General features: G+C 41.8%; 71 protein-coding genes (2 of these 71 running past the window's edge). 4 read left to right on the top strand and 67 right to left on the bottom strand.

The features are described from left to right. From NSQ61_RS02945 to NSQ61_RS02835, 23 genes are all read right to left on the bottom strand, one after another. Positions 1–258, bottom strand: partial view of an ImmA/IrrE family metallo-endopeptidase gene (locus NSQ61_RS02945; RefSeq protein WP_340805905.1) — the 5' portion only. Its footprint begins 36 nt before the window's first position; 258 of the gene's 294 nt are visible here — the first part of the coding sequence; the start codon lies at positions 256–258; the stop codon falls past the left edge of the window. Then, entirely contained in the window at positions 255–959 is a 705-nt protein-coding gene (gene thyX / locus NSQ61_RS02940) for an FAD-dependent thymidylate synthase (protein ID WP_340805904.1), read from the bottom strand. The genes NSQ61_RS02945 and thyX overlap by 4 nt, the downstream gene beginning before the upstream one ends. Before the next feature lie 57 nt (positions 960–1,016). After that, positions 1,017–1,535 carry a dUTP diphosphatase gene (locus NSQ61_RS02935; protein WP_340805903.1) on the bottom strand — a complete coding sequence of 173 codons (519 nt, stop codon included), beginning with the start codon at positions 1,533–1,535 and terminating at the stop codon, positions 1,017–1,019. Between the two features lie 134 nt (positions 1,536–1,669). Beyond that, the gene (locus NSQ61_RS02930; RefSeq protein WP_340805901.1) at positions 1,670–1,831 is read right to left on the bottom strand and encodes a hypothetical protein; all 162 of its coding nucleotides are present in this window, start codon (positions 1,829–1,831) and stop codon (positions 1,670–1,672) included. A 7-nt stretch (positions 1,832–1,838) separates the two neighbouring features. Then, positions 1,839–2,393, bottom strand: a complete 555-nt coding sequence (locus NSQ61_RS02925; protein WP_340805899.1) for an NAD(P)-dependent oxidoreductase — start codon at positions 2,391–2,393, stop codon at positions 1,839–1,841. Between the two features lie 4 nt (positions 2,394–2,397). Then, complete coding sequence (locus NSQ61_RS02920) at positions 2,398–2,550, bottom strand: DNA cytosine methyltransferase (RefSeq protein ID WP_340805897.1); 153 nt, start codon at positions 2,548–2,550, stop codon at positions 2,398–2,400. Continuing rightward, positions 2,547–3,266, bottom strand: a complete 720-nt coding sequence (locus NSQ61_RS02915; RefSeq protein WP_340805894.1) for a PhoH family protein — start codon at positions 3,264–3,266, stop codon at positions 2,547–2,549. The genes NSQ61_RS02920 and NSQ61_RS02915 overlap by 4 nt, the downstream gene beginning before the upstream one ends. Continuing rightward, positions 3,267–3,437 carry a hypothetical protein gene (locus NSQ61_RS02910; protein ID WP_340805892.1) on the bottom strand — a complete coding sequence of 57 codons (171 nt, stop codon included), beginning with the start codon at positions 3,435–3,437 and terminating at the stop codon, positions 3,267–3,269. It abuts the gene before it with no gap. A 21-nt stretch (positions 3,438–3,458) separates the two neighbouring features. Then, entirely contained in the window at positions 3,459–4,502 is a 1,044-nt protein-coding gene (locus NSQ61_RS02905) for a ribonucleotide-diphosphate reductase subunit beta (RefSeq protein WP_340805890.1), read from the bottom strand. A 22-nt stretch (positions 4,503–4,524) separates the two neighbouring features. Beyond that, positions 4,525–6,807 (bottom strand): ribonucleoside-diphosphate reductase subunit alpha, encoded by a 2,283-nt coding sequence (locus tag NSQ61_RS02900; protein ID WP_340805888.1) that lies wholly within the window; start codon positions 6,805–6,807, stop codon positions 4,525–4,527. Positions 6,808–6,824: 17 nt separating this feature from the next. Beyond that, positions 6,825–6,989 (bottom strand): hypothetical protein, encoded by a 165-nt coding sequence (locus tag NSQ61_RS02895; protein ID WP_340805886.1) that lies wholly within the window; start codon positions 6,987–6,989, stop codon positions 6,825–6,827. Beyond that, a complete protein-coding gene (locus NSQ61_RS02890; RefSeq protein ID WP_340805884.1) occupies positions 6,983–7,165 on the bottom strand; it encodes a hypothetical protein in 183 nt (60 codons plus the stop codon). The genes NSQ61_RS02895 and NSQ61_RS02890 overlap by 7 nt, the downstream gene beginning before the upstream one ends. Next, positions 7,162–7,665: a crossover junction endodeoxyribonuclease RuvC gene (locus NSQ61_RS02885; RefSeq protein ID WP_340805882.1), complete on the bottom strand. Its 504-nt coding sequence runs from the start codon at positions 7,663–7,665 to the stop codon at positions 7,162–7,164. Before NSQ61_RS02885 ends, NSQ61_RS02890 begins: the two co-directional genes overlap by 4 nt. Further along, positions 7,662–8,615: a hypothetical protein gene (locus tag NSQ61_RS02880; RefSeq protein ID WP_340805880.1), complete on the bottom strand. Its 954-nt coding sequence runs from the start codon at positions 8,613–8,615 to the stop codon at positions 7,662–7,664. Before NSQ61_RS02880 ends, NSQ61_RS02885 begins: the two co-directional genes overlap by 4 nt. An 88-nt stretch (positions 8,616–8,703) precedes the next feature. Further along, positions 8,704–9,564, bottom strand: coding sequence for a DNA polymerase A family protein (locus NSQ61_RS02875; RefSeq protein ID WP_340805878.1), 861 nt, complete (start codon positions 9,562–9,564; stop codon positions 8,704–8,706). A gap of 33 nt (positions 9,565–9,597) precedes the next feature. Next, the gene (locus tag NSQ61_RS02870; protein ID WP_340805876.1) at positions 9,598–10,137 is read right to left on the bottom strand and encodes an HNH endonuclease; all 540 of its coding nucleotides are present in this window, start codon (positions 10,135–10,137) and stop codon (positions 9,598–9,600) included. A 233-nt stretch (positions 10,138–10,370) separates the two neighbouring features. Beyond that, positions 10,371–11,720, bottom strand: a complete 1,350-nt coding sequence (locus NSQ61_RS02865) for a DNA polymerase (RefSeq protein ID WP_340805875.1) — start codon at positions 11,718–11,720, stop codon at positions 10,371–10,373. Positions 11,721–11,870: 150 nt separating this feature from the next. Continuing rightward, positions 11,871–12,869: a hypothetical protein gene (locus tag NSQ61_RS02860; protein WP_340805873.1), complete on the bottom strand. Its 999-nt coding sequence runs from the start codon at positions 12,867–12,869 to the stop codon at positions 11,871–11,873. A gap of 43 nt (positions 12,870–12,912) precedes the next feature. Beyond that, a complete protein-coding gene (locus NSQ61_RS02855; protein ID WP_340805871.1) occupies positions 12,913–13,287 on the bottom strand; it encodes a hypothetical protein in 375 nt (124 codons plus the stop codon). Further along, the gene (locus NSQ61_RS02850) at positions 13,288–13,617 is read right to left on the bottom strand and encodes a hypothetical protein (RefSeq protein WP_340805869.1); all 330 of its coding nucleotides are present in this window, start codon (positions 13,615–13,617) and stop codon (positions 13,288–13,290) included. A gap of 12 nt (positions 13,618–13,629) precedes the next feature. Beyond that, the gene (locus NSQ61_RS02845) at positions 13,630–14,322 is read right to left on the bottom strand and encodes a hypothetical protein (protein ID WP_340805867.1); all 693 of its coding nucleotides are present in this window, start codon (positions 14,320–14,322) and stop codon (positions 13,630–13,632) included. Positions 14,323–14,494: 172 nt separating this feature from the next. Beyond that, on the bottom strand, positions 14,495–15,001 hold the full coding sequence (locus NSQ61_RS02840) for a hypothetical protein (protein WP_340805865.1): 507 nt from the start codon (positions 14,999–15,001) through the stop codon (positions 14,495–14,497). Between the two features lie 349 nt (positions 15,002–15,350). After that, complete coding sequence (locus NSQ61_RS02835) at positions 15,351–15,953, bottom strand: hypothetical protein (protein WP_340805863.1); 603 nt, start codon at positions 15,951–15,953, stop codon at positions 15,351–15,353. Positions 15,954–16,133: 180 nt separating this feature from the next. On the opposite strand from NSQ61_RS02835, the gene NSQ61_RS02830 reads away from it, so the two are divergent. Next, positions 16,134–16,334 carry a helix-turn-helix domain-containing protein gene (locus NSQ61_RS02830; RefSeq protein WP_340805861.1) on the top strand — a complete coding sequence of 67 codons (201 nt, stop codon included), beginning with the start codon at positions 16,134–16,136 and terminating at the stop codon, positions 16,332–16,334. On the opposite strand, the gene NSQ61_RS02825 is transcribed toward NSQ61_RS02830, so the two are convergent. The 39 genes from NSQ61_RS02825 to NSQ61_RS02635 all read right to left on the bottom strand — a co-directional run bounded on the left by NSQ61_RS02825 (position 16,263) and on the right by NSQ61_RS02635 (position 47,351). Further along, on the bottom strand, positions 16,263–17,252 hold the full coding sequence (locus NSQ61_RS02825; RefSeq protein WP_340805858.1) for a toprim domain-containing protein: 990 nt from the start codon (positions 17,250–17,252) through the stop codon (positions 16,263–16,265). The genes NSQ61_RS02830 and NSQ61_RS02825 overlap by 72 nt on opposite strands. Positions 17,253–17,269: 17 nt before the next feature. After that, positions 17,270–18,613, bottom strand: coding sequence for a DnaB-like helicase C-terminal domain-containing protein (locus tag NSQ61_RS02820; protein WP_340805857.1), 1,344 nt, complete (start codon positions 18,611–18,613; stop codon positions 17,270–17,272). Positions 18,614–18,652: 39 nt separating this feature from the next. Continuing rightward, positions 18,653–18,856 (bottom strand): hypothetical protein, encoded by a 204-nt coding sequence (locus NSQ61_RS02815; protein WP_340805856.1) that lies wholly within the window; start codon positions 18,854–18,856, stop codon positions 18,653–18,655. A 5-nt stretch (positions 18,857–18,861) separates the two neighbouring features. Next, entirely contained in the window at positions 18,862–19,044 is a 183-nt protein-coding gene (locus NSQ61_RS02810) for a hypothetical protein (RefSeq protein ID WP_340805855.1), read from the bottom strand. Beyond that, positions 19,041–19,460, bottom strand: a complete 420-nt coding sequence (locus tag NSQ61_RS02805; protein WP_340805854.1) for a YopX family protein — start codon at positions 19,458–19,460, stop codon at positions 19,041–19,043. The genes NSQ61_RS02810 and NSQ61_RS02805 overlap by 4 nt, the downstream gene beginning before the upstream one ends. Next, the gene (locus NSQ61_RS02800; RefSeq protein ID WP_340805853.1) at positions 19,457–19,681 is read right to left on the bottom strand and encodes a hypothetical protein; all 225 of its coding nucleotides are present in this window, start codon (positions 19,679–19,681) and stop codon (positions 19,457–19,459) included. The genes NSQ61_RS02805 and NSQ61_RS02800 overlap by 4 nt, the downstream gene beginning before the upstream one ends. Before the next feature lies 1 nt (position 19,682). Beyond that, positions 19,683–20,447, bottom strand: coding sequence for a DNA replication protein (locus tag NSQ61_RS02795; RefSeq protein WP_340805852.1), 765 nt, complete (start codon positions 20,445–20,447; stop codon positions 19,683–19,685). Between the two features lie 21 nt (positions 20,448–20,468). Next, on the bottom strand, positions 20,469–21,395 hold the full coding sequence (locus NSQ61_RS02790) for a hypothetical protein (protein ID WP_340805851.1): 927 nt from the start codon (positions 21,393–21,395) through the stop codon (positions 20,469–20,471). Continuing rightward, positions 21,395–21,811 (bottom strand): hypothetical protein, encoded by a 417-nt coding sequence (locus tag NSQ61_RS02785; RefSeq protein ID WP_340805850.1) that lies wholly within the window; start codon positions 21,809–21,811, stop codon positions 21,395–21,397. The genes NSQ61_RS02790 and NSQ61_RS02785 overlap by 1 nt, the downstream gene beginning before the upstream one ends. Then, entirely contained in the window at positions 21,795–22,112 is a 318-nt protein-coding gene (locus NSQ61_RS02780) for a hypothetical protein (protein ID WP_340805849.1), read from the bottom strand. The genes NSQ61_RS02785 and NSQ61_RS02780 overlap by 17 nt, the downstream gene beginning before the upstream one ends. A gap of 361 nt (positions 22,113–22,473) precedes the next feature. Next, positions 22,474–22,911 carry a hypothetical protein gene (locus NSQ61_RS02775; protein WP_340805847.1) on the bottom strand — a complete coding sequence of 146 codons (438 nt, stop codon included), beginning with the start codon at positions 22,909–22,911 and terminating at the stop codon, positions 22,474–22,476. 164 nt (positions 22,912–23,075) lie between these two features. Further along, positions 23,076–23,405 (bottom strand): YccF domain-containing protein, encoded by a 330-nt coding sequence (locus NSQ61_RS02770; RefSeq protein ID WP_340805845.1) that lies wholly within the window; start codon positions 23,403–23,405, stop codon positions 23,076–23,078. A 176-nt stretch (positions 23,406–23,581) separates the two neighbouring features. Beyond that, entirely contained in the window at positions 23,582–24,376 is a 795-nt protein-coding gene (gene spo0A, locus NSQ61_RS02765; RefSeq protein WP_340805843.1) for a sporulation transcription factor Spo0A, read from the bottom strand. A gap of 397 nt (positions 24,377–24,773) precedes the next feature. Continuing rightward, the gene (gene spoIVB, locus NSQ61_RS02760) at positions 24,774–26,063 is read right to left on the bottom strand and encodes a SpoIVB peptidase (protein ID WP_340805840.1); all 1,290 of its coding nucleotides are present in this window, start codon (positions 26,061–26,063) and stop codon (positions 24,774–24,776) included. A 115-nt stretch (positions 26,064–26,178) separates the two neighbouring features. Continuing rightward, positions 26,179–27,903 (bottom strand): DNA repair protein RecN, encoded by a 1,725-nt coding sequence (gene recN / locus NSQ61_RS02755; protein ID WP_311066313.1) that lies wholly within the window; start codon positions 27,901–27,903, stop codon positions 26,179–26,181. 21 nt (positions 27,904–27,924) lie between these two features. Next, complete coding sequence (gene ahrC / locus NSQ61_RS02750) at positions 27,925–28,374, bottom strand: transcriptional regulator AhrC/ArgR (RefSeq protein ID WP_063388132.1); 450 nt, start codon at positions 28,372–28,374, stop codon at positions 27,925–27,927. Between the two features lie 67 nt (positions 28,375–28,441). Then, positions 28,442–29,275, bottom strand: coding sequence for a TlyA family RNA methyltransferase (locus tag NSQ61_RS02745; protein WP_063388131.1), 834 nt, complete (start codon positions 29,273–29,275; stop codon positions 28,442–28,444). Continuing rightward, complete coding sequence (gene dxs, locus NSQ61_RS02740; RefSeq protein ID WP_063388130.1) at positions 29,268–31,169, bottom strand: 1-deoxy-D-xylulose-5-phosphate synthase; 1,902 nt, start codon at positions 31,167–31,169, stop codon at positions 29,268–29,270. Before dxs ends, NSQ61_RS02745 begins: the two co-directional genes overlap by 8 nt. A 10-nt stretch (positions 31,170–31,179) precedes the next feature. Next, a complete protein-coding gene (locus tag NSQ61_RS02735; protein ID WP_094246530.1) occupies positions 31,180–31,800 on the bottom strand; it encodes a hypothetical protein in 621 nt (206 codons plus the stop codon). Between the two features lie 764 nt (positions 31,801–32,564). Beyond that, positions 32,565–33,443, bottom strand: coding sequence for a polyprenyl synthetase family protein (locus tag NSQ61_RS02730; protein WP_063388129.1), 879 nt, complete (start codon positions 33,441–33,443; stop codon positions 32,565–32,567). Continuing rightward, positions 33,443–33,682 (bottom strand): exodeoxyribonuclease VII small subunit, encoded by a 240-nt coding sequence (locus tag NSQ61_RS02725; RefSeq protein ID WP_063388128.1) that lies wholly within the window; start codon positions 33,680–33,682, stop codon positions 33,443–33,445. Before NSQ61_RS02725 ends, NSQ61_RS02730 begins: the two co-directional genes overlap by 1 nt. Beyond that, on the bottom strand, positions 33,679–35,025 hold the full coding sequence (xseA, locus tag NSQ61_RS02720) for an exodeoxyribonuclease VII large subunit (protein ID WP_063388127.1): 1,347 nt from the start codon (positions 35,023–35,025) through the stop codon (positions 33,679–33,681). The genes NSQ61_RS02725 and xseA overlap by 4 nt, the downstream gene beginning before the upstream one ends. A gap of 22 nt (positions 35,026–35,047) precedes the next feature. Continuing rightward, positions 35,048–35,902, bottom strand: coding sequence for a bifunctional methylenetetrahydrofolate dehydrogenase/methenyltetrahydrofolate cyclohydrolase FolD (folD, locus tag NSQ61_RS02715; RefSeq protein ID WP_066247612.1), 855 nt, complete (start codon positions 35,900–35,902; stop codon positions 35,048–35,050). A 10-nt stretch (positions 35,903–35,912) separates the two neighbouring features. Next, the gene (nusB, locus tag NSQ61_RS02710; protein WP_063388125.1) at positions 35,913–36,311 is read right to left on the bottom strand and encodes a transcription antitermination factor NusB; all 399 of its coding nucleotides are present in this window, start codon (positions 36,309–36,311) and stop codon (positions 35,913–35,915) included. 158 nt (positions 36,312–36,469) lie between these two features. After that, positions 36,470–36,871, bottom strand: coding sequence for an Asp23/Gls24 family envelope stress response protein (locus NSQ61_RS02705; protein WP_063388124.1), 402 nt, complete (start codon positions 36,869–36,871; stop codon positions 36,470–36,472). A 17-nt stretch (positions 36,872–36,888) separates the two neighbouring features. After that, on the bottom strand, positions 36,889–38,238 hold the full coding sequence (gene accC / locus NSQ61_RS02700) for an acetyl-CoA carboxylase biotin carboxylase subunit (RefSeq protein ID WP_063388123.1): 1,350 nt from the start codon (positions 38,236–38,238) through the stop codon (positions 36,889–36,891). A gap of 10 nt (positions 38,239–38,248) precedes the next feature. After that, positions 38,249–38,740, bottom strand: a complete 492-nt coding sequence (gene accB / locus NSQ61_RS02695) for an acetyl-CoA carboxylase biotin carboxyl carrier protein (RefSeq protein WP_063388122.1) — start codon at positions 38,738–38,740, stop codon at positions 38,249–38,251. A 185-nt stretch (positions 38,741–38,925) separates the two neighbouring features. Further along, positions 38,926–39,546 carry a SpoIIIAH-like family protein gene (locus NSQ61_RS02690; protein ID WP_063388121.1) on the bottom strand — a complete coding sequence of 207 codons (621 nt, stop codon included), beginning with the start codon at positions 39,544–39,546 and terminating at the stop codon, positions 38,926–38,928. A gap of 15 nt (positions 39,547–39,561) precedes the next feature. Further along, positions 39,562–40,197 carry a stage III sporulation protein AG gene (gene spoIIIAG, locus NSQ61_RS02685; protein WP_232515569.1) on the bottom strand — a complete coding sequence of 212 codons (636 nt, stop codon included), beginning with the start codon at positions 40,195–40,197 and terminating at the stop codon, positions 39,562–39,564. Beyond that, the gene (gene spoIIIAF, locus NSQ61_RS02680; RefSeq protein ID WP_063388120.1) at positions 40,190–40,807 is read right to left on the bottom strand and encodes a stage III sporulation protein AF; all 618 of its coding nucleotides are present in this window, start codon (positions 40,805–40,807) and stop codon (positions 40,190–40,192) included. Before spoIIIAF ends, spoIIIAG begins: the two co-directional genes overlap by 8 nt. A 12-nt stretch (positions 40,808–40,819) precedes the next feature. Next, positions 40,820–42,037, bottom strand: a complete 1,218-nt coding sequence (gene spoIIIAE, locus NSQ61_RS02675) for a stage III sporulation protein AE (RefSeq protein WP_094246192.1) — start codon at positions 42,035–42,037, stop codon at positions 40,820–40,822. Positions 42,038–42,050: 13 nt separating this feature from the next. After that, positions 42,051–42,449, bottom strand: coding sequence for a stage III sporulation protein AD (spoIIIAD, locus tag NSQ61_RS02670; protein WP_094246193.1), 399 nt, complete (start codon positions 42,447–42,449; stop codon positions 42,051–42,053). Positions 42,450–42,455: 6 nt separating this feature from the next. Beyond that, positions 42,456–42,662, bottom strand: a complete 207-nt coding sequence (gene spoIIIAC, locus NSQ61_RS02665) for a stage III sporulation protein AC (protein WP_063388118.1) — start codon at positions 42,660–42,662, stop codon at positions 42,456–42,458. Positions 42,663–42,689: 27 nt separating this feature from the next. Next, complete coding sequence (gene spoIIIAB / locus NSQ61_RS02660; RefSeq protein ID WP_063388117.1) at positions 42,690–43,202, bottom strand: stage III sporulation protein SpoIIIAB; 513 nt, start codon at positions 43,200–43,202, stop codon at positions 42,690–42,692. A 2-nt stretch (positions 43,203–43,204) separates the two neighbouring features. Continuing rightward, positions 43,205–44,122, bottom strand: a complete 918-nt coding sequence (gene spoIIIAA, locus NSQ61_RS02655; RefSeq protein ID WP_340805832.1) for a stage III sporulation protein AA — start codon at positions 44,120–44,122, stop codon at positions 43,205–43,207. Positions 44,123–44,604: 482 nt separating this feature from the next. After that, complete coding sequence (efp, locus tag NSQ61_RS02650) at positions 44,605–45,162, bottom strand: elongation factor P (protein WP_063388115.1); 558 nt, start codon at positions 45,160–45,162, stop codon at positions 44,605–44,607. 50 nt (positions 45,163–45,212) lie between these two features. Then, positions 45,213–46,274, bottom strand: a complete 1,062-nt coding sequence (locus tag NSQ61_RS02645) for a M24 family metallopeptidase (RefSeq protein WP_094246194.1) — start codon at positions 46,272–46,274, stop codon at positions 45,213–45,215. Further along, positions 46,264–46,716, bottom strand: coding sequence for a type II 3-dehydroquinate dehydratase (gene aroQ, locus NSQ61_RS02640; RefSeq protein WP_063388113.1), 453 nt, complete (start codon positions 46,714–46,716; stop codon positions 46,264–46,266). Before aroQ ends, NSQ61_RS02645 begins: the two co-directional genes overlap by 11 nt. A 140-nt stretch (positions 46,717–46,856) precedes the next feature. Next, entirely contained in the window at positions 46,857–47,351 is a 495-nt protein-coding gene (locus NSQ61_RS02635) for a YqhR family membrane protein (RefSeq protein ID WP_063388112.1), read from the bottom strand. A 243-nt stretch (positions 47,352–47,594) separates the two neighbouring features. Between NSQ61_RS02635 and NSQ61_RS02630 the strand changes: the two genes are divergently transcribed. Together NSQ61_RS02630 and NSQ61_RS02625 are read left to right on the top strand one after the other, a co-directional pair. Beyond that, positions 47,595–48,533, top strand: coding sequence for a DUF1385 domain-containing protein (locus NSQ61_RS02630; protein WP_066247604.1), 939 nt, complete (start codon positions 47,595–47,597; stop codon positions 48,531–48,533). Between the two features lie 57 nt (positions 48,534–48,590). Then, positions 48,591–48,962 carry an SA1362 family protein gene (locus NSQ61_RS02625; protein ID WP_340805830.1) on the top strand — a complete coding sequence of 124 codons (372 nt, stop codon included), beginning with the start codon at positions 48,591–48,593 and terminating at the stop codon, positions 48,960–48,962. Here NSQ61_RS02625 and NSQ61_RS02620 read toward each other — a convergent pair. The 3 genes from NSQ61_RS02620 to NSQ61_RS02610 form a co-directional block, all read right to left on the bottom strand. After that, the gene (locus NSQ61_RS02620) at positions 48,959–49,837 is read right to left on the bottom strand and encodes a patatin-like phospholipase family protein (protein ID WP_063388109.1); all 879 of its coding nucleotides are present in this window, start codon (positions 49,835–49,837) and stop codon (positions 48,959–48,961) included. The two genes, NSQ61_RS02625 and NSQ61_RS02620, sit on opposite strands and share 4 nt — an antisense overlap. Before the next feature lie 108 nt (positions 49,838–49,945). Then, positions 49,946–52,507, bottom strand: coding sequence for a vitamin B12-dependent ribonucleotide reductase (locus NSQ61_RS02615; protein ID WP_063388108.1), 2,562 nt, complete (start codon positions 52,505–52,507; stop codon positions 49,946–49,948). Between the two features lie 323 nt (positions 52,508–52,830). Continuing rightward, a complete protein-coding gene (locus NSQ61_RS02610) occupies positions 52,831–53,667 on the bottom strand; it encodes a lipoate--protein ligase family protein (protein ID WP_063388107.1) in 837 nt (278 codons plus the stop codon). A gap of 193 nt (positions 53,668–53,860) precedes the next feature. Here NSQ61_RS02610 and NSQ61_RS02605 point away from each other — a divergent pair, with 193 nt between their 5' ends. Beyond that, complete coding sequence (locus tag NSQ61_RS02605) at positions 53,861–54,235, top strand: rhodanese-like domain-containing protein (protein ID WP_063388106.1); 375 nt, start codon at positions 53,861–53,863, stop codon at positions 54,233–54,235. 40 nt (positions 54,236–54,275) lie between these two features. On the opposite strand, the gene gcvPB is transcribed toward NSQ61_RS02605, so the two are convergent. Further along, a complete protein-coding gene (gene gcvPB / locus NSQ61_RS02600; protein ID WP_340805827.1) occupies positions 54,276–55,736 on the bottom strand; it encodes an aminomethyl-transferring glycine dehydrogenase subunit GcvPB in 1,461 nt (486 codons plus the stop codon). Then, on the bottom strand, positions 55,727–56,834 hold the 3' portion of the coding sequence (gene gcvPA / locus NSQ61_RS02595; protein WP_340805823.1) for an aminomethyl-transferring glycine dehydrogenase subunit GcvPA. Its footprint extends 236 nt past the window's final position; 1,108 of the gene's 1,344 nt are visible here — the last part of the coding sequence; the start codon falls outside the window, past its right edge; its stop codon occupies positions 55,727–55,729. Before gcvPA ends, gcvPB begins: the two co-directional genes overlap by 10 nt.

The following is a 56,834-nucleotide window of genomic DNA, read 5'->3' as shown; positions in this document are numbered from 1 at the left end:
ATTATCACGCAACACCTGCGCTAATACGTTACCCACCCGTCTAATTAAATCTTCGTCATGCTCGTCATAACCCGCTTCAAAAAACATAGCGTGCAGTAATTCGTGTGCGATAACGTTATGTTTTCGTTCTTTACTTAAATCAGCGTCTATTTCGATGGTACAATCGTCATACGTCACTTGACCGTATAGCGAATACTTCTCGCGCAATTCATCGACTTCTTTAACTTCGTAATTGACGCAGCCAATTCTAAATTTCAATCCGATTCCTCCTTGACTAACTCGCCGATAGATACCGGAAAGTGCGGTTTGACAAGTTCGTAAACGGCTTCCGCGTATTCTTGTATTTCCTTCTGTGCATCATGTGCCATCCGCTGATTCAAGAAATGCGCTATCGATTGAAGCGAAGCTGTCCAGTACCAACGAACGTACATGCCATAAGCAGGAAGGAATAAGCGTGCTTGTTCGGCGCAAATTCCGTTGTGTAGCGCTTGTTCGTATAAATCTTCACCTAACTTTACGTAGTTCATTAGTGCTTTCGTATGTTGTTCGCCTATTTTGATGTCTATAGGTTCACCACTGCCTTGCTTCGAGTTTTCCGGCGCCGACCGCCATTCGTCAGCTTTCGGAATGTAAAACGCAGGATATTCGGTAATATAACGCCGTGAACTTTCGTTCCAGGCGTCCATTACGTGATCGCTTCCGACAACGTACTTCCACCATTGGCGCGCAACCATTAACGGCGCGTAAACTTCGAATTGTAAAATAGCGTGTCGGAAAGGAGACGTATGTCCTTCGCGTGCCAAGAACTTAATAAGGCGAATGTCGCGCTCGGTTAATTCTTTCGATTCTTTGTCGTAGCTAACACGCGCCGAGTTCGCGACTGTTAAATCGGAACCCATTACGTTTACTAGGCGTACATATCCGTTGTCTAAAACGTTAATCATTCGTTGTTCGTTCATTCGTGTCTCTCCTTCACAAATTCACCTTTTCGTGATTTTCGATGACAATTCGTCAAACTACTTAACACCCGAACTACCGAATCCGCTTTTACCGCGCTCTGTTTCGTCCAACTCGCCAACCTCGATAAAATACGCCTGTTCGACCGGTTTGATTACCGCTTGTGCGATACGATCACCACGGCGAATGATGTACGAACCATCTTGAACGTATTCATCGATTTTTACCGTTTTATTTGTAATATCACGAGCGAATTGAATTAAGCGCCCATCTGTATAAACGTCATTGTCGTGCAAACAGTCGACAATCACGCCGATCTCGCCCCTAAATCCACTATCAACCGTGCCAAGTACAACGCGTAATTTCGTTTTCAAGCTAATTCCGCTGCGTGGTCGCACTTGTATTTCGTAGCCCGGCGGTAACTCAAACGCCAAGCCTGTGCGGACTAACTTCGTTTCGCCCGGCTCGATAATCGTATCTTCAATCGCAACAAGATCAAAGCCGCTGTCTCCTTCGTGTGCATAGCGTGGAATTACTGCGTCAGGATGTAGACGTTTGATTTTGACGTTAATTGTCATCGTATCGCCTCCATCGTTTAATTTTCGTAAAGCATCGTTGTGTCTTCCGATTACCTTTGTGGCTATTTTTCGGGCTTTTTCTGTTCGCGAATCTTGCTCGTTAGCCTAGCGCCATTGGTCATCGTTTGAGTACGTCATTCCGATTCCTTCTTAATTCGCAAATACAACGTTTTCCACATGCGGTACTCTTCAACACAATCGACACAAATAAAATCATATTCAGCAGGAATTTCATATTCCTCATAAGCTTCAAAACTATAAACATTTTCATTTTTACAACATTTTTCACATAACATAAATGCATTACTCCTTAATCCAGTCAATTATAGGTTCTCCTTCATATCCATATTCCCACACAAACCAAGCGAAACACATCATTGTGCTGTTCTTTTGTTGTACACCTTTTTTATATATTTTAAGTCTCTGAGAAAATACATATACTTTTTTCAATGGCGTTGTTTTAAACAATTCATATCTTTTTATACCCTCAAGAAACTGAATCTTTAATAGCATTGCCACCTTTTTATTTGCTTGTGTTAGAGCATGTTGCACAAATTCAGTTGCATACCTATATGGTGGATTTGTTATAATATTATCAACTTTCTTATATGTGCTTAAAAAATCTATACCTACATCTCCATATCCTCTGTCTATCAAATCAGAAGAATAAACTTCTAATCCATACTCTTTTAACACTTTACTAATTGCTCCATCTCCACAAGCACATTCCCACGTTAACCCTTCAAACTTTTCTCGTTTTAATAATTCGTGAACTGCATTTGGCGGAGTGGGGTAAAAGTCATTTTCTTCACGATCTTTACTAACACCTTGTATTGAATGAGCTTGACTGATTTTCAATATATCATCTCCCTTTATTGTGACCGTAAAGCGTTTCGTAAGCTAAATTCGCCCATTTATCAATTTCGGAAGCCATTACGCATTTGCCACCGAGTTTGTTCAGCGCTTGTTCGAAGCCGCCAACACCGCTGAATAAGGAAACGTATGTGAACGTCAATACACATTCCCCCTCGCTTCCAACTCCGCAAACTCCGGCGCCATTTCGTGATTCCGTAAAATGTCCTCGACTACCTCAACGACAGGGTGTCGTTGGACTTCCGTCAAGTTAATATGATCGAAATATTCGTAAGCTTCTCGCTCATATAAACCGGCAAGCAACCGATAAAGCCCGTTCGTTTTCGTGTTCCGTAGTTTCGTGTTGTCAATTTGTGCAAAGTTCCCGATGAATACGAATTTCGAACCAATCGTCGGTCTTGTTGCGATCGCTGCGATTGTGTGAACGTCGAGGTTCTGCGCTTCATCTAGCATAAGAAATGCATGATTGATTGATCGTCCACGAATCGTTTGAATCGAATCGAAAAATATCTTGCGTTTGTCGTCGTCGCCTTCCGCAAAGTATTTCTTCAATTCGCTAGGTTTGGCGGTCATAACTTCAAGATTATCCATGAACGGTGCGACGAACGGATAAGTCTTTTCGTTTAAGTCGCCAGGCAATGCGCCAACGTCCATGCCTAATTGTGTTTGAAGTCGTGTGTAAATCAATTTGCGGTAGCGTCGCGTTTCAATCGTGTGTTCCAGCCCAACTGCTTGCGCGATTAAGGATTTGCCGGTACCTGCGGGCCCCGTTAGAAACGTGAAAGGCTTGTCGCTAATCAACGCCTGCATGGCTCGTTTTTGAGCGTCATTTTTCGCCGATATTCCGAAAAACGCCAATTAGTTTGCCTCCCTCACGTTTCCTTTTTCGTCAAAGTAAAACCCGTTGCGCTCAGCAATACGCTCAACCTCCGAATAGTCTGGCTCGCGACTGTCGGCAATAATCGCCAACAGTCGCTTGAAGTCGCGTTTAATGCGTGAGTTGCGAATTTTAATCGGTTTATCGTTCATTGACGTTCCTCCTTTAGTCGTTTATAATTCGTCAAATCCGTTGTCTTGCACGTTCACTTTCGTATATTGACGGCTTTTTTGCTCGAAAAAGTCCGTCTTTCCTAAATCGACTTCCTGATACGCTTTAATCCATTTCATCGGATTTTTGCGCGGTGTATCCGGGAACGCTTCGTAACCGTATCCGAGTTGATTGCAGCGAACATTTGCGTAAAACTTAATGTATTGTTCTAAATCGCGCATACTAATTCCGTCAATTCGATCGCCAATGACCGTTTTGCCCCATTCGATTTCCAGTTCAGCCGCTTTACGGAATGTTTCGATTGCAAACTGTTTCAGTTCGTCGGTATCATATTCTGGGTTTTCAACGAGAACTTGACGGAAAATTTTCGCAAACAGATCGACATGAATTTGTTCGTCGCGATTGATGTAATTTATCATCGTACTTGTCGCGACCATTTTTTGATTACGAGCCAAATTGTAGAAGAATGCGAAACCGGAATAGAAGAATAGTCCTTCGAGTATTACGTCAAACACAATCGATTTCAACAAATTTTCAACGGTTGGATTTTCGGCAAAATCGATATACCCGCCGACAACAAAATCGTTTCGTTTTCGCAATGTCGGTTCTGTTCGCCAATATTCGAACACTTCGTCCTGAACGTTTTTCGGTACAACCGACGACAAAACATAGCTGTACGAATGATTATGAATGACTTCCTGCTGCGCTAATATAATCATTAATGCGTTAATAGACGAATCGGTTAAATAATCTGCAACTTTGCCGGCATAGTCAGTTTGAACACTATCCAATAACGCTAACAGTCCGATAATTTTTAAGTAAGCACCTTGCTCGTGCTCGGTTAGCTTCGGAAATTGTTTGACGTCAGGCGTCATGTCTATTTCAAATGGCGTCCAAAAATTCGCAAGCATCCGTTTGTATTTTGGGAACGCCCACGGATGGGCAATGTCGTCCCAATTCAAAACATTGGAACAACGCCCATTCACAATGGCGGTAGATTTATTCGGTGCTGCCGTATCCATTAGTTTTCGTTTTTCTACTCGCATGTTATCGTCCTCCTTGTTGTTATTAACTAGCGCACCATTCACATTCTTCGATTTCATCAGATGTTGACCGTACGTAATATGTTGTTTTCAATCTTTGTCGCCATGCCATCAAGTGTAAATCGAGCAAGTCTTTCGCTTTAACGTTGTTAGGTACATAAAAGTTAAACGAAATAGATTGGTCAATATGGCGTTGACGAACCGAATTTTGCCTGATACTCCATTTTTGATCGATTAAGTACGCTGTTTTGCGGTAAATGTTAAACGTTTTGTGGTTAATGTCCGGCGCTGTGACCGGAATCTTGTAATCTTTCTTTTCCTCGCTATATTCGATGTTAAAAATCGGGTCTATCGATGCTGTACTTCCGGCGATAATGGACGTGGAAGCGTTTGGTGCGACCGCCATTAAGTAGCCGTTACGGATTCCTGTTCGGATAATTTCTGACTTAAGTTCGCCCCATTTTGAGAATCCGCCACAATCCGCTTCTTCTGCGTAACGTTTATCGAAATACTCGCCGGTTGACCAATCCGAACCTTCAAACGCTGGGTAAGCGCCTTTCTCTTTTGATAAGTCAGCACTCGCCTTGATCGTTAGATACGCAATCTTTTCGTAAAGTTCATCGGCATATCTTACGGCTTCTTCCGATTCCCACTCAATATTTTTCAACGCAAGCAAATGATGCCATCCGAACGTACCTAATCCAATACCACGGTATTTTTGATTAGTTAATTGCGCCTGTAAGACTGGAATATTATTTAAATCAATCACGTTATCTAGCATGCGTACTTGAATCGGTATAAGACGTTCTAAAACACCGTCCGTAACCGCTCTTGCTAGGTTAATAGACGATAGATTACAAACGACAAACTCGCCCGGATTTTTAACGATAATGATTTTACCGTCCTCGACGTACTGTTCTTCAACCGTTGTGACGCTTTGATTTTGTGCAATTTCCGTGCATAAATTCGAACAATAAATCATTCCTTCGTGCTTATTCGGATTCATCCGATTCACTTCGTCGCGATAGAACATAAACGGCGAACCTGTTTCAAGTTGGCTAATCATAATCCGTTTCATAACTTCAATAGCCGGCACGCGCTCTTTCGTCAACTCGTTACATTGAACGCATTCTTCGTATTTTTCACGAAATGAGCCGCTGCCTTTTTCTTCATCGTAAAAATCTTCCAGCGAGTAGCCCATTACGCGACGGACTTCGTGCGGGTCAAATAAGTACCAGTCGCCCCGTTTTTCGACTTGCTCCATGAAAATGTCGGGTATGCACACACCGGTATACAAGTCGTGTGTCCGCAAACGTTCGTCACCGTTATTCAATTTCGCGTCAAGAAAAGCGAAAATGTCTTTGTGCCACACGTCGAGGTACACGGCAATTGCGCCCTTTCGTGTACCAAGCTGATCGACACTTACCGCCGTATTGTTCAGCTGCTTCATCCACGGAATAACGCCAGATGACACACCTTTGAAGCCTCGAATATCGCTCCCACGACTTCGTATTTTTCCGAGATATACGCCTATGCCTCCGCCATTTTTCGATAGATTTGCTATGTCCGTATTTGAATCGAAAATGCCTTGCAAACTGTCGTCAACGGTATCGATAAAACAACTCGACAATTGGCCGTAAGACTTTCCGGCATTGGCAAGTGTTGGCGTAGCAACCGTCATATATAGATTGGATAGCGCCCAATACGCTTCTTTTACGAGTTCTATTCGCTTATTTTCCGGTTCTAACGACATGAGATACATTGCGATGATTAAGAATCTTTCCTGCGGTAACTCAAACACTCTGCCGTCGTGATCTTTCGCTAAATAGCGATCAGCAAGCGTTCGTAGTCCAATGTAAGTAAATAAATTGTCGCGTTCCGGCTCAATAATTTGCGATAGTTCAACGATTTCTTCTTTTGAGTAGCGTTCTAATATTTTCGGGGAATATACGCCAAGCGTTGTTAGCGTGGTTAATAACGAGTAAAAGTCGCCATATTTCTTTGCCGCGTCATAAACACGACTTCGTGACGCTTCTTTGTAAAGTTTTCGCATATAGATTCGTGATGCAACGAAAGTCCAATCGGGATTAGTCATGTCGATGTTTTCCAACGCCGTGAGAATAAGTAAATTCGTAATTTGATCGGCACTGTATTCGTCGCGCGCGGTAATAGCACTTACGATTTTTTCTTTATACTCGCCCGTTTCTATTCGATCAAAGTCGCTTGAAACTTCATCAATAAATCTAATTAAACGATTTTCATCGAATGGTAGTCGTCTTTTTCCGTCATTTTTCGTTATGATCGTCATTAAGTCTTAAAACCTCCTTACTGAATTGTAAACAACCGAATTAGCGTATCAATAAACGGAATAATAACCAACGATATTAAAACGATTTTACCTGCGATTAACTGCTCATTTCCTTTTGTATCCATATCGATGTATATAAATAAAAGTAACGTTAAACAAACGATAGAAAAAATCGTCAACAACCGTTGTTCACCTCCACGTTCAACAAACCACGTAAATCACGCAAATGCTTTGCATGTTCGTCACGTTCTCGTTTAAGTTCCGTGAGTTTACGCTCTATTCGCCTAATTTCGTACTCAATGTCAGCAAGCGTTTGTTCTTCGTCAGCTATTAGTTGACGTAGTAATTCTCGATTCAAAAATCACCCTCCTTAATTAACCCCTTTTCAATCGCCCAAGCCAACGCTACCGCCGCCGCGTCGCTACAATCATCAGTCGCAAACTCGCCAGTGTAACCGGTCAACTCACGTACCGCACGTTCAACGTCGGATTTTTCCGCTTTGCCGTTGCCGACTACCAACCGCTTTACTTTCGATTGGCTTATCGCGGGGTGCGTAAAATTCAAACCGAATTTGTTCAGCGCTTGATCTATTGCGCCCCATGCCGAGAATACCGGATGGTTTTGACGCGACGTCCGCCCGACAAAATCCTCGCGCAAAATCTCGTCAAACTTTGCGCCATGCTTGGCGATGAATAACGTTGCCCACGCCTCGACGATTTCCGCACGCAAGCCGTGAGGCTGGCTTGACACTGTGGTAACGTGCGACACGTCGATAATTCGGGCATTGACTCGTCTGATTTCAACGAGCGCTGCGCCCGGCGATGACATGGACGTGTCGAAAGCTAATATTCGCGTCATTCCTTCACTTCCTTTTCACGCACCTCACGAATAAACTCAAATGCGTCATAATACGCCTGTTTGCGCCATTCCGGCAACCTCGATTTTAACGCTCGCTTAACATACGCCTTGATTTCGTCAAACTCTTCGTCAGTCAGCGACTTAGCACACGCCGTTTTGTAGTTGTTGAACGTGAACTTGTCGAGATCTAGTTTTGGCGGCTTACGTTCGCGAACAGCACGGTTAATGCCCGCCAGCCTATCGAACAGTTCCGCTCGATCGTCGTCAGTAATATGCAGGCAAAATGCTCGCATATCCGGCGTTTTTTCGTATTGTTCGTCGGTTACTTCCCACGCCTGCTTTGCGGCATTAACGTAGAGTATGACGTAATAATCACAATCAAACATGGCGCTGTAAGCAACGACTTGTTTAGCGTGTTTATAGTCAGGCGCAATCATCGAGTGTAAACTCGTTTTAGCTGGCGTTGTTTGCTTCGACTTGATCTCGAGGCCAACACGTATAACCTCGCCATCGTCCGTTGTATAGCGCATAATTCCGTCCGGCGCGCCGTAAAGGTAAAACCGTTCACCGCCCCACTCGACAAGATGATTCTTTTTCGCAAAGTCTTCGAACATTGGTCGTCCGTCATGCGTACGCTCAAACACGAAAGGCGGTTTATTGCCCGTGAGCCTTTCGAAATGTTTTTCGATAAACAAAATGTCGCGCTGAATAACACCACCGATCGCTGTTCCGATTCGTTGCCAACGTCCTTGATGCGGTTGTTGCTTCGTGTTATCGCGTTCAGCCCCGATCGCTTTCATATAAAGTTCGCGAGGGCAAGCGTCGGCAGCTGATGGGCTGAAATATGGCCGCTTCGGATATACCGGTTCGACTTTCGCATACCATTCGTGAATTTGCGAATCTAATTCGTTGTCCCAAACCTCTGGCAACGAGTGCCATTCGTCTAACATTGCGATTAAGTCTCCTTCAATTTGCGCTTGTAAGTTCGTCAATTGTCATCACCCGGTTTCGTAGTTTTATAGACTGTCGTTTCAATCATCACGCAACCACTCCTTTCTCTTTTCTCGCAAACCACTCGTCAACCGTCATTCCTTCTCCCCACCTTAGCGATAACTCAATGTCGGTCTTATTCGGCACATTACCGAAACGATACGTATTAATCATCACATCCTCAAATTCCGCAATATCTTCGCGAGTAATAGTGTCCGGTACTAACAAAAGCACCTCGTCGTGTATAGTCGCGAGCAATCGCCAACCTTTCCGTTTACATAGTTCATGTAGTCGCACGATCGTTGTCTTCGTTTGAATTGCGCTTGTTCCTTGAATGACGGCATTTGGTCCTTGCCGCAATGCTCTCGACACATCCGCATCATAACCAAACGTTCGCTTTTTCGCTTCTGGCAACCGCCGTTTTCGTTGTTGTTTATCCATCCAAACGAATCCATTCTTGCGACAAAACGCCTGTGTTTCGTCAATCCAACGTTTAACGTTAGCGTGTTTGCGGAAAAACTTGTCGAGGAACTTTTTCGCTTCTTCAACGGTGCAGCTAAGCTGTTGCGAAAGAGTTGTCGGCCCCGTTCCGTATAGCGCCGCAAGCACACCTGTTTTCATTGCTTTTCGCTCCGGTGTACCATCGCCGCATTCTTCGTATGGCTTCCCGTAAAAATCAGATGCCATTGAAGCGTAAACGTCGCGACCTTCGGCATAAGCGTTAAGCAATACTGGTTCTTGCGTAAAATAGGCAGCGCAACGAATCTCTTGTTGCGAAAAGTCTCCGCCTAAAATAACCCAACCTTCCGGCGCAACAAACAATTTTCTAGCAGATTTTGGCTGGTTTTGACCATTGTTATTAACCGCCGGCTCTTTATCCGGCGCTCCGGAGGTTTCCCTCATTTTCATCGGCCGGTCAATTCCGGCCCGGTGTAGACTATATCATCGACTATCTAAATAAACCCATCTATAACCGGCTGAAAACTTTCTTTCACCTCGACAAACTCTACTGATACAATTTTCATGTACACCAACTGCTTTAGCTGCTTTTCCGGCAGACTCAAATGTATTTACTAATTCCCAATCTTTTGTGTATTGCGCCACAGGTCTTCTTCTCTTTTTCTGAGCAACTTTATGAGCTGCATCAATATTGAAAGCTCCTCGTCTAATACAGTCATGAATGTTTTCCTTTCTTGTAACCCACTCCAAATTATCCGCGCGATTATTCAGCCTATTGCCATCTTTATGGTTAACATCCAAACCATCCGCATAGCCGTCACAAAACGCTCTTGCTACCATTCTGTGGACCAACGTCGTTTTTGATTTTCCGTTTATTTTTAAACTTATAGTCTTATATCCTGAGTTTATAATGTGCTGACTCAATATCTTAGGAGGATCAAAATATGTTGACCTAACACGTCCAAGATTACTAACCTCAATCCTGTCTGGTAAGCCTGGTACTTTTCTCCACTCTTCTTCCAAAACATCGACCTCCTTTCTGCTTAAAATTAACAAAGCCGGTTATGTTATTTAGATAGTCGCCCCGCTTTCGTGCCGCTTTACCACCGTCGACTTTACGTTACGGCTCCTTGCGGTAGTCGTTGCACCTTCCATGAGTTTCCTCATGGCTTGGCTCATGGTCGCCCTCGTCATTACACGTTAGGGGTTTCCATGAATTAACGGGGTACTGCACGCATAGTCGCCTATGCGCCGCCCTAAAACTTAAGGTTTACGCCATTACCTCCGCTAGAAAACCTCCCTGTCCGTGCGCCCATCGGATTGAATCGTGCGTGTAACCGTCCAGTATTCGGATGAATCAATTCTGGCAAAACGCTAATATAAGTTGAATAAAGTTTGACGAGTTCTTTGTATTCGAGAAGTTCCGCAATTACCGGAAATTTATTTTTCAACGGTTTTAACACTTTCTTTGCATCCGTTGATTCAAGCGAATGACCAACGATTTTTTCAAGCGCCGGCTTCAATTGTGACGGGCTGTTTAGATTTATGTCGCCTAGTTTCGATTTCAGCGACCGTTCCTTTTCCTCAATGTCACGCATCATTTCATTGCCATACTTTTTCGCATAGTCAACGTCAATAAGAAAGCCTGTTTGCTCCATGTCAACAATCGCGTCAAGCAACGGAACCTCAACCGTTTCGTAATAACGCAACATATTCGGAAATTTCGCCATATGATGACGTTGAAACTCATACAAACGCCAAGTCAAATGCGTGTCTTTCGCCGCGTAAACAAGCGCAACATCTAACGGTATTTCTGCGAATTTAGCGTTTTTGCCGAATAGTTCATCGAAAGTGTCCGACGGTTCACGCAAATATTTAGTCGCTAAATTTTTCAAGGCAAATGACGGTTCATTTTCGTTCAGCATCGACATTGCTGTTTGTGTATCCCATCGCAAGCCCTGCACGCGAATTCCGTGCCGAATAAACATGTGAATATCGAAAATGGCGTTATGAAGCACTTTGCCAATCGATTCGCTTTCGAGATACTCACGCAAACCTTCGAGTACGTATTCACGATCAAGCTGTTCGCCATGTGTATGCCCAATCGGAATGTATATGTGTTTGTCTGCGTTCGGAAGTGTAATAGAAATACCGACTATTTCATCAGCGAAATGATCGACGCCTGTTGTTTCGGTATCAAGCGCAATGATCGGTTCGTTCGTCAATTCGTCTAATAACGCTTGAAACTGTTCATCAGTCGTTATCAATTTGTAATTACTCGGCGTTTCTTCAACCATGCGCCGTAACGTTTCTTCGCGCTTTCGTTCCTGCAAATCTTGCCATAAACGAAGTGCCTCCGCTTTGCTAAACGCTTTAGGGCGACCGGACTTCGTTACGCAGTCTTGCGGGTTACGACCGATCAAACCGGCATCCATCGCTTCTTTAACTTCCGTTAATTTCCGCCGATCAGCTTCAGTCAATTTCATTGCGAAAATCCGCCGCCAAGCGTCAGCGAGCGATTCGCTCGCCATATTTCGCTGTTCATTCGCTTGACGTGCGCGTTCAGTTGCGTTAGAATCGATAGTAAGCGAAAGTTTCAAATTCAACGCAACCAACTCCTTTTGTATTCGTCCACAAACGTTTCGTGAAACCATTCTTCGAAGCAAGATTCGTCGCAAAAGTATTGCTCGGAGAATCGATCATAGATGGCGAGTGTGTCGTCTAGTATTGCGCCACACACGACACACTCCACGCCGTCAGTCAATGTCAACCCGGCTTTCGACTGGCGCGACGAGTTCGAATTCTGCAAACCAACCTGTACCGTCAAAAGTTACATATTCTGTATTTCCTTTATGACCGCTTATTTCGTATAGACCGCCTTTTATCAAGCGCCCACCACAACTATCGATTACACGAACAATGTCGCCTTTCTTAAATTCGCCCGGCTTGCGTCCGAGTTCAGCAAATTTTAATTCTTCGAAGTCCACTTTCTCTAATTGGTCAGGTCTAGCATAACCGTGTCCTCCATCTTTGTCGACTATTCTTATTAATTTATCGAAAGGACCTGCGCCGTGTTCGCAATTATTATCATCTACTTCGTAAACTTCTCCATCATAAAAACCGAATAACGGAAATTTGTCGCCACCACTAACTAAACGTACCTTGTCGCCCTTCTTGAACTGAGAACGCATATACTCGTCAACTTCTTCGTCTGTTATTTTTTCTAACGCCGAAGGTCGTGCGTAATCATAATCAGAACCGTCAAGTAACTCGATTCTATGAAGTCCGTCTTCGTTGAGATCGCAAGTGATCTCAACAATTTGGTTTTCCGTAATGTCGCCATAATACGTATCTCCGACAACTCTCGCGTAATCGCCAACTTTTAAACGCTCTGACTGGCGTTCGATCGCAGATAATCGTCGTTCTAACTCGGCAACTCGTTTTTCAATGTCTTTATCAGCCGTTTCTATAGCGCGGAAAAGTACGAGTTCGTCGGACCAACTGCTGTAAGTACGCTCATCATCATCGTCATCGGCGAAAACCAAATCGCCATACTCATCTTCTTCGTATAATTCGTAAAAAGCGCCTGATTCAACGCCCTCAATAGCCTCCGCAACTCCTTCGTTCTCAACTAGAACCAAATCGCCGGCACTCGCTTTCTCGCTAACTCTCTCGTAAATCTTACCGTTATATTGAACGTGGGTAATCTCACCGTAACTCATTTCGAGAACTTTCACGTTTTCTAATTTCGCCATATTATCGTCTCCCTTCGCTTAAATTTAACGCTACTAATACCGTTCATGCGCTTGCCCCTAACTCAATCCAGCGCTTTTTCGCCGTCTGCTCCGTACTCCAGTATTCGGTCAACCCCTCGCATTCGAACATAAAAGCACGATTGCCGTTAACGCCGATGATGTAGTCGCAGTCATCTTGCGTATAAGGCTGACCGTTACTCTTGCGAGCGTATACTACTAACGCATTATCGCGATCAGTCCGCACACGCAAAGTTTTCACTTGAATGCGGTAAGCCTTTCCGTTAACCGGGTCGCGCGCAAGTAAGTCATAAACCTCCGGTGCAAACGGCTTTGCCACTTCGTACCCTAGCGAAGTCATAAGCAACTTCGCTGCGGTTAGTTCGGAGACTACACCGGTTACTTGTGTGTCATGCGCCAATTAGTCCGCCTCCTCTAATTCGCGTTTCAAACGTTCGAGTTGACGTCTTTTTTCTTCAATTTGTGCTTGTTTTCGTATTCTTTTTTGACGCTCGATCTCGGCTAATTTTTCGCCAATTTCTTCCGGAGTAAAGAAGTCGGTCTTTCGCATTTCTTCGATGTCAATGTTCGGCCTATATGGGTTGCCTCCGTGAATTAATACGCGCTTACCGCTTTCGCAGGTAAAACAAAGGTAGGTATCGTATGTGCGCCCGTACTCTGCGCGTATGGATTCGACTTTAACGATTGTCTCGCCTTTTAGCGAAGCGTAATCGTAATAAATTTCGCTCATTTAACCGCCTCCTTAGAAATCGTATTCAGATTCGCTGCTACCTTCCAATCCGAGTAAACTAACATCAAACCCGAACGCTTTCAGGTCTTCGATCTGCTCTGCTTCGGTCTTCATATACAACACTTTTTCGAATAATTCCGCCGGAAACTCTTTACCGTCTGCTCTCGCGAAGTTTTCACGCTCCGTATCTGTCAGATCTTCGTCCATATCGAGAATTGGCGATAAACTAACAACTGTAGAAGTACCAGTTCCGCTTTTCGATAATTCAAAAGCGACTTTTCCGATTTTCTTTTCGTACTTATCAAGCGCTTGATAAACGACTTGCGCTTGCGCTTTCGACAAGTCGACAACGATCGGCTCGCCATTTTCGAGATTGATGAAACCGAACAGGTAACGTGGTTTCGGTTTTAACTGGCGCGCTTGCGTTTTGAGTTCTTCGGCTTCGGCATCCGATTTCGCCTTTTTCGCCTGCTCAAATAAGATGTTCGCCGCTTTTTGATAAAGATTGTCAGGCGCGACTGGCGTTGTGTTGAATACTTTAAACACGCTAGCTGCGAAATACTCCGCGCTATCGTGTTTCGATAATACGCGTACTTTCAGTGTCGTACCGCTTTTCAACGTTACCAACGCTTTGCTCGCGTCTTGTTGTTGCTCGGTTGTTGCCGACTTGGCAGCATCAGCGCCACGTTTAGAAATGTAACTCATTCGATCAACCTCCGTTTTAATTTTCGAGCGCGGAAACGGTGCACACTAACCGCCGAAATTCCCACGCCCGTCGCAAGGCGCGAACTAGCAGCCGAAACGACGGATAGCTTTAGCGTTCCGCCGCGACAATCTTACTTAACGACTGTCTTCACGCCCTCCGGCGGGCGGACGACTATTTTGCCGCCTCAACCCCGAATCTTTTCGCCGCTAGCTCAATTTTCTTAATTTCGTCCTCTACCAACGCTTTATAATCGATTGCGTCGGTTAATTTCGTTTTAATACGCTCTTTCGTGTGCGGATTGCGCGCTTTTAATAAGTTTAGCTGCGCTTCCGCAACGGCTATTTCTGCTTTGCGAAGTTCTCGTTTGTAAGCCGTCAATAATTTCGAAGCTTCTTTCGTCAGCAATTCGCGAAACATTCCGAAATACTGGTTCGCTTGCTCAGCAGGCTTTACCGTAACAACACGAACACCATCGCAAATAATTTCGAAAGTATCCGTGATATAATGCGTTTTATTGCCGTCACGTTTGGTTTCGGTTGCTTGCGAAATGACGTCGCTGACCCACGAAACAGCTACAGATTCCGAAATAATGCCAACTCGTTGGCGTATCCGTTCTTTAGCGTGGTCGGTAAGCACCAATAAACCGACCTGTTTCATTGCGTCACCTAGCGTTTTCATCTCTTGCACACCGCCTTGTTATATGTCGTGCCATAAAACGCTATATATTGCGCGATGATTTTCCTGCGCCGAATTTCACGCAAATCGATAACCTTCGCCATTTTAACGCCACTCCTTCGTTTGTTTGTCGTCGTTTCCGCAAACATAGCCTATGAAGAACGATATGAAACACGCAACTAGCGATAATAATATTTCCGTCATACAAACTTCACCGCCTTAAAGTGTTGACAAGCCGTACTAAAATGTGTTAAATTTATAACCGTGTTAAGTTTAATTTTAGTAAATTATGCGTTATAATATAGATGAGGGCATACTACGCCAATTTTATTAACGCCCTCGTTTTTAACAGTCAGATAGCGTTCGCCAAACGCTTCTGACATTCGATTCGAAAGCGTTGGATGAATCGGCGATGTCCACTTTCTGACACTTCTGGGAAAGAACACGCCAATTCTTTCGCCAGTTGAAGATCGTTTGTCTCGCCTTCACTCCACGCTTTCAGAATCGCCAATCGCCGTGGGTCGCCTTTCGCCAAAAGGGCGACCTTTTCAAATAAACCGTGATTACTTAGAGTATTCGTTTCGACGTCCGCCAAAACGTCGACAACTTCTAAGTATGTCTGATTTCCTTCGTGATCAAATAAAGGTTCGTCAAGTGAAACAACGTCTGATAATTTCCGCTTTCTTCTCGCGAGGAAGTCGTATTTTTCCTTTGTAATCACATAGGTTATAAGGCTTTTTAAACTGCCTTTGTTGCGATCGAAGTTTAATAATGCTTTTTTAATCTTCAATATACAACGACACTCAAATTCTGTTTGTTTTTCTATTTTGTGCCAGATCATTTCAGAGTGCCATTGTATTACTGGAAGAAACATTTTGCATAAAGTATTCAGCGCTTCTTCACTTCCCTCACGAAACTCTTCGACCAAAATATTCAGTTTTTCTTCATTTAACAAAATCATCACTCCTTTTTAACCTTTACACTTTATTAACCAAAATTTTTTTGGATTTTGCGACATGTTTTTTGAAACTTTTTAAAAATTTATTTCGTAAAAAGAGTGTAAAAGGTATAATTGTAGTTAATCATATGATAAACTAAATGTTCCGATTTGGCAACATTTTTTGGAGGTATTTTTATGATTTCTTACGAACCTCTGTTCAAAACATTAGAAGAGAAAAATTTAAAGCCGTCTGTTTTACGTAGCAAAGGAATTATTGACGGTAAAACAATCGCTAAAATGCGCAGAGGCGAAAGTGTTCGTCTTTCAACAATAGAAAGAATTTGTGAATTTCTTGACGTTCCAATCGAAAAGGTTGTCGAATACAGGCGTGAATGAAACTGCCTTATCACGTAATTCCTCTACTCCACATGCGTTAGCGTCTTTTTTATCGCCATAATCAACCGCACATACCCGCACATACCCGCGCATTTTCCGCTTCACCGCTTCATTCAGTTTCGCGCCTGCTTTGTCGTTATCCGCGCCAAGCACCAACGTTTCAATTGGCGACATTTTGAGGATGTCTGCTTGTTTGTCCGAAAAATTAACGCCGCCTACCGCAATTGCCGGCACGCCAGCACTCCACCACGTCAACGCATCGATCGGCGCCTCGCACAATACCGCTAATTTCTCTCGTTTCTGATAAATCAAATCGATTCCCCACACTAATTCACGAATGGGCCAACCGCCTTTTTCGTAGAAGAAAAGTTTACCGCGTACTGCTCGGTACATAACGTTTGCTAATTCGCCACGAGCCGTCCGCCATGGTATCGCTACAAATCCTTTGTGTCGACTGCGACCAACGCCTGCCAACCGTTGTGCCTGCTCGCTAATGCCGCGACTAGTCAAATACGGACTAATCGCCGGTTCAATCAGTGATTCAGGCAACGGTTCAAAACGACGCGGCAACCGCAAATTCAGATGTAATTTTAAATCGTCGCCACTTGATCGGCCATACGTCATAAGCAAATACTCTTCGGTTTCCTCGTAAGTTTCGTTGCGAAGAAACGAAAGCAGTTTGACGAAGCTTCCGCTTTTCCATTCATCGTCATACGCGCCACTATCGGACCACACACCGGCAGGATATTGGCCGTATGGTTGCAAGCGAACGAAAAATGACGGTTTTCGATCATACCGAAAAGGACTTGCAGCGATCAACTTTTCTTCCGTCCAAGTCGCACGCTCCCACTCGAACAATTCGAGTTCAGCGCGAACGTCAATTTCGATCGGTTGACTGCGTACTTCAATCGTTGGCATATGCTTACCCTCCCCGCCTAAAATTCGAATTGACCGGCGACTGCTTCGCCCGTTTCCGGTTCTCTCACGATACCGTATTGCGGAATATACAAAATTTCCTGCGTTTCGCCTTCACCGCCATCACGTCCTTTATTCAGCCCGATCAGTCCGCGTCCTTGTTTATAATCTGTGTCAACGGCAATCAAAAGGTACGCATCCTCCAACAATTGCTTTGTTTTCTTCACGTCCTCGCGATCAGGTAATTTCAACTCGCGATTGCCGTCATCATCCCGGCTTTCTTTCGTCTCTTCCGCTTGGGTTATAGCGAAGATAACAGACTGTGTCCGCCCTGCTAAATGACGCAATTTCATCGATGTTGCCGCTGCGTCGCCGCCCGCTGTTTTCGACGTGTTGCGCTCGTATTGCAGGTAGTAAAACGGATCCAGTACGACAACATCGGCATTTGTTGCGAGAATGTCCGCTTCAAGTGACCGCAAATTTCTAAATTGGAAATCTTCGTCATCTATCGCACGAACAATTATGTTGCCGGAAATTTGTTCGTTTACGCCGTCAAGAAAAAATTTAAATGCGGTTTCAAATTCATGAGGAAGCTTACCGTTTCGCAATGCGCTAGAATCGAATCCTGCGTTCATGTCCACGCCATCAATATTGGCGGTTGTAATACCTTGCCGACCACTCAAGCTGACGAATATACGTACCCAAACTTCAAACCAACCCATTTCCATTGCCCAAATCAACACATTCGCGCCTTGCAATGCCGCTTCAATCGCTTCTTCAAGCGTAATAATCGACTTACCTCGCCCGCTTTTTCCGTAAACAACATAAACGTTTCCGCTAATATATCCGCCAACACTCCGATTGATAAAGTCGAATTTCGACTTCCAAATACGGAATGATTCGCCTGATTTCCGACGCTCGTATTCCGCAAGAAACTGACTTTTGACGTTGTTCAAGTCCGTTCCGAACGATTTACGAACATCTGTTCTTATTTTAATCAATTCGACATTTTTCTGCAAGTCCTCTAGTAAAATTTTCCCGCGTTCGCCTGAATTAAATTTTTCGGCAAATTTCGACAAATAGCGATCGAGCGCAACTTTTGCGGCTTTATCTTTTATTTCCCTCGCCAAGAACTCATAGCTGTCCTCGACGCCCGGCATCGGCACGAACGAAGGACATTCCGCAGCTACTACCTCGAACGACGGCGTTCGGCCGCCGTTTTGTTCCGCGTAATTGACGATAAAACGATAAACCTCCCGTTCGCCTTCCGTTGCGAAGTCGTCCTCGGTAATGTTGTAGCGTTTAAGGGCAGTAACGTTGTTATCGTCAATTATTTTTGAAAAAAGTATATGCGAGTAACTCAATCGGTATCAACCTCCTTTACTCCAACATAAGAATGTGTATTAATCTTCTTCTTTTTCTACTTTTTCTACAATCATTTTTTCAATTTGTGGTTCATCAATTTCTTTTGAACAGTGCCAACAAATAGAAACATAGCCATTTTCAGAATCCCAAGCCATTTGTTCAGCTTCTTCTTTGTTATTTGCTTCAAATTCTCCAATATATTTCGTTCCTGTCACAATTCCATAAACTTTGTATTTTGGCATAAAACTCATCCTTTCTTATTCCAAAGTTTTTCATACCGTTCAACCTTTTCTGCCTGTTCAATAAGCCAATCTAAAGCATCAAGATTTTTATAAAGATAAACAAATGTTGCCTGATAATGTCGTTCTTTTCCGCTATCAGTATCGATAACTAGCTTTCTTAAATCTTCTAAAAAATTTTTATTGTTCATTCCTCTCCCTCCAACAATTCCGGGTTTTCGTATACGTTGCCGATGACTTCAAAAATGATATTGGTGTTCCAAAATAGTGGTTCTATCTTTTTCCCTCTTATTCCAGCCCCTTCAAGGTTGATCCATCTATGGCAAAAAGTAGGAGAATGGTATTCAACAACACTTTTCAATATTCCTTTTTGAATACCAAGTTCTAAGATATCACCTTCATAAATCTCCCGACCGTTCTTGTCTTTTAAGCCTGTGTATTGCATAACCTCTAGTTCTTTACCGTTTTTTTCGATCGCAAGACTTAATTGGCAGGATTGAATAAACTGATTTTTACCAATAAAACATTTGTCAAACCATCCCCTTTCATTTGGATAAACCATTTTATTTAATTGATTGCTCCACACACGAAACTTAATCTCGTTCATTCCGCCACCTCCGCTAATTTCCGTAACTTCTCTTTTACACGCAATATCCTTTCCGCATATTCAGCATCACCAAACGTTTCGTAAAGCCGCGTGTAATCGTTCATTTCGTCTAGCAATCTATCGATTTCCTCGTTCCGTTCCCGCCTTTTCCTCGCTCGCTCGATTTCCGGTCGCGGTTTCGGTTTGTTGTTTTCGGAATGTTCCCAAAAAAGGTAATACACGCTACCCCCTCCGTTTCCCCCTTTTACTTTCGCCCTCAAAATGTAATTGCACGCACATATCACGCATACGATCGTAAAGCCTTTCGTCAAATATTCGAACCATATCCTCGATCGGCAAGTTTGACGTATAAACCGTCGGCAGTCCGTTTGTAACACGGTAATTAATAATAGCGTGTAAATCGCCGCGAAAGCCTTCCGTTGCCTGCCTAACACCAATATCGTCAAGCACGGCAAACGGTGCTTGCTTCGCTGCTTGCAATTGACGATAATATTCACGGCTTGCACGCTCGGCAATGTCTTCCGGCACATGTGATCGGTTAAACTCGTTGTACAACGTTTGCCATTCGTTCACGTCCAAAAAGTACGCAGGCATTTGTAACGGCTGGCGACCACGTTTCAAACTGCCGAGATAATGTGCGACAAGCCAATCGTTCAGTAAAGCAACAGCCGTCGTTGTTTTGCCAGTGCCGGGCGAATTAGACCACATATAGACCGACTTAATTCGATCACCATTTTCGTCAAACTGTCGCCCAAATGTCGCTGCGTATTTGTCGAGCATTTCGTAAATTTTCGGCTGGCTTGCGCGTACTGGCGAGTTTGTGAGCGTCACTAGCCTGTAGTCGCTTGGCACTCCCGCCAAGCCAACACGACCGCCTTTTGCGTTCATTCCGTGCAAAGCGATAAAGTGCGGGCAGTGATTGTTACATGCCGAACCACCTGCCAGTTGGCAACGGTACGCGAGTAAACAATGTTTTTCGTTCGTCAAAGTATCGAGCCTCCCTCCGTATTATTCCGTTTCCGCCACCTCTTCGCGACTATCGTCAATGATTTTAAAATTTTCTCGGTATTTAGCGACTGTGCTTGCGGCAATCTTATCCCTATCCAACGAAATATTTTCAGTCACCGTATATCTTTCGCCAGTTTGGTAATGAATCACATCCCCGACCCGCACTTCCGTAGGCTGCGGCGCGTTCAAATATTCGTCTGGCACTTCGAGATTTAACGCTCGGCGCAATGCGATAGATTTACCGATATGAACGTTGAAGCAGTCGTCCGGGCGACATTTGGCGATACCGCGAGCACGAACTTTTCCTGATTGAATACCGCGAAGTAGAGCAACTACCGTTCGTTTTTCACGGTTTACAACAAAGTCTGCAAAACAAGTGTAGTTTCCTTTTAAAACTTCATATAAACCGTCGTCGTCTTTTAATTCGTCAATATCACGCTTTGCTCGCTCAACAATTTCGTCGCGACGTTGTTGTTGATACTGCTCCCTGCCACTCCCTTCAATTCTTTCGTCAAAACGTCCTTGTTCGTAACCTTCCTTATAGGCGCGTAAACGTAATGCCCGTATCGATTCTTCGACGTGTTTGATTAGATCACCGTATTCCATATCGTTAAAGTCGACGAATCGTTTTGTTATTTTTAAGCCCCGCTCACCGATCAGAAACTTTTCGCCTGACTTCGCCTTAATGACGTAAATCAACTCTGCTCCATTCTCATGCTTTCCTCTCGCGAGAACATCGACTATTTCTTCGGTTAATTCGTCTGAACGGTCGAATTTCCCTTTTAAGCTAAAACTAGAATTGGCAACCGCGTCGGGATGACCTGCCGCGTTAGCAAAACCTTCATATTCCAAATAAACAGCGCCATCATCAATTACCTCCGCTTTGATTCCTAACCCTTCTAAATTAACGATTTCAAATTTATTCATTATAACCATTCCTCCAATTCTTCGTAATTAATTTCGTTTGCTTTCCGTCGACTTTCCGCTACAACTTCCGCTTGTGCCTGTGTGAAATATCGGTCCATGTACGAGTACATAAACGTCCATGTTGGGTACGGAAATTGATCGGGCTTTGTCGTCCGATACTCGCGCCAGCAAATGTCGATGAACTGTTTCAGTACCGCGTTGCCATATCGTTCTTGCGCCTGTTTCAACATACCGCGTTCGCGCGACCATCGTTGCTGTTTCGAACCACTACCGCCCGGCAAGTATTCAACGCCGTATCGTTCGAGAGTGTTGTCGCCAATGTACGCAAGAAACGTGTTTGCGTTCCAATCTTCGATTGACCGTGCTTGCCAGTCGTATTGCGATGGTTTGGTCGGTTTTTTAGTCGCCATTTTCAAGCACCTCCTCTAACGTCTTTTTCGCTTCATGCGGACTAATCGTCTCAATGTCGGCAATAGCTTCGATTATAGCCTCGCGTAATCTCTCCACCTCCGCAACTAATTTCGGCACATCTTCGCGGGCGTGTGCGATAAATTCTGCATCTGAATACCGAATAACTCCGCTATCATCCGAGATTATTTTCGTTTCAAAGTCGCAAACAATTTCGATTCCCGTAGCGAATGTTTTGACCCACGGTCCCGGCGACGCTTTCTCCGCTCGCTCGCTAATTGCCACGAGTTCTTCGTTTGTTAAACGCATTTTATCGCCTTCCTTTCGCTTAAAATTAGCGTGAAATTAGCGTGTTTTATACTTCCGAATAGAAAACCATTAGGTACGGATAAAATCGTCTGTATCGCGCCGATAAACGCCTTAAAACGTGTGTTAGCCGTTAACACATTCGATCTAAAGCGTCGGCGGCGGCGCGCGACAGTTTCACTTTTTCCATCTTTGTAATACCTCCTATAAAAATTTTTATTTATTAATCTTATCTGCGACCATGTATGAGTTTACGAATACATGGCGCAAAGTATTTATTCTTTTTAAGTAATTCTTTTTAATATATATTCTTTTTCATTAACGCTTCTGTAGATAATAAACTACAGAAGTGAAGATTGTATCTTCACGCAAGTAGTTTAATTCCTTTTTCCTTTCCTAAAATCTTTCCGATATTTTTATATTTTCGCACAACTTCGGTCAACTTCCGGCGTATATCCGCTTCCCTCTCTCGGAACTTTTCACGTTCTAATGGGTCGTGAACAACGTATATAATCTTGTCTTTACCGCGACCTATCGGCTTGTGTTCGATCGTCACTAATTCGGCTGCTTCGAGTATTGCGTCGAGTATCGGCAATGTTGAGTACGATAGTTGGAATTTCTCGGTAACGGATGCTCGACCTTTCCACGCTCGACCTTCATCATTGTTACGGTAACGCAAAAGGTAGAGGTAATATAACGTCGCTTTGTCGCCAATGTACGGGTGGTACAGATCGAACAATTCGTGGTATAGTAGCGAGAATCCTGACCGAGTGTGTCCAGTGCGAATGTATGCGGTGTGCAAATTAGTATCACCTCCGTATCAATAGCTTTTATTTTCACGCTTGTAGATTATTAGGTAGTTGAGAGCCGCCTTCCACTTTATTAACCAAAACCGGACGCAAAATTGCGACATTTTTGCGAAAAAAAATAAAAAAGCCCACGCATTTTTGCGTGAGCACTTATTCTTCATTCTGTCCAATCTAAAATTACTGCTTTTTTACATCTCGGACAATTAAAGTCCTCAGCGTCCGTTAGTACGGTTACTCTCTTCTTACATACCGGGCACTCGACTTGCTGACGACGAAACGCTCCTAGAAACATTCCACCTCCCATTAATATCGCGCCAATACCGAACGGAATACCGATAATGGTTAGGCATAACACACCGCCAAGCAACGCAATTACAGCGCCAGCCAAACCGATAAAAAACCGCGTAATTGTTCCGAATATGCCTGCACGTGTTTTCTTCCGCTTGACCTTCATCCGCATGACATTATCTGTTATAATCTCCGCCATTGCAACACGTCCTTTTTTGTTTTTTATTATAACGGACATAGCGAAATTTTACAACGACACGCGGCGGTGGTATACTATATGTCGGAATGACGCCGGAAAATTTATCGGAATTCCGACGAACAATTCACCGGAATGGTGACACACAATTCACCGCACAAACCCCGTCATATCAACGTTTAAGAAGCGCGATGCTCCAATCTCAATTTATCTGCCACCATTGCGATGAATTCTGAGTTCGTCGGTTTGGCTTTTGACATGCTGACTGTGTAGCCAAACAGCGATGAGATAGATTCAATGTTGCCGCGGCTCCATGCTACTTCAATAGCATGGCGGATAGCACGTTCCACACGGCTTGCCGTTGTGTTAAATTTTTTCGCAATATCTGGATAAAGCACTTTTGTAATCGATCCTAACAGCTCGATATCATTATAAACCATGGAAATCGCTTCTCTTAAATATAAATATCCTTTGATGTGCGCAGGAACCCCGATTTCATGAATAATGCTTGTAATACTAGCGTCTAGATTGTCATTTTTATTTTCAGAAACAGCAGAGCCAGATTTATGTAAAGATATATTTTTCATTAAAGGTGAAGGTTTTCCACTCACTTGACGAATATTTCCAGCCAGCTGTTCCATGTCGAACGGTTTTAAAATAAAATAAGCAGCCCCTAGGTCGACCGCTTTTTTCGTTACATCCTCCTGGCCAAAAGCAGTTAACATGATCACGTTCGGTTTTTTCGCTTTGTTTAGCTCCTTGAGCTTTTGCAGCACTGCTAAACCATCTAAATGGGGCATTATAATATCCAATACAAGAACGTCCGGGCTTTTTTCATTTAAAATATTTAAACATTCCTGACCATTGTAAGCAACACCGATCACTTCCATATCTTCTTGGCTGGATAAATATTCATCCAAAAGGGCAACAAGCTCTCGGTTATCATCAACAATACATACTTTAATTTTTTCCACACGCACTCCTCCCAATCCTCTTTACAAAATTATACATTGTTTGATCTACAAGATATTTTCGACAACTTTACAAATAATCCTTTTCCTTTTTTAAAAAAAAGTGAAAAAATATGTGTTTTTTCAAAGTTCTTCTTTTTTCTTCCTATTTATTATGAATAAAGTCTTAGATTTCAACCAAATTTCTCCTCTAACAAACATAAACAGCGTTTTTGTAATAAATATGTATGTCGAATTAAATAAGTTTATACATAAATTTTCGCTTGATTCAGCCAGTACACTTCCCTTGCTTTTAAAGCAAACAGCCCACTTCACAAAATTCCTTTATGTGAACGTGACGTTTTTCGCAAAAGGATTTATTTAAGAACGCTGCATCATGTAATAAGAAAAAGCGAGTGCGTTAACTCGCTTTTTGCTGCTTTTCGTCCATACTAATCCCTGCGTCTTGCAGCATCCATTCAATGTGAACACCGTAACCAGATGTCGGATCATTGACAAATACATGAGTCACAGCGCCAACCAGCTTTCCATCTTGAATGATTGGACTGCCGCTCATTCCTTGAACAATGCCTCCTGTTTTCTTAAGCAATTCCTTATCTGTCACTTTTATGACCATACCTTTTGTTGCAGGAAACTTTTGATTAACGGTACTGACAATTTCTACATCAAATGCTTCCACTTTATTTTGATCTACCACTGTTAAAATTTGTGCAGGACCTTCTTTCACTTGATGTGAAAAAGCAACTGGTATCGGTTTGTCCATAATTCCGTTTTTCACTTCTTGATTCAGCCTGCCAAATATGCCGAATGGACTGTTTTTTGAAATAGAGCCGATCACTTCATGTTTTTCTGAAAATCTTGCTAATTTTTCACCTGGACTTCCGCCTCTTCCTTTTTCAATCGACGTTACCGTAGACCGGACAATTTTTCCGTTTTCAACCACAATCGGTTTTTTTGTATCCATATCTGATATAACGTGCCCAAGAGCACCGTATTTTTTTGATTTCGGATCATAAAACGTCATCGTTCCAATGCCTGCTGCAGAATCCCGTATATAGAGACCGATACGATACGTTTTGTCACTTTTGTCTTTGACTGGTGTCAATTTCGTGTTGAGAACTTTGTTGTTGCGTTTTACTTCGATCGCTAAAGGGCGGCCTGTTCTTCCTGCTTCTTGTATAAATGGAATAATATCACTCATTTTTTCTATTTTTGTCCCATTAATTTTTGTTATCATATCGCCGACTTCTACACCTGCCGATTCACCCGGTGATTTTTTTCCGGCTTCAGTTTCAATTTGGTGAAAGCCGACTACTAAAACACCAAGTGTATTTAACTTAACACCGATCGATTGGCCTCCAGGAATTACCTTTAATTCCGGGAGAACTTTGACATTCACGTTTTTAACCGGCATGCCTTTTATTTCATAGAGAATTTGTCCATCTCCAGATTTCGTGCCTTTTAGCTGCAATTCGTCCCCGCTTTCCGACACTTTTAAAGCGTTTTGAACATCCTGAACTTGAGCTTGAGCTGGAATAACATTTTTTTCTATTGTATAAACGTCATTTTCAAAAATGGTGATTGTTTTCGGAATGTGTAAATATTGTCGCACCTCTTTTGAAAAGCCTAAACTGATTAAAGAAACAAGGAGAATCGTACCAATTATTTTTCTGATGTATTCTAAAGTCATTTCTTCACTCTCCTCGCTCCTAACCCACACCATATGACTATTTCACATGGCTACATCTAATAATTTTTCCTTGAGCGAGGTCATTTATAACTTTTTCTTAAAGAAATTATTTCCGCTAGGAGGATTTCACCGATATAGCCAGATCCAACAGCTCTTTTGCATGCTGCTTCGACAATTCCGTCACTTCTGCTCCAGCAATCATCCGGCCGATTTCTGCAATTTTTTCTTTTTCAGAAAGCGGAAGAACCTTTGTTTTCGTTCTTCCCTCTTTGCTTACTTCCTTAGCAATTAATAGATGGTTGTCAGCCATCGCTGCAACTTGAGGAAGATGCGTGATGCATAGCACTTGAGAGTTAATCGACACCTGATAAATTTTTTCTCCGATCGCTTGGGCGACACGGCCGCTTACACCAGTATCCACCTCGTCAAATATGATGGAAGTAATTCCTTGATGCTTGGAAAAAATCGTTTTTAAGGCAAGCATGATTCTTGATAATTCCCCGCCGGAAGCAATTTTCGCAAGAGGCTTAAGAGGTTCGCCTGGATTGGTGGAAATGTAAAATTCCACAAAATCCATGCCGTCACTTCCAAATTTCGCTGGAATTCCATCGATCAAAGCGGAATCTTGGGCCTCTTTCTGCGAAAATTGAACCTTAAATGTAGTTTTATCCATGTACAGCTGTTTTAATTCAGATGTGATTTGAGCAGTTAGCTTGTTTGCATATTTTTTTCTTATTGCCGTTAAATGTTGGGATTTTGTCAGCAGTTCTTCGACGACAGATTTAAGCTCATTTCTAAGCGTTTGAATATGGCTATCACGGTTTTCAATCGTATCGATCTCTTTTTCAATTTCATCTCTATATTGCAAAATGTCTTTGATTGTTTGCCCGTACTTTCGTTTTAACCGATGAATGACATGGAGACGATCCTCTATCATATTTAACCGATCAGGATTAAATTCCATGCGTTCTAATTCATTTCTAAGCTGAAACGTTAAATCCTCTACAACGTAAAAACTGTTCGACAGCGTTTCGGACATTTCTTTTAACTGTTTATTAAATTCTGCTGCTTCTTCTAAATGATTCATGGCAAGTCGTAAAAAATCAAGCCCGCGCTGCTCTCCCTGCAGCGATTCATAGCTATTTTTCAAGGCTTCATAAATTTTTTCAAAATTTAACATTTCCTGCCGTTCTTCCTGAAGCTTTATATCTTCATCCATTTTTAAATCGGCATCGTCAATTTCCTTTAATTGAAACTTCAATAAATCCAATCGATGCGCCATCTGCTGCTCATTTTCTGAAAGGGCTTTTAACCGCTTTGTTAAGTCCGCGTATTTTTTATAAAGCTTTACGTATGCATCCTTTGCTTTTTTCACTTCTTCGCCGCCATATTCGTCGAGAAGATGAAGATGCTTTTGCTCGTCCATCAGCTCTTGATGATCGTGCTGTCCGTGTATATCGACTAATGTGCTCCCAATATCCCGGAGAATTCCGATTGTGACAAGCTTTCCATTAATTCTGCAAATGCTTTTTCCGTTAGCGGAGATATTCCGGTTTAAAACAATCATGCCTTCACTAGCATCTATTCCTAATTCATGGCACTTTTTCAAGCACGGATGGTCCTCTTCTTCCAATATAAACAACCCTTCCAATTCAGCGCGCTTTTCACCGGCTCGGACAAATTCAGAAGAACCGCGTCCTCCTACAAGAAGAGATATAGCATCAATAATGATCGATTTCCCAGCACCCGTTTCTCCCGTCAGCACTGTCAGCCCTTTTTCAAAAGAAAGAGATAGGGATTCAATAATGGCAAAATTTTTAATCGACAATTCCGCTAACATCGCATTTTCACCCCAAACTTGTTAAAGCATGTCCAAAAATTTTTCCGTCAACGTTTTGGTGTCTTCATTCTTCCTGCATATAATTAAAATCGTGTCATCGCCGCAAATTGTCCCTAATATTTCTTCCCAGTCCAAATTATCAATTAATGCACCAATTGCATGAGCATTTCCCGGCATTGTTTTCATCACAAGCAAATGTCCGGCAGAATCGATTTTAACAAATGCATCCATCAATGCTCTTTTCAGCTTTTGATGGGGATTGAAGCGCTGATCTGCGGGCAGGCTGTATTTATAACGTCCATCAGATGTCGGAACCTTCACTAAATGGAGCTCTTTGATGTCGCGGGATACGGTTGCTTGGGTGACATTAAAACCTAAATTTTTCAGCATTTCTACTAGTTCATCCTGCGTTTCGATTTCGTAATTTGTGACAAGCTCTCTAATTTTAATAAGACGCTGTCCTTTTGTCATTAGCGACCACCCCTATTCTCTTTCCTGTTATGATATCTCATAGAAAAACAGGAATAACTTGTATTCGTTATCCCTGTCTCTTTATTTTTAACGTCGAATGAGCATTTTTCACAATTTCTTCAATTGTTTCCGTAAATTTTATGTCACCTTTTTCTTTTGCCCCTCCCCAATACAAATGGAGCAAAAACTCTATATTCCCGTTGCTGCCAGTGATCGGAGAGTACGATAAATGTAAGCAATCAAATCCTTCACTGATTGCAAAGGCCGTTATGTCATGCAAAACTTCCTCATGAACCCGAGCATCCTTCACAATTCCTTTTTTCCCGACTTTTTCTTTTCCTGCTTCAAATTGCGGCTTAATTAGCGCGACGCATTCACCAGTGGGCACCAAAATGGTTTTTAAAACAGGGAGGATCAATTTTAAAGAGATAAACGATACATCAATGGTAGCAAATTCCGGAAGCCCCTTTTGAAAATCCTCCGGCTTTACATAACGGAAGTTTGTCCGTTCCATCACGATGACACGTTCATCTTGACGCAGCTTCCAATCCAATTGATTATACCCGACATCCACCGCATAACATAATTTTGCGCCGTTCTGCAAGGCGCAGTCGGTAAATCCTCCCGTAGAAGAGCCGACATCTACCATAATTTTTCCTGCCACACTGATTTCAAATTGTTTCAATGCCTTTTCCAGCTTTAAACCGCCTCTTGAAACATAAGGGATCGCATCTCCCTTTACAGTTAACGGGATGTCGCGATCAATTTTTTCGCCAGGCTTATCCAATCGTTTTTCATTTGAATAAACAAGCCCGGCCATAACGGCCCTTTTTGCTTTTTCTCTCGTTTCTGCAAGTCCTCTTTCTACAAGCAATACATCTAAACGTTCCTTTTTACCCATATTTGATTCCTTTTTCTTTTTTTGGTATTACTTCGAGCACATTTTTTATTATTCCTTCTTTTGTTAATCCAATCTCTTCTAACAGTTTTTCCACGCTTCCATGCTCGATAAAGCGATCTGGAATTCCCATTCTTTTCATTGTAAGATTTGTAAAGCCATGCTTTTCAGCAAATTCTAATACCGAGCTGCCAAAACCGCCTTCAAGAACTGCTTCCTCTACTGTTAAAATCGGTATTCCTTCGTTGAAAATCTCAAGAAGCATTTTCTCATCAAGCGGCTTTAAAAAGCGGGCATTGACGACTCGAACGGAAACATTATTTTTGGCAAGTGCTTTCGCTGCATCCAATGCCATTTTAATCGTCGTTCCAAATGTTAAAATGACAGCATCTTTACCTTGTAAAAGAACTTCCCACGTACCGATCGGAATTTCTTTCAGCTCAGGATCAAGAGGCACACCCAATCCTGTTCCTCTCGGATAGCGAAGAGCGATCGGCCCTTCATCGTACTTCAGAGCCGTATAAACCATATGCTGTCCTTCATTTTCGTCTTTCGCCATCATTAATACAATGTTTGGTATATGGCGCAAAAAAGCGATGTCAAATACTCCCTGATGGGTTTCTCCGTCAGCTCCGACGAGTCCTGCGCGGTCAATTCCGAAAAACACATTTAAGTTTTGTCGGCAAATGTCATGAACCATTTGGTCATAACCGCGCTGCAAAAAGGTTGAATAGATTGCCAAAAACGGCTTCATATTGGCAGCAGCAAGTCCTCCTGCAAGCGTCACCGCATGCTGCTCGGCAATACCGACATCAAACATTCTGTCCGGAAATTCTTCTCGGAATTTTTCAAGTTTCGAACCAACCGGCATGGCTGGTGTAATTGCAACAATTCTTTCATCGTTTCTCGCTAATTTTCGAACTGTTTCACTTACTAATTCACTCCAAGACGGAGCCGATATTTTCGGTTTAACAAAATCGCCTGTTTCAATTTTATACGGGCCTGTTCCATGCCATGTTCCAACCTTGTCTTTTTCGGCAGGCAAATAGCCCTTTCCTTTTTTCGTGATAACATGCAGCAAAACAGGGCCTTTTGTTTTTTTGGCATAACTAATGTTTTCCATCAATGCCTGAAAATCATGTCCGTCAATCGGTCCAAAATAGGTAAAGCCAAGCTCCTCAAAAAACATGCCCGAAACGAATAAATATTTCAGACTGTCTTTAAGCCGTTCTGCTGTTGAGGCAAGCTTTCCTCCGACAGCTGGAATTTTTTTTAACAAGTATTCCAACTCTTCTTTTACCCAGTGATATTTGCCCGTTGTTCTTAATCTTCCAAGTATATGATGAAGAGCACCGACGTTTGGAGCAATAGACATTTCATTATCGTTTAACACAACAATAATATCCTTTTGTTCATGGCCGATGTGATTCAATGCTTCAAGCGCCATGCCTCCGGTTAAAGCACCGTCGCCGATAATCGGCACAATATATTCATCCGTTCCTTTTAAATCGCGGGCAATAACCATTCCCATTGCCGCAGAAAGTGAAGTTGAACTGTGCCCCGTTTCCCAAACATCGTGCTCGCTTTCTGAACGCTTCGGAAAACCGGACAATCCTTTATACTGCCTCAACGTATCAAACTCTTTCGCCCTGCCTGTCAAAATTTTATGAACGTACGCCTGGTGACCTACATCCCAAATAAATTTATCTTTCGGGCTGTCAAACATTTTATGTAAAGATATTGTCAGCTCAACTACTCCTAAATTTGGTCCAATATGTCCGCCGGTCACTGACAGCTTTTCAATTAAAAATTGGCGAATTTCCGCGCTCAATTGCTCCAGTTCTTTTATTGAAAACTTTTTCAGAAATTTTGGATTTTCGATGGACAATAGATCCAAAACGGATCACTCACTTTCGCTTTTTAGATATGCTTGCTTTTTTATGATTCTTTCCTTTTTTCTCTTTCATCAAAACAATATTAAATCTTTTTTCAAAAAAATAAAATATCTTTCCGACATAAAAAATAATCGGAGTTGAAAAACGGATTGCAAACGCCTTTCCAAACGCTTTTCCTCCGACAGTAAGAGCAGCTACAATGCTTGTGAATACGATTGAAATCGTAAACTCAAGCGCCGAAGTTTGACGGTCGGCAAACGTCAGCGCCAGCTGCACTACGACAACAGCCGAGGCTGTTCCGCTGATTATGCCGGAAATATCGCCAATAACATCGTTGCAAAAGTTCGAAAAGCGATCGGCATTTCGGATAATTTGAATGGCATGCTTGGCACCGCTCACACGCTTTGACGCCATCGCATGAAACGGAACCTCATCTGCTGATGTGGCAGCAATGCCGAGCATATCAAAAAAAATGCCGATTAAAACGATCACAAAAACGATCATCATACCGGCAGCCCATCCGACGCCTTCCAGAAGAACAGTTGATACAATTGAAAAAAGAGCCGCTAACACGAATGTGATAACGGCAATTCCTAAACTCCATCGTATTGAATATCGAATTAGCTCTTTCATCATGAAATGCATAACACCTGATTTCTATGTAAAAACTATATATAACGGAAATGGAGTGGTCATATATAGAGTAAACATTACGGCTTAGGTCCAGTAGGTTTTCCCAGTCAAGTACCAGGCGTTGCCGCCCCGGCGGTTTCCCTTTAAACCTGACTTAGCGCTGTCGCCAAACGCTAGACTGGATTGCCACTTAGTCCGTACTACAATCCTCTATATATGTCATGTGAACAGTCTAGGAGTTTTCCTCAAACAGCCTTTAGCCGGTTCCTAGCCTCTTTTGCAGAGCCGATTTCATATGTCACATAAGAAACTCTTTCATTGGCCATATGAAAAAGTTCCTTGTTTCCATAATCCCCTCGGCCTCCACTCAAGGCAGGCTACGCTGTCCGCGCCTCATTGCACTATGAAGCGCGTAGACAGGTTCATACCCATTTTGCACATAAAATGGGCCTCCGCGGAAAGAGGGTCAACGCCCACATGCCATTGTGGATCGCCCTCTAACCTTAACCCCCAGCATCAACCCAAGGCTGGGCGCCTCAAGCCAACACCAGGAACTTCATCGATGTGCCCTTTAGCGGATTTTTAGGCCCGCCTTCAGAACCGGAGGGCTGACTAGAATACTGCACCACTCCATCATGTTTTCTGACAGAATTATATCATATAGGAGTGTTTTCCTCAACTTGTTGGAGAATGCACACATTCAAATGCGAATCCCGTTCCTCACATTTTGTCGACCCGTTGGAGGTGCACCGAATTTTCATCGTTTAATGTTCGCGCTCCCCAATTAAATCACAAAACGATAATAGAAGCTCATTGTTTATGGAACATGTTTGCAAAATAGCCTTTGATGTTTCAATATGCTCCGACAATTTTTCCTTTGCGCCTTCCAAAGACAGTACGGACAAATACGTTGTTTTTTTATTCTCTTCATCGGAACCAACAGGCTTTCCGATCTTTTCTTCGTCTCCTTCAACATCTAATATGTCATCTTTAATTTGGAAGGCAATGCCTATATGGTATGCGAATTCCTTTAATTTATTTATTTCTTCAATCGACGCCTCAGCAATGATGGCACCTGCAATAATACTGAAAGCCAGAAGCTTTGCTGTTTTATGCTCATGAATATATTCAAGCTGTTTTAAAGTTAATTGTTTGTTTTCTCCTTCCATGTCGGCAACTTGTCCGCCAACCATTCCTTCTGCACCAGCCGCCTTTGAAAGCTCTGAAATGAGCGTCAATTTTACGCGATCTGAAAGCTCTTCAGCATCAGCAATCAGCCGAAAGCTTTCAGTCAGTAATCCGTCACCTGCCAGCACGGCTATGGCTTCTCCATATACTTTATGATTGGTCGGCTTTCCTCTTCTAAAATCATCATTGTCCATGCATGGAAGGTCATCATGAATGAGCGAATACGTATGAATCAATTCCACCGCACATGCGACCGGGTAACCAATTTTCTCTTCTTTTCCATACGAATGGAGAACGGCAAGCAAGAGCATAGGGCGCAGACGTTTCCCGCCGGCATTTAAGGAATAAAGCATCGATTCTTTAATAATTTTCGGGGCATTTAATCTTTCAATATATGTGGGAAGAACGGAATCAATGGCAGCTTTGCGCGTTTTTAAGTATTCCGGAAAAGACATCACTTTTGTTCTTCCTCCTGTGCTTGGAAAGGTTTGATCGTTCCATCTTCATCAAGAATAAAATCCAATTGCTTTTCAGCTTGCGTTAATTTTTCATGGCAAAGCTTTGAAAGCTTCATTCCTTCTTGAAAATATTGGATCGCCTGTTCTAATGGAACATCCCCGTCTTCTAATTTTAAAACAATTGCTTCCAGCTCTTTCATCGCTTCTTCAAACGTTAATTCTTTTTGATCATTCATGATCTTCTCTCCTCAATTTCAGATACTTCACAATGGATGGTCCCGTCCTGCAATTTAATTTGAATAAAATCCCCTTCAGCCGTTTGTTTTACGCTCTTTACCAGCTTATCTTGTTTATACACAAGGCTGTATCCACGTTCCATAATCTTTAATGGGCTGAGTGCATCAAGTTTAGAAGCCAATGCTTGAAAGCGATTCAGCTTCTGTTGATATAAAGCTGTCATCTCGCGCAGCATTTTTTTGTCCAGATCCTTCATTCTTGTCTTCGCCCGCTCAATTTGGTCATATGGAAGTTCGTTTTTAAGACGATTCGTCAATAACAAGTATCGGTTCGTTTGATCGCTTAAGTAACGTTTTCCTGCTTTTTTAAACCTTTCGAATAAAATGTCCAGCTCCTGTTCCTTTTGCATATAAAGCTTTTTCGGATATTTGAATGCATATGAGTTGGTTAAGCGGAAAAGCTTGAGCTTTTCCTTTTTGATCCGTTCCTTTAAAGCGTTCGTCATTCTAATGTTCCGTTCCCGGATCTTTTCGATTAAATCCGTTATATTAGGAACAGCCAGCTCTGCTGCTCCGGTTGGAGTCGGCGCCCGAAGATCGGCGACAAAATCTGCGATTGTATAATCTGTTTCATGGCCTACAGCAGATATAACGGGTATTTTTGATTTAAAAATTTCCCTTGCCACCATCTCTTCATTGAAAGCCCACAACTCTTCAATCGATCCGCCTCCTCTTCCAACAATGAGGACATCGAAATAACCGAGGGAGTTGGCAAGCTGTATTTTATTCACAATCGATTTTCCCGCTTGTACACCTTGAACAATTGCGGGAATAACCACCACTTTTGCCACAGGGTATCTTCGTTTGATCGTTGTGATGATATCCCTGACGGCTGCACCTGTCGGCGATGTGATCACACCGATCGTCTTTGGAAAGGCAGGAATCGTTTTTTTATGCTTGACATCGAACAGCCCTTCTTGCTCCAATTTTTTTTTCAGCTGCTCGAATGCAAGATAAAGCCCTCCTACTCCATCAGGCTCCATTTCCTTTGCATAAATTTGGTATATTCCTCCGGGCTGGTAAATGGTAATTTCACCGCGTACCAATACGTTCATCCCGTCCTCTGGGCGAAATGGAAGAGAACGGTTAAAACTTGAAAACATAACCGCCTGTATTCTGGCATGCTCGTCCTTTAACGTAAAATAAATATGTCCGCTGTCATGAATTTTTACGTTTGATAATTCGCCTTTTACCCAAATATCGCGCAAATGTGGATCAACATCAAATTTTCGCTTAAGGTATTTTGTTAACGCCGAAACGGTTACAAATTTTTTGTTACTCATGAACAACTCCTTTAAAGCAAGTTTATGGACGTACCCGCTTCTTTGCGGATTTAACCGTATTATAAACCAGCATCGTAATCGTCATTGGACCTACTCCGCCGGGAACAGGAGTAATGGCGCTTGCTTTTTCTTTTGCCTCATCAAATTTTACATCGCCTACAAGTTTTCCGTTCTCAAGTCTATTGACGCCAACATCTATTACGACTGCACCTTCTTTAATATGATCAGCACCTATGAAATGAGGACGCCCGACAGCAACGATTAAAATATCTCCTTGGATCGTATGCTCCCGTAAATTTTTCGTTTTCGAATGGCAATATGTAACCGTTGCATTTTCGTTTAGAAGCAATTGTCCGACCGGTTTTCCGACAATATTGCTTCTGCCAACAACGACAACATGCTTTCCGGGAATTTCGATATTTGCAGATTTGATCATTTCAACAATTCCGGCCGGTGTGCACGGCAAAAACGCATCCTGTCCCGTCATCATGCGTCCAACATTAATCGGATGAAAGCCATCCACATCTTTTTCTGGAGAAATTTTTTCAATGACTGCTGTTTCATCAATATGGTCAGGTAACGGAAGCTGAACAAGAATTCCGTCATAACGATCGTCCTGATTATATTTTTCTATCACTTCAAGCAGTTCTTCTTGTGAAATCGACTCCTCCAAATGTTCCAGCTTAAAAGAAACGCCGATTTCCTCCGAAGCTTTTTGCTTCCCCTTAATGTAAGAAAGGGAAGCAGGATTGTTCCCAACTAAAATAATGGCAAGGCCGGGTGTTACCCCTTTTTCCTTTAATTGTTCCACTTCTTTTTTTAACTCGCTTCGCATTTCTTTTGCCAATTCTTTTCCGTCAATAATCGTCGCCACCATCTTTTTCCTCCTAAGCTTTTTTTTCTAACTCTTCTTTTATACTTGAGAGGACACCATTTACAAATTTGCTCGACTGAACATCTCCGAACATTTTAGCAAGTTCAATCGCTTCATCAATTGTTACATTGAACGGAATATCCGGTTCATATTTCATCTCATATACAGCTAAACGCAAAATGGCACGGTCAATGTTAGCCAATCTTTCCAATTTCCAATTGGTTAAATTCCTTTTTATCAATTCGTCAATTTCGTTTTGATGTTCAACCGTTCCGAGTACAAGCTTATTTAAAAATGGATCATGTTCATTACCGTCCAAAACATGATTGATGGCTTCCTCAGGAAGCGCTTCAGCCAAGTCAATTTGAAACAGTGCCTGCAATGCCTTTTTCCTAGCTGTTCTCCGTTTCATCTTTTTGCTCCTTTTTTCAAACTATGTCGAAATGTCATATATGAATCATATCATAACTGCCTCTTGTATCACATATGAAAGTTTATCCGAAAAGAAATTTCAGAATCTTTCTTATTATTCTTTATTTTAAACAAAAAAGGGGAGGATATCCTCCGCCTTTACATTTCCTCTTGAATTTCAGGCTCTTCCGTCTTCGTTTCAAACTGAATGCCCACTACATGAATGTTGATTTCGTTGATTTCAAGCGCCGTCATCGTTAAAAGCGTTTGACGAATGTTTTCTTGTACTTTCTGTGCAACAGCCGGAATGGAAACCCCGAAATTCATGACACAATATACATCAATGACAATGCCTTCTTCACCTAAGTCTACTTTTACGCCTTTACCATGATTTTTTTTGCCAAAGCGTTCAGCGACTCCTGAAGCGAAATTGCCGCGCATTTGGGCTACCCCTTCTATTTCAGATGCGGCAATTCCGGCGATGACTTCAATGACTTCCGGAGCGATTTCCACTTTTCCAAAGCTTGCTTCATGATTCATTTCCAATCCTGTATCTTTCAAATAGTACACCTCCAAAATTATGACATGATTTTATAATTTTCAAGAAATCTAGTGTTGAACTCCCCGCTGATAAATTTTTCATGATCCATTAATTTCAGGTGGAAAGGTATGGTTGTATGCACTCCTTCTATAACAAATTCACTTAAAGCTCTTTTCATTTTGGCTATCGCTTCTTCCCTTGTCGCTCCGTGTGTAATCAGCTTTGCGACCATTGAATCATAATATGGCGGAATGGAATAGCCAGGGTAGCAGGCAGAATCAATGCGGACACCCGGTCCGCCCGGAGGCAGGTACATTTCGATTTTACCAGCTGAAGGCATAAAATTCTTTTCCGGGTTTTCTGCGTTAATTCTACATTCGATCGCCCAGCCGTTAAATGTAATGTCTTTCTGTTCAAAGCTTAGTGGTTCGTTTGCTGCAATCTTGATCTGCTCTTTGATCAGATCAATGCCTGTGACCATTTCAGTAACAGGATGCTCAACTTGAATGCGGGTATTCATTTCCATGAAATAAAATTGCTCATTTTTATAATCAAAAATGAATTCCACTGTACCTGCACCGGAATAACGCACCGCTTTGGCTGCTTTTACAGCCGCTTCCCCCATTTTATGTCGCATTTTATCAGATAGTGCAGGAGAAGGAGTTTCTTCCACCAGCTTTTGTAAGCGCCTTTGAATGCTGCAGTCCCTTTCACCTAAATGAACGACGTTTCCATGGTGATCGGCAAGAATTTGGATTTCAACATGGCGGAAATCTTCAATACATTTTTCAATGTAAACGCCTGGGTTTCCAAATGCTGTTTGCGCTTCCTGCTGAGTAATTTGGATCCCTTTCCGCAAGCTTTCTTCGTCATTCGCAACGCGTATTCCTTTTCCTCCGCCTCCGGCGGCTGCTTTAATAATGACTGGATAACCGATTTGATTTGCGATCTCAACTGCTTCCTCTTCGCTTTTAATGATCCCTTTTGACCCAGGCACAATCGGAACACCCGCCTGCCGCATTGTTTCCCTAGCAACATCTTTTTTTCCCATTTTTGTGATTGCTTCTGGACTAGGGCCTACAAAAACAATGTTGCAATCATTGCAAAGCTCGGCGAAATCAGCGTTTTCTGCCAAAAATCCGTAGCCTGGATGAATGGCTTCTGATCCAGTCAACGTCGCTACACTCACGATGTTCGTAAAGTTTAAATAGCTGTCTTTAGATGCAGTCGGTCCTATGCAATACGCTTCATCTGCAAGCTGAACATGCAAGGAGTCTTTATCCGCCTCAGAATATATGGCGACTGTTTCGATCCCTAATTCCTTGCAGGCGCGTATGATTCTTACTGCAATTTCTCCTCTGTTTGCTATCAGCAATTTTTTAAACATTTTCTTTCCCTCACTCTGGTTTTACAAGGAATAATGGTTGTCCGTATTCAACAAGCTGACCGTTCTCAACTAAAATGTCGACAATTTCGCCTTTTACTTCCGCTTCAATCTCATTAAATAATTTCATTGCCTCTACAATGCAAACAACGGTATTCTCTTTTACTTTTGATCCTATTGTAACATAAGGATCTGCATCTGGGTTTGGAGCAGCATAAAATGTGCCGACCATCGGCGAAGTAATTTTATGTAAATTTTCTGTTTTCTGCTCGCTTTCTTCTTTCGGCAAATGCACCTCTTTTTTCGGCTGTTCTAAAGATTCAGCAGCTGGCTGCTTTGGCAAAGCTTGAATTTCAGAAGCATTGTTATAGACAACATGCTGACCAGCGCGAGCCGCAGTTTTTTTTAATTGGACCTTTGCCCCTTCGCTTTCATATGTAAATTCATCAATGGATGAATCATCGATCAATTTGATGATTTCCTTTATTTCCTTAAAATTTAACATGAAAAAACACTCCTTAAAATGAATTCCAATTTGCTAGATATTATCATCAAGTATTAAAAGTAACTATCATTTATGATACGATAACTTTTTGCTAAAATTCAATAACTATTAAAAATATGAGCAAACAATTCAAAGCAGCTTTTTCTTCACATGAAAAAATCCCCGATTTTTTTCGGGGAGTCATGTTACTTTGCTATTTCAAATGTTACGGCAACATCCTGCATGGACTGGATTTCATCCTTCACCAATTGAATCAGTTCGTTTGCTTGCTGCGGGGAGTGTTCTTTCGCTTTTACGGTAATTCTCACCTTGTCTCCATCAGCGCGAACTAATGCATCCTCGTAGCCTTTTGTTTTGATAAGTGTTTCTAATACCTTCTCTTTCTCTGACAGCTTGGATAATTCGCGCATCTCCTCATATGCATTGTTTTTTTCCTCAGATGAGACATCATTGGACCCAATAATTGTCTCCAGCTCCTGCTTGCGTTCACTTCTTTCATCTTCCACTTCCATTCTCAGCGCAGTAAATAAATCATCGTCCGTTATTGTGGAGACTACCGATCCATCTTCTGCGCTGGACTGCTTGCTCGATTGTTCTTTTTCTTGCTGCTTCGCATCAGTTTTTTGTTGCTCTGTTTGTTCTTTATTATTGTCATTTCCGCTTTCTTTTTCATTCGAATTCGTCTCTGTATCCGTCAACACCACATCAGGGGAAGATCCTCCTTCAGGAGATGTAATGTAATAAACGGACAGCACAACAACTAAACTTAACATGGTTAATAACCAAACAGTTTGTTTTTTTAACATGTCAAGCATCCTCCTTTACTTTTTTGGCAATACGGCTACTCTATGACTATCGACATCAAGCACCCTTGTAACTGCATCGGTGATCATTTTTTTTATTTGAACGTTTTCAGCACCTTTTGCTACTACTAACACTCCGCGTATTTTCGGCTTTTCGGTTTTTACAACGATGGGTGATTCTTGATCCCCTTTTCGAATGATTACCACTTGTTCGTCAACAGATTTATCTTCCACCTGCCGCTTTCCGCCTTCACGGTCCGTCTCATCTGTCGTTTGGTTTTGAATCGAGCGATTTTTTTCCAACACACTTTCAGATGAAGAGTCAACATTGACAATAACTTCTACCTCACCTACGCCTGAAATGGACTGAAGCGCTCCTTTTAGCTCATTTGCATACTGCTGTTCATAACGTTCAATTGTTCCTTTTTCACTTGTTGTTTGTTTAAATGCGGGCTCAACATCCTCTTCTTCTGCAGCGGTGTTTATCGTTTCTACTGTTTTGCTTTCGCCGGATAAAAAACTGCCGATCAGCATAAAAGCGATTCCAAGCGTCAAAAGTATAAGCATGAATGGATAGGTGGCTGATTTTTTGAGCATATCTCGTCCGGGAAGAAGAGAGGCTAGTCGCTGCAAAAAATTTTTCCTATCATTCACTTAGGCCGCCTCCTTCCATTTCAATCGAAATTTTTTCTTTCGATACTCCCCATGTTTCAGCAAGCTGGGCAATTATTTCGTTTTCATTTGCGAGCATTTTTTTGTCTTCTTCGTTCATGTTGATTTCAACCGGTTTAACCGTTTCAACCGTGTGGGGAAGATCTTTTTCTTCCACGAAAACTGTAACTTGCTTTAAATCGTTTTCTGATTCAATCTTCTCTTTTGTTTCATCAACCGAAAGATGAATTTTTTGAACCTTTAAACCATAGTTTTCTACCAGCTCCTCTTCCGCTAAATTTTTCATTTGGACAGCCATTTGTTCTAAAATATATGCACGGTTGTTAGCTTGTATTTCATTTTTCTTAAATTCTATTGATTTTTTTATTGAATCTTCTTTTGCTTCCGAGTTCAGCAGCTCCTCGGATAACAAGTTCGGAAAATCATAGGAAAATATTTTTAAAATCGGCGTAAGAATGACAGACACTAATAATAAACTAACAACGACTTTTACATATTTTTGCATTGCGGATCTCGGCAGCAGCATATCTAAAATAATGGCAATAAAAATAAATAATATGATATTAGTGACCCATTCGGTGATGAATGACATATACCACCACTCCTATCGAACCATCATGGTGACATTGCTCGCTGCGATAATAACTGTAATGCTTAAAAAAAACATGAACGATACAAGGATCAGTGCCGCTAGTATATAGATGATGCTCTTGGAGATGATGTCTAAACAGGAGATAATCTCTCCCGGCCCTAAAGGCTGCAAAACGGCAGCGGCAAATTTATAGATAAAGGCAATCGCCAGTACTTTCATTGCCGGAAAAATGGTGATCAAAAAGAGAATGGCAACACCAATGACGCCAATTGTGTTTTTTAACAGCATCGATGCGCTGAAGAGCGTATCAGCCGCTTCCGTAAACATTTTTCCAAGCACAGGTATAAAGTTTCCCGTTATAAACTTTGTCGTCCGCAAGGCGATCCCGTCTGTCACAGCTGCCGTCGCCCCCTGGACAGAAATCACTCCTAAAAAAATGGTTAAGAAAATGCCTAAAAGCCAGATGCTAATGCTTCTGAACAGCTGAGCAAGCTGAGTAACTTTATATTGATCCGTCATCGTGCTGATTAAAAATAACAAAGAAGACAAAAACAGCAGAGGGAGAACAATTTTTTCAATCAACAAACCGCTTCCGTTCATCAAGAAAATGGTAATGGGGTGAAAAAATGCAGCCGAAGCAACTCCTCCAGATGACGCCATTAAAGCTATTAACATCGGAATTAAGGCTAGAAGAAAGCTTGTCATCCCGTTAATCGCATTCGTTGCATAGGAAATGGCTACGTGAAAACTGTTTAAAGCTAAAATGACAAGCACCATATAAACAATGGAGTAAGCAACTTTGCTCACATTTTTTTCTTCAAAGGCGTTTTGTAAATGCTGGAGAAGAACGCTAAATATCGTTAAAATGATAATGGTTCCAAGAAGCTTTCCGTTTGCCAAGATTTCATGTAAAAGAAATTTCAAAATGCCAACGGCCCACTCTTTTATAGAAAATTGTTTTTCACCTTTAATAAAATCCATCAAGCTTCCCTTCTGGCTTTCCGGAAGAAGTCCTCCGTATGTCGTCATAATGTCATTCCAAAAATTTTTAATTTCCTCAATCCCAAGCTCGTCCATTTGTTCTGCCATATATTCTTGTTGAATCGCTTCTTCTTTTGGAGGATCTGCCGAGGAATTTTGCTCTTGAGAGGCTTGTACCATGTTTGGCACAGCGAAAGCAAAAAACGCCAAAAAAAGGATGCCGCGAAAAAATGATGACTGAATCCCCATCACCCCCTTAAAATTATATATTTGGGAGAAGCTTAATCATCGTTTGTATAATCACCGTCATGATCGGAATTGCCATAGATAAGATTAAAATTTTCCCTGCCAATTCAATTTTGGATGCAATGGAGCCTTGTCCGGCATCTTTCGTAATTTGCGCACCAAATTCAGCAATATAGGCAATTCCGATGATTTTTAAAATGGTTTCGACATAAATCAAATCAATGCTTGCTTCATTCGCAATTCTTTCGACCATTCGAATCAATTCATAAATTTGATCCACTAAAAAAAGAAAAATGGAGACACCGGTAAAGACGATTAATAGAAAGGCAAAGGTCGGCTTTTGTTCTTTTATGACAAGAGCGAGCAAAGTTGCAATCAATCCTAGCCCGACAATTTGAAAAATTTCAATCTCCAAAACCTCCTATCCTTGAAAAAGAAAAACCGCTTTAATTTTTTGGAACAAATCGTTGACAATGGAAGCAACCATAAAAAGTATGTAAATAAATCCCAACAATGTAACCCATTGGGCGTACTCTTTCTTCCCCATTTGATCTAAAATGGTATGAAGAAACGCAACGATAATTCCGATTCCAGCGATTTGGAAAATTGTGTTGACGTCAACACCCATGTCCCTTTCTCCTCCCAGCTTATATCGCTACATCAAAAGAATGATAATGAGCAATCCCGCTAAAAATCCTAAGCTTTTCGTCATTTTTCCGTAATGCTCTTGATTAAACAGCGCTTCTTTTTCTTCTTTTTCCAAATGAGCCATTGTCAATTTAATATGCTTTTGCTGGCTGATTAAATCATGCTGCCCCAATGTTTCTCCAAATTGCTTTAAAACTTCCAATTCCCCTTCCTTCAGCGATGTATAAGGCCATATTTCAAGCAGACTGCTTTCCCATGCACTTTTCACATCAATGTCGCCTTGCGATAATTTCTCAGAAAATAATGTAAATAGATTAGAAAGCGGAGGGGCTGCCTGTTTGGCAATATGAAGCGATGCATCCTGCAATGGTGTGTGGCCGTACATGATCTCAGCTTCCAAGCTTTGCAAAGAAACCTTTAATTGCCGCAATTGTCTTGTCCGCTCTGTCAATCTTTTAGCCGAATCAAACCCAATCCATGTTGTTGCTAATAAGATGAATAAAGACCCTAACAATTTCATCGCTATTTCACACCTGCTTTATACACAATCTCTTTTTCTTTTTTTCCAAATATACGGGAAACCGTCCCTGGAGTACCTTTTTTCTCCAATTCCATGTATCGGTCAAAAATGCCTAATTGAATAAGTTCTCTTAAGGTCGGACGGTGCAGCAAATCTTCAAAGCATTCGCCATGAGCGCTCACAAACAGCTGAACACCGCTGTTCACAGCTTCCATTAATGCATCGGTATCTTCCTTACGCCCTATTTCATCAGCAATAATGATGTCAGGGCTCATCGAACGGATCAACATCATCATCCCGTCTGCTTTCGGGCATCCGTCCAATACATCAATGCGAAGACCAAAAGTAAATTGCGGAATTCCTTTTACACTGCCGGCTATTTCTGATCTTTCATCCACAATGCCGACCTTTTGAGGCGGGATCGTTTTAACCCCAGTACTTATGATCCGGGCAAAATCACGCAGCAGAGTCGTTTTTCCTGATTGGGGAGGTCCAAAAATAAGCGTATTTAACCATTTTTTTTCATATACATAAGGAATATATTGCTCAGCCAGGCCTATTTTCTCCCTTGCTATCCGGATATTAAAAGATGTAACGTGCCGTATGGCTTTGACATTGCCGTTTTCTGTAATCACTTTTCCAGCAAGGCCGATCCGGTGCCCTCCTCCAATCGTAATAAAACCTCTCTTTAATTCTTCCTCCAGTGTGTAAATCGAATATTGGCTGATCTTGTTTAAAATCATCATCCCGTCTTCTTTTGTCGCCTCGTAGTGAAGAAAGTGCGGTTTGCCGAAAGCGATGATTTCAATCGGCTTGTACAAACGTATGCGAATTTCTTCCATCTGTTCAAAAAAAGAAGAAGGAAGCTGCTTTAATTCATTTGCAATTGTTTCGGGAAAAATTGAGATGATTTCTTTCAATCTTCCTTCCCCCTTTAATACCTTATTTATTTTCAATGTATGCAAGCTTGGCCACTTTATGACTACCGTTTCTCTTATTCCTTTTTTTTGCATTTATCATTTCAATAGAATTTGATAGAATTTTCTGATTTTAACAGTTATAATGGAGTTAGGGGGTGGTGAGTGAATGTTGGTTCAAATTTATGATGGACTTGTATGGCTTCTTGCGGCTTTTATTTATATTGTTATACCTTTTGCCGTTTTCAGTGAATTGAGGAAAAAGAAAAAAGCGTGGATGGATCATTAAAGGTGGACAAGCTGTATTTGAATCCTGTTCAAAAAAAGGCCAGGTTGGAAAGCTTGTGTATTCTGATCTTTTATAAACGATTGCGAAAATAGCTATAAAATCTTTCTTTTCAAAAAAATAACCCACAGAAATCAGTTAGAATTCTGCGGGTCTTTTCGTTTTCTTTGACTTTTTTCATTATTTTTTTTAAGAATAATTACGCACGGGAAACATAAGAACCGTCAGAAGTATTGACGATAATAACGTCCCCTTCATTAACGAAAAACGGCACTTGCACGACAAGCCCTGTTTCAAGCGTAGCCGGTTTAGAGCCGCCTGATGCAGTGTCCCCTTTAATGCCAGGTTCTGTTTCCGTAACAGTTAATTCAACCGTGTTCGGAAGCTCAATTCCGATTGTTTCGCCTTGATACATCATGATGTATACTTCCATATTTTCTTTCAAAAACTTCAACTCATATTCAATTTGTTTTGAAGTAAGCTCAATTTGTTCATACGATTCTGTGTCCATGAAAACGTGCTGATCGCCATTTGCATACAAATATTGCATTTTCCGGGTGTCAATTTGAGCACGTGCTACTTTTTCGCCAGCCCGAAACGTTTTTTCTTGGATGGCACCTGTCCGAAGGTTGCGCAATTTTGAACGAACGAACGCCGCCCCTTTACCAGGCTTTACATGCTGGAATTCAAGAACGCGCCAAATCCCCCCATCGACTTCAATCGTTAAACCTGTACGAAAATCATTTACAGAAATCATATTTGGTCCTCCTATTACATTTTCTTTAACAACATTGATTGGGGCACTCGCTAGAGAATGATGAGCTCTTTCTTCGAATGAGTCAACACTTCATTTCCGTGCTCAGTGATCAAAATATCATCCTCAATTCTTACCCCGCCTTTTCCTGGAAGGTATATACCAGGTTCAACCGTGACCACCATGCCTGGCTGAAGAACGGTATCAGAGCGAGCTGATAGTGTCGGTCCTTCATGGATTTCAAGTCCGATTCCATGTCCAGTTGAATGACCGAAATATTCCCCGTACCCTTTATCCTCAATGTAGGTACGTGTAACAGCATCCGCTTCCCTTCCAGTCATTCCAGACTTGATTTCGCGCACGCCTTTCTTTTGTGCTTCAAGCACGATGTTATAAATTTCTTTCATTTCATCTCCAGGATCTCCAACAGCAATTGTCCGCGTCATATCTGAACAGTATCCTTTATAATAGGCGCCAAAGTCAAACGTTACAAGCTCTCCCTTTTCAATTGGTTTTTCACTTGCTACACCATGGGGAAGGGCTGACCGATAACCTGACGCGACAATCGTATCGAAAGATGAGGAAGCTGCTCCTTTTTTTCGCATAAAAAATTCGAGCTCATTCGCTAGTTCAATCTCTCTCACACCTGGACGGATCATATGTAAAATGTGTGTAAAGGCAGCATCAACGATTTCAGCGGCTTCCTTTAATATCTTAATCTCTTCATCAGTCTTTATCAAGCGCAACTTTTCCACAATATTTGAGACAGGAACGAATTCAATCCCTTTTAAAACATCCTTGTACGATGTGTATGTTGAATAAGAAAGATGATCCTGCTCAAACCCGAGCGTTTTGATCCCCATTTTCTTCGCCTGCGCAGCGACTTCTTCAAAAATCGATCCTGAATGCTGCACGATTCTAAAATGCTTTACTTGTTTTTTTGACTGTTCTACATACCGGAAATCGGTAATAAAGCATGCATCCTCTTTTGCCACCAGTGCGACCCCGGCCGTACCTGTAAATCCCGTCAAATAGCGGCGGTTATATTCGTTTGTAATGAGCATGCCGTCAATATTTAACTGTTCCATTTGTGAACGAACTTTTTCAAGCTTCATGTGTTTCCTCCCTGATCAAATGTAGTAAAGATAAAGCTGCCAATTGATAGCCGTAAAACCCTAAGCCAATTATTTGCCCTTGTGTCACCGGTGCTGTGACAGAATGATGCCGGAACGGTTCCCGTTGATTTGTATTGGAGATATGGACTTCAATTACCGGTTTTGAAATGCTGGCAATTGCATCCCGTATCGCATAGCTGTAATGAGTAAAAGCTCCTGGATTTAAAATCACTCCATCAAATTGTTGATCGGCTTCATAAAGCTTATCGATAATCTCTCCTTCATGATTCGATTGAAAAAAAGAAAATTGAACTTGTTTTTTTTCACCGAGAGATTTCAATTCATTTTCCAAATCTGCCAATGTTTTTTTTCCGTAAATATGCGGCTCCCTCACGCCTAAATAATTTAAATTCGGGCCATTGATTACAAGTATTCTCTCCATCGATTACACCTTTCTATCATGTATTAAAAAAGAATGTCCAGTATTATGAACATTCTACCATAAGATTCTTGATCTCTCATCATTTAGTTTATGATTGGATCTTGTGACCCTGACACAGTTCTATAATCTCATCATTTAGTTTATGATTGACGCTCCCCATATTCGTAGGAAATGGAATACCCGACAAAAACGCCAAACAGCACATACAAGCAGATGGAGGTGACAATGGTATTTGTACCAAGCCGACCGAGCGGATCGATTTTTAGAAAAGCCGGTCCCAGCCAGCAAAAAACAACGGCCCACAGCGCGACTCCGAAAACAATGCCTCCCCATATTGACCGAACTTTTTTGAACAGAACATAATATAAAAATGCAGTAAGTATAGAAATGATGCCTATGAAGGCAGCTCCCGCAAAATGCCCAGCGACTCCGTTCTTCCAATTATCAAAGGCAAATAACATGAGAGCTCGATTTGGCCCGATTTTCGTAAAGTTCAACACATACGCTAAATATCCTATCAAACTCCATAATACTCCGCCAGTAAAACCAATGACAACAATTTTCAGAAAAAAGGATCGGAATGGTTCTTTTTTCTTTTCCTTACCAGTAGAATTCTTTTTTTCGCTGTTAAGCATCCGTCCACCTCCCTTTTTTAATATGTCCACTTTTCTTTTCTTGATGAATTTTTCATGAAAAGTTTATTTTTTGTATAAAAAAATTTATTTCATTCATACTAAATAATGATAAAGTTTTTCACGCCGCCCTATTGGAAAAAAGACACATCCAACCTAGAGGTTTCATCTAATTTTTTGTAGAATAGTAATAAATAAAACTTTTCAATAGCTTTTTTATTATATAGATAGGCAGGTTGGTGCGTCATGAAAAACGAAAAGACTATGTATGGCGGGCAAGCGGTAATTGAAGGAGTTATGTTTGGAGGGAAGCATCATTTCGTCACAGCGATCAGGAGAAAAGACAATTCAATTGATTTTTTTCAATTGCCGCGAAAAAAACATCCTATATTATCCCGCTTCAAAAAAATTCCTTTTATTCGCGGAATTGCCGCCATTATTGAAGCAAGCGCAAACGGCTCCAAGCATTTAAGCTATTCTTCAGATCGATACGATGTTGATCCAGCCGATGATGAAAAATTATTGTCAGAAGAAAAAAAAGAGTCGAAGCTTTCACTCATTTTAGGAGCTGCTGCTGTCGGAGTGCTGTCATTTTTGCTTGGCAAATTTATCTTTACTTTAATTCCAGTGTTTATCGCAGAATGGTTCAGGCCGATCATCTCATCGGATGTGGGGCAAATTTTGCTCGAAGGCTTTTTTAAGCTTTTGCTGTTGCTTGCTTATATTTATTTCATCTCGATGACTCCTTTAGTAAAGCGTGTTTTTCAATACCATGGGGCTGAGCATAAAGTGATTAACGCCTATGAAAACGGGCTCGCTTTAACTGTTGAAAATGTACAAAAACAATCAAGACTTCATTATCGATGCGGTTCCAGTTTCATTTTGTTTACGGTTATTGTTGGAGTATTTGTGTATCTGCTCGTTCCGACAGACCCGCTTTGGCTTCGCGTTGTTGACCGAATCGCTCTTATACCGGTTGTTCTCGGCATTTCATTTGAAGTATTGCAGTTTACAAATAAGCTTCGGCATAAGCCTGTTTTAAAATATCTTGGTTATCCAGGACTATGGCTTCAGCTGCTGACGACAAAAGAACCTACAGACGATCAAGTGGAAGTAGCGATTGCAAGCTTTCAAAAGCTGCTTTTATTGGAAGAAGAGACGGAAAAAATGGAGCGTATTGGTTGATTTGATAAACGAGAGCTTTTCTTTTTCTTGAAAACGACTGATGGAGGTGGCCTTTAGATGAACCGTTTTCCCGTCCATCCCGTATTCGCCGTTATCGCTACTTTAGGAGGTTTAGGGCTTATTTATATGCTCTTTTTCAATCCAAAGACTTTTTTCAAATTATTTATTTGGGCGGTTGTCATCGGGATCATCATCCTCATTTATCGCTTAGTGATGAAAAAACGTACAAATAATGAGTATTCACAGTTTTTAAAAGCTGCGAAAAGATCGAAAAAAAGATTTAAAGATAAAAAGATACATCATGCTCAAAAGCACGTACTCCACAAAAAAAACAAAACGGCTATCTCTGCTAAAAGGCGGAGAGAAAACAATCATTTGACAGTCATCGAAGGTAAAAAAGGAAAAAAGAAAAATAGAGCTCTTTTCTAATAGGACCATTTTTTTAAAAAGGTTTCCGTTTTTTCTTTGCCGAGCTGAATTAATTCCTGTTTCTTCTCATTCGTAATTTTAAATTCCGTCGTTAAAATATTTTCAACCGGAATAAAAACGATGCTGCGTTCATGCCTTGTAGCAATATGCCTTGCATCGTGCGCTTCTTTCATCGTTTCAAATAACGCATGAAACATTGATAAAGCGTTTTTTATTTCATTTTTTGGCCTTTCCTCTATATGCGCGCTAAGCTGAAAACCGAGGATCGGTCTTTTTTTTATTTTTCCATCAAAAAGCCAAATCGGGAAATTGCTGAGCACTCCTCCATCGACAACAATACTGACGCCATCCTTCGTCCATAGTTTGACAGGTTCAAAAAAATACGGGAGGCATGAGCTCATTCTGACTGCCTTTGCAACAGAAAATCTATTAGGATTGATTCCATATTTGCTTAAATCGTCCGGCAATACAACAATTTTTCCGTTCGTAAGGTCGGAGGCAATCACACGAAGCTTTCCTTTCGGCAAATCTGCAAATGTTGAAACTCCTTTTGCTTTTAATTTTTCTTCCATCCATTCTTCTAAAAATTGTCCTTTATATAGTCCCATCCGCCAATAAACACTGATCCATTTCATGAGCATAAATGACATAATTCCTTTTCTTTTATCTAAAAACTTTCGCAGCTCTAAGCTGTCCATCAAAGAAAGGATTTCATCACTTTTGTAGCCGGCTGCAATGAGAGCGGCAATGATCGAACCGGCGCTCGTGCCAGCAACCCTGGCGAATTCAAATCCTTTTTCCTCCAAGGCCTTGTATGCTCCAATAAAAGCGAAGCCTTTGATCCCTCCACCAGAAAAAACACCGTCAATTTTCAAAGCATTCCCTCCTTACTATTCCGTTACTACATTTTAAGAAGGGAAAACGATGTTTAGAAGTTTGTTTTCAATAAAAGAATAAAGCAGCAGAACAAGTCTGCCGCTTTATTATAATCCACATTTCAATTGGGCACCGCATTTTGTACAAGTATTGCAGCCGCCGATTTCTTGAACCTTTCCTTCCCGGCAAACAGGACATGTATTGCCGACTTCGTTGCCATATGTGACATCAGTTGAGCGCAAATCTTGAACAGTGTTCATTAACACAACTTTACCTTCATTTTCTTTCGTCGATTCCGGAATGTCGTCATTCAATACATTTTCTTCCGCTTTTAATGTCAGGACTTGGGTATCACGGCTTCCGTCTACATAAACAGTTCCGCCTTTTGCTCCGCCCTTCCATAGGCGCTCATATACTTTTTGCACTTGATCAACTGTATAGCCTTTCGGCGCATTTACTGTTTTGGAAAGGCTTGAATCGACCCATCGTTGAATGATGCATTGCACATCGGCATGAGCTTCAGGCGACAAGTCCATCGCTGACACAAACCAATGCGGTAAATGATTCGGATCAGCTTCCGGATGTTCGTTTAAATATTCTTGAACGATATCCGCTTTTACTTCAATAAATTTGCCAAGACGCCCGCTTCGGTAGTACGAGAAGGAGAAATATGGCTCAAGACCTGTAGAAACGCCAACCATAGTGCCAGTTGATCCTGTCGGTGCTACCGTCAGCAAATGCGAGTTGCGAATACCATATTTTAAAATGTTTTCGCGAATATCTTCCGGCATTTTTTTCATATATCCTGTATTAATGAAGGCTTGTCTTAATTTTTGCGTCTCTTCCTCCGTTTCGCCGACTAGGAACGGGAAGCTGCCTTTTTCTTTTGCCAGTTCTATTGATGCCCGGTATGCGGTCGTTGCGATTACCTTAAACACTTCATCAACAAGCTTGTTGCCGTCCTCTGCTCCATATTCTTTTTCGCAGTAGATAAGCAAGTCCGCCAAACCCATAACGCCTAAGCCGATGCGCCGTTCACCCAGCGCTTGCTTTTTGTTTTCTTCGAGAAAATAAGGCGTAGCATCAATGACATTATCTTGCATTCTGACGCCGATTTCCACAGTTCGTTTGAGCTTTTCATAGTCAACAGCTTTCTTTTCCTTGTCGACCATCTTCGCCAAGTTTACTGCTGCTAAGTTGCAGACGGAATATGGTGCAAGAGGCTGTTCACCGCACGGATTTGTTGCAACAACCTTTTGACCGTATGCTCTTGCGTTCGTCATATCATTGGCATTGTCAATGAAGAAAATACCTGGCTCCGCTGAATAGGTTGCACAAATGTTAATCAGCTTCCAAAGCTCTCTTGCGCGAATTTTGCGGTACACGCGCACGCGATGCCCCATTTTCTCCCACTCGCGCACATCGCCAACTTTATGCCATTCTTCATTGTAAATCTTCATTTCTTCATCATTGTAGCTTTCCACATCTGGGAAGCGAAGCTCATACTCCCGATCTTCTTCCACTGCTTCCATAAACTCTTTCGTCAAGCAGACAGAAATGTTAGCGCCTGTTAAAAATTCCGGATTATGAACAGTATATGTTCCTCCGACTCGAAGCTTTAATTCCGCCTCTCTAATAACAGCGTCTGAAAAGCCTCCTTTGCCCGGAACATTTTTAAAGTTGACAATTCCTTGATACATGTCGCGCTCTTGCTGTGTAAGAGGAACAAATTTGAGCTTGTCTTCAGCCGCCTTCTTAATTCCTTCATCATTTGTATTTTCAATTAAGTAGCGCAAAATGCGCGGGTTTTGCATTTTGGAAACGATAAATTCAATGATGTCAGGATGCCAGTCGGCCAGCATAATCATTTGGGCTCCTCGCCGTGAGCCACCTTGTTCAACAAGATGGGTTAATTTTGCAATGTCATCCAGCCACGACACAGATCCTGATGATTTGCCGTTTACACCTCGGGCTAATGTGTTTCTTGGTCTCAATGTTGAACCGTTCGTGCCGACACCGCCTCCGCGGCTCATAATTTCCATTACTTGTTTGCGGTGTTCAGAGATCCCTTCACGGGAATCTTTTACAAAGGGCATGACATAGCAGTTAAAATACGTCACTTCGGTTCCTGCTCCTGCGCCGTAAAGAACCCGGCCAGCCGGAATAAAATGCAGATTGACGAGCTCTTGATAAAATTTTTCAAACCATTCTTTTCTTTTTTCTTCTGTTTTTTCAACAGCAGCAAGACCTGTTGCATTTCTTTTGGCAATTTGTTCATAAAAAATTTCAAGCGGTTTTTCGATGACATCTAAAGAGCGAACGATGATTCCCGTCTCCCGTTCTTCAGGCTTTTCAAGAGTATGACGAAACTCTTCTTCGACCTGAACCTTTGCCTTTTTATTTTCCCAATCAATTTCTTTAATGTAACCTAGCCCTCTTGCAGGAAATTTTGGATCTTCCTTGATCGTCAGCACTACAAAATCGCCTTCAGATAGCGTAATTTTTTCAGTGTCTTTAAATGAATACCTGTCCAGCATTACAAGGCGCGAAACACCTTTGTGCGTGATTTTCATATCTTCCGTAATCGGATGCACCTGCGGGAAAAGGCTGATATCTTTATTCAGCTTCTCCACATCAATTTTCATTTTCTCATTCAGCGCCACTGTCATATTCACAACTCCCTTAAAAATATCGTACTTGATATACGTTACCACATTTAGATGATATTATCAACGAAAAAATAACAATATATTGTGCTAAAGAACATTTGTTTGCTCTATATATTGTATGATATACGCTACATTATGAAAATGTCAAATGTAAAACTAACCAAAAAAAGAAGCAAGGAAAAGAAATTTAATGATCTTAGAATCATTCCGGCTGTATTTGAAGAAATTTGTCAGTTGCAGTTTTTGAAAACACATCGGCACCTTGATTTACAAGCAACGATCCATTTCATTTTGATCATACAAAAAACGGCATGTTCGCCGCTTCATCTTCTAAAATTCCATTCTTCTGTTTCATATTTCTCTTTAGCCAGTTTTTTCACATACTCTTCTTGTTCGCTAGACAATTGATACGGTCTCAGCTCAATATCAAGCCCGTATTCAAACCCTTTTTTAAAAGCGCTCCATGCCTCTTCCATTGTGACGGGAGTTTCTCTAAGGTCGTTGATCGCCACCGCTTTATTTTTAAAGTTTTTCTCTAATCTTTCCCTGACTCGCTCATTAGGATATTTAAACAAGTCGAACAGCAGCTTTTCATCTAAATCTAGCAATATCGAGCCATGCTGCAGGATAACGCCTTTCTGGCGAGTTTGGGCACTCCCGGCAACTTTTCTTCCTTCAACTACCAGCTCATACCAAGACGGTGCATCAAAGCATACAGATGACCGTGGATTTTTCAAATGCTGTTTTTCTTCATCCGTTCTTGGAATTGCAAAATGAGCGTCTAAGCCTAACAAGCGAAATCCATGCAAAATTCCTTCCGAAATTACACGATAAGCCTCTGTCACGGTTTTGGGCATTCGCGGATGATCTTCGGATACGATGACGCTATATGTAAGCTCCTTGTCATGCAGCACGCCCCTTCCGCCTGTTGGTCTTCGTACAAAGCCAAGGCCGTGTCGTCTTACAGCATCCATATCAATTTCTTTTTCAACCTTTTGAAAATAGCCGATGGATAATGTCGGCGGATTCCATCCGTAAAAACGAATCGTCGGAGCGATTTTTCCTTCACTGTGCCAGTCCAATAAAGCTTCATCAAGAGCCATATTGTAAAAAGGGGATGAAAAGCCAGAATCAATATAATTCCATATTTCTTTTCCCATATCGCAACCCTCTTTATTTTATATTTGCTTTTTTAGTCTATCAAATGAAGAGGATATTGTTAAATAAAACGCCCGAAAAGAAATGACATTTCCATTCTTGTTTTATATAATAAATGTTGTCCAACATTCGTATGTATGTTCACATGAACTTCAAACAAATAAATTCAAACAAATAAAAAGGAGTCGAACAAGCGTGGAATGGTCATTGCTCATTCTTGCAGCTATTATCATTTATTTTTTGGCCACATTTTTATATCAAAAAAAGATTATGAAAGGATTAACGGAGGAAGAATTTAAAGCCGGCTATCGGAAAGCGCAGCTCATCGATGTGCGGGAGCCGAATGAATTTGAAGGTGGCCACATTTTAGGAGCAAGAAATATTCCCCTTTCCCAATTGAGACAGCGCTATAAAGAAATCCGCCCAGACAAACCGGTTTATTTATATTGCCAGTCAAGTGCAAGAAGCGGGCGAGCCGCACAAATGCTGAAGAAAAAAGGCTATCAGGAGCTCTATTATTTAAAGGGCGGCTTTAAAAAGTGGACTGGAAAAATTAAAAAGGGGAAATAAAATCAAGTATAAAAGATAAGGATTCGCAAAACGCGAATCCTTACTTTTTTTCATATTTTAATATCGGATTTCTTGCTGCGAGTGTTTCATCGAGCCTTTTGACGACTGTTGTATGAGGAGCTTCTTGAACGATTTCCGGTTCTTCCTCCGCTTCTTTAGCAATTTGAATCATCGCTTCGATAAAGGCATCCAATGTTTCCTTCGATTCCGTTTCAGTCGGTTCAATCATCATGCATTCTTCAACATTGAGCGGAAAATAAATTGTCGGCGGATGATACCCGAAATCGAGAAGCCTTTTTGCAATATCAAGCGCACGGACACCGAACTTCTTTTGCCGTTTCGCAGATAAGACAAATTCGTGTTTACAAATGCGGTCATACGGCATTTCGTAATAAGGCGCTAATTTTTTCAGCATATAATTCGCATTTAATACCGCATTTTCAGAAACCGCCTTTAAACCGTCCGGACCCATGGAGCGGATGTATGTGTATGCCCGCACATTGATTCCAAAATTTCCATAAAATGATTTTACTCGTCCGATCGATTGCGGCCTGTCTTCGTCGAAACGAAATCCATTTTCATCCTTGACGAGCACAGGCTTCGGCAAAAAAGGAATTAACTCTTTTTTCACACCGACAGGTCCTGAACCGGGACCCCCTCCCCCGTGGGGGCCTGTAAACGTTTTATGAAGATTTAAATGAACGACATCAAAGCCCATATCCCCTGGTCTCGCTTTGCCTAAAATTGCATTTAAATTCGCTCCGTCATAATACAATTTTCCTCCAACTGAATGAACAATCTCCGCCATCTCTACAATATGCTCTTCAAACAAACCGAGCGTATTTGGGTTTGTTAACATAAGAGCAGCTGTATTTTCTCCTACCACTCTCTTTAAGTCGTCTAAGTCGACAAGTCCGTTTTGATCAGATCGCACCGTGACAGTTTCAAAACCGGCAACGGTCGCTGAAGCAGGATTTGTTCCATGGGCTGAATCAGGTACAATCACTTGTGTTCGATGTTTTTCTCCATTTGCCTCATGGTAGGCGCGAATCATCATGAGCCCCGTCCACTCTCCGTGCGCCCCTGCCGACGGCTGCAATGTAACAGCATCCATACCTGTAATTTCTTTTAAATGTTCTGATAAATCATACATTAATTCCATTGCTCCTTGAACCGTCGCTTCATCCTGTAATGGATGAATATAAGAAAAGCCAGTTAATCTTGCCACATTTTCATTTATTTTCGGATTATATTTCATTGTACAGGAACCAAGCGGATAAAAACCGGAATCCACACCGTGGTTCCGCTTCGACAAAGCAGTATAATGGCGCATAATGTCAAGTTCTGATACTTCTGGCAGCTCGGCATCTTCTGTCCGCAAATAGTCACTAGGAATCAGCTGATCAATATTTTCCTCCGGTACGTCTAAATCAGGCAAGCTGTATCCGATCCGTCCCGGTTTTGACATTTCAAAAATTAACGGTTGATCCTTCATTGCCATCCCTCCAACTCGTTCACAAATAAATCGATTTCTTCTTTCGAACGAAGCTCTGTTACCGCTACAAGCATATGTTTTTCAAGTTCCGGATACGTTCTGCCAAGGTCGTAGCCGCCGATGATTCCCTTTTCGAGCAGCTTTTTATTGGCCAAAGAAACTGGTTTGGACAGCTTCACGACAAACTCATTAAACATTGGACCTTGAAACGGAATGGAAAAACCTTTCTTCTCAAACATCTTTTTCGCATAGTTTGCTTTTTGGATATTTTGATAAGCCATTTCTTTTACACCTGTTTTTCCAAGAGCAGTCATGGCAACAGAAGAGGCAAGAGCATTTAACGCTTGGTTGGAGCAAATGTTTGATGTAGCTTTATCCCTTCTGATATGCTGCTCCCTTGCCTGCAGAGTGAGAACAAAGCCTCGTTTCCCCTCTTCATCTACTGTTTGACCGACGAGTCGCCCAGGAATTTTTCTCATCAGCTCTTTTTTTACGGCGAAATATCCACAAGTTGGACCGCCAAAAGACATTGGAATTCCAAACGGTTGAACATCGCCTACTACGATATCCGCACCAAATGAACCAGGCGGTGAAAGCACACCTAAAGCAAGAGGATTGCTTGAAACGATCAATAAGCTTTTCTCGGAATGGGAGATCTCTTCGATTTGGTGAAGCGGTTCAAGTTGGCCGAAAAAATTTGGATGCTGTACAATGACTGATGCTACTTCGGCATTCATCATTTCTTTTAATGCCTCTACATCGGTCACTCCGTTTCGGTAAGGGATTTCCACTACCTCAACGTTTTGTCCTTTTGCATAAGTTTTTAGCACATCTCTCGTTTCAGGATGCACCGTTTGCGAAACGAGCACCTTTTTCTTTTTTGTTTGACCTGCAGCTAATAATGCAGCTTCTGCTAAAGCTGTCCCTCCGTCGTACATCGACGAGTTGGCGACATCCATTCCTGTCAATTCACAAATCATTGTTTGAAATTCGAATATTGCTTGGAGCTCGCCTTGAGAAATTTCTGGCTGGTATGGCGTATAAGCCGTATAAAACTCTGATCGGGAAATGACATGATCGACAATTGCCGGAATATAATGGTCA

Source organism: Aeribacillus sp. FSL K6-1121, assembly GCF_038003725.1.
Taxonomy (GTDB): domain Bacteria; phylum Bacillota; class Bacilli; order Bacillales; family Aeribacillaceae; genus Aeribacillus; species Aeribacillus composti.
Note: the sequence above shows the minus strand (reverse complement) of the source record. Positions and strands in the feature narration are given on the sequence as shown.

Bases quoted from the DNA above. Each gene is read 5' to 3' on its own strand.
- nusB (WP_063388125.1), bottom strand. From the start codon at position 36,311: ATGAAACGGAGAACAGCTAGGAAAAAGGCATTGCAGGCACTGTTTCAA.
- NSQ61_RS02625 (WP_340805830.1), top strand. From the start codon at position 48,591: ATGAACCGTTTTCCCGTCCATCCCGTATTCGCCGTTATCGCTACTTTA.
- NSQ61_RS02635 (WP_063388112.1), bottom strand. From the start codon at position 47,351: ATGCTTAACAGCGAAAAAAAGAATTCTACTGGTAAGGAAAAGAAAAAA.
- NSQ61_RS02615 (WP_063388108.1), bottom strand. From the start codon at position 52,507: ATGACAGTGGCGCTGAATGAGAAAATGAAAATTGATGTGGAGAAGCTG.
- NSQ61_RS02840 (WP_340805865.1), bottom strand. From the start codon at position 15,001: ATGAAAACGCTAGGTGACGCAATGAAACAGGTCGGTTTATTGGTGCTT.
- accC (WP_063388123.1), bottom strand. From the start codon at position 38,238: ATGTTTAAAAAATTGCTGATAGCAAACAGAGGAGAAATTGCAGTAAGA.
- NSQ61_RS02745 (WP_063388131.1), bottom strand. From the start codon at position 29,275: ATGGGTAAAAAGGAACGTTTAGATGTATTGCTTGTAGAAAGAGGACTT.
- NSQ61_RS02730 (WP_063388129.1), bottom strand. From the start codon at position 33,443: ATGTCTTTTCCGGAATACTTAAAAACGCGCAAAGCTGCCATTGATTCC.
- spoIIIAC (WP_063388118.1), bottom strand. From the start codon at position 42,662: ATGGGTGTTGACGTCAACACAATTTTCCAAATCGCTGGAATCGGAATT.
- NSQ61_RS02935 (WP_340805903.1), bottom strand. From the start codon at position 1,535: ATGACAATTAACGTCAAAATCAAACGTCTACATCCTGACGCAGTAATT.
- thyX (WP_340805904.1), bottom strand. From the start codon at position 959: ATGAACGAACAACGAATGATTAACGTTTTAGACAACGGATATGTACGC.
- NSQ61_RS02770 (WP_340805845.1), bottom strand. From the start codon at position 23,405: ATGGCGGAGATTATAACAGATAATGTCATGCGGATGAAGGTCAAGCGG.
- spoIIIAB (WP_063388117.1), bottom strand. From the start codon at position 43,202: ATGAAATTGTTAGGGTCTTTATTCATCTTATTAGCAACAACATGGATT.
- NSQ61_RS02930 (WP_340805901.1), bottom strand. From the start codon at position 1,831: ATGTTATGTGAAAAATGTTGTAAAAATGAAAATGTTTATAGTTTTGAA.
- NSQ61_RS02885 (WP_340805882.1), bottom strand. From the start codon at position 7,665: ATGACGCGAATATTAGCTTTCGACACGTCCATGTCATCGCCGGGCGCA.
- spoIIIAE (WP_094246192.1), bottom strand. From the start codon at position 42,037: ATGGGGATTCAGTCATCATTTTTTCGCGGCATCCTTTTTTTGGCGTTT.
- NSQ61_RS02645 (WP_094246194.1), bottom strand. From the start codon at position 46,274: ATGAAGCTTGAAAAAGTTCGTTCACAAATGGAACAGTTAAATATTGAC.
- NSQ61_RS02905 (WP_340805890.1), bottom strand. From the start codon at position 4,502: ATGCGAGTAGAAAAACGAAAACTAATGGATACGGCAGCACCGAATAAA.
- NSQ61_RS02860 (WP_340805873.1), bottom strand. From the start codon at position 12,869: ATGGCGAAATTAGAAAACGTGAAAGTTCTCGAAATGAGTTACGGTGAG.
- spoIIIAF (WP_063388120.1), bottom strand. From the start codon at position 40,807: ATGTCATTCATCACCGAATGGGTCACTAATATCATATTATTTATTTTT.
- NSQ61_RS02805 (WP_340805854.1), bottom strand. From the start codon at position 19,460: ATGAACGAGATTAAGTTTCGTGTGTGGAGCAATCAATTAAATAAAATG.
- xseA (WP_063388127.1), bottom strand. From the start codon at position 35,025: ATGAGTAACAAAAAATTTGTAACCGTTTCGGCGTTAACAAAATACCTT.
- NSQ61_RS02900 (WP_340805888.1), bottom strand. From the start codon at position 6,807: ATGACGATCATAACGAAAAATGACGGAAAAAGACGACTACCATTCGAT.
- NSQ61_RS02815 (WP_340805856.1), bottom strand. From the start codon at position 18,856: ATGCCAAAATACAAAGTTTATGGAATTGTGACAGGAACGAAATATATT.
- NSQ61_RS02880 (WP_340805880.1), bottom strand. From the start codon at position 8,615: ATGTTAGACGAATGGCACTCGTTGCCAGAGGTTTGGGACAACGAATTA.
- NSQ61_RS02845 (WP_340805867.1), bottom strand. From the start codon at position 14,322: ATGAGTTACATTTCTAAACGTGGCGCTGATGCTGCCAAGTCGGCAACA.
- NSQ61_RS02790 (WP_340805851.1), bottom strand. From the start codon at position 21,395: ATGAATAAATTTGAAATCGTTAATTTAGAAGGGTTAGGAATCAAAGCG.
- NSQ61_RS02810 (WP_340805855.1), bottom strand. From the start codon at position 19,044: ATGAACAATAAAAATTTTTTAGAAGATTTAAGAAAGCTAGTTATCGAT.
- spoIVB (WP_340805840.1), bottom strand. From the start codon at position 26,063: ATGACTTTAGAATACATCAGAAAAATAATTGGTACGATTCTCCTTGTT.
- NSQ61_RS02825 (WP_340805858.1), bottom strand. From the start codon at position 17,252: ATGCCAACGATTGAAGTACGCAGTCAACCGATCGAAATTGACGTTCGC.
- ahrC (WP_063388132.1), bottom strand. From the start codon at position 28,374: ATGACAAAAGGACAGCGTCTTATTAAAATTAGAGAGCTTGTCACAAAT.
- NSQ61_RS02725 (WP_063388128.1), bottom strand. From the start codon at position 33,682: ATGAATGATCAAAAAGAATTAACGTTTGAAGAAGCGATGAAAGAGCTG.
- NSQ61_RS02850 (WP_340805869.1), bottom strand. From the start codon at position 13,617: ATGAGCGAAATTTATTACGATTACGCTTCGCTAAAAGGCGAGACAATC.
- NSQ61_RS02690 (WP_063388121.1), bottom strand. From the start codon at position 39,546: ATGTTAAAAAAACAAACTGTTTGGTTATTAACCATGTTAAGTTTAGTT.
- NSQ61_RS02830 (WP_340805861.1), top strand. From the start codon at position 16,134: ATGATTTCTTACGAACCTCTGTTCAAAACATTAGAAGAGAAAAATTTA.
- NSQ61_RS02875 (WP_340805878.1), bottom strand. From the start codon at position 9,564: ATGAAAATGAGGGAAACCTCCGGAGCGCCGGATAAAGAGCCGGCGGTT.
- NSQ61_RS02610 (WP_063388107.1), bottom strand. From the start codon at position 53,667: ATGGGAAAAGAAATATGGAATTATATTGATTCTGGCTTTTCATCCCCT.
- NSQ61_RS02630 (WP_066247604.1), top strand. From the start codon at position 47,595: ATGAAAAACGAAAAGACTATGTATGGCGGGCAAGCGGTAATTGAAGGA.
- aroQ (WP_063388113.1), bottom strand. From the start codon at position 46,716: ATGGAGAGAATACTTGTAATCAATGGCCCGAATTTAAATTATTTAGGC.
- accB (WP_063388122.1), bottom strand. From the start codon at position 38,740: ATGTTAAATTTTAAGGAAATAAAGGAAATCATCAAATTGATCGATGAT.
- NSQ61_RS02735 (WP_094246530.1), bottom strand. From the start codon at position 31,800: ATGAAAGAGCTAATTCGATATTCAATACGATGGAGTTTAGGAATTGCC.
- recN (WP_311066313.1), bottom strand. From the start codon at position 27,903: ATGTTAGCGGAATTGTCGATTAAAAATTTTGCCATTATTGAATCCCTA.
- NSQ61_RS02910 (WP_340805892.1), bottom strand. From the start codon at position 3,437: ATGAACGATAAACCGATTAAAATTCGCAACTCACGCATTAAACGCGAC.
- NSQ61_RS02780 (WP_340805849.1), bottom strand. From the start codon at position 22,112: ATGCGTTTAACAAACGAAGAACTCGTGGCAATTAGCGAGCGAGCGGAG.
- efp (WP_063388115.1), bottom strand. From the start codon at position 45,162: ATGATTTCTGTAAATGATTTTCGTACAGGTTTAACGATTGAAGTCGAT.
- gcvPB (WP_340805827.1), bottom strand. From the start codon at position 55,736: ATGGCAATGAAGGATCAACCGTTAATTTTTGAAATGTCAAAACCGGGA.
- folD (WP_066247612.1), bottom strand. From the start codon at position 35,902: ATGGTGGCGACGATTATTGACGGAAAAGAATTGGCAAAAGAAATGCGA.